This is a genomic window from Rhizobium sp. J15 (assembly GCF_002531825.1).
In the GTDB taxonomy this organism is placed as follows: domain Bacteria; phylum Pseudomonadota; class Alphaproteobacteria; order Rhizobiales; family Rhizobiaceae; genus Rhizobium.
Window position 1 is genome coordinate 1 of the sequence record NZ_NWSX01000027.1, and the last position, 55097, is coordinate 55097.

General features: G+C 63.4%; 59 protein-coding genes (1 of these 59 running past the window's edge). 31 read left to right on the forward strand and 28 right to left on the reverse strand.

The annotated features are described in order from the left end of the window. Window positions 1–43: 43 nt before the first annotated feature. From CO670_RS21120 to CO670_RS21130, 3 genes are all read right to left on the reverse strand, one after another. Window positions 44–1390: an FAD-binding oxidoreductase gene (locus tag CO670_RS21120; RefSeq protein WP_097592047.1), complete on the reverse strand. Its 1347-nt coding sequence runs from the start codon at window positions 1388–1390 to the stop codon at window positions 44–46. Between the two features lie 2 nt (window positions 1391–1392). Next, window positions 1393–2280, reverse strand: a complete 888-nt coding sequence (locus CO670_RS21125; RefSeq protein ID WP_097592048.1) for a dihydrodipicolinate synthase family protein — start codon at window positions 2278–2280, stop codon at window positions 1393–1395. A 72-nt stretch (window positions 2281–2352) separates the two neighbouring features. Beyond that, window positions 2353–3048: a GntR family transcriptional regulator gene (locus tag CO670_RS21130; protein WP_097592049.1), complete on the reverse strand. Its 696-nt coding sequence runs from the start codon at window positions 3046–3048 to the stop codon at window positions 2353–2355. A gap of 233 nt (window positions 3049–3281) precedes the next feature. Between CO670_RS21130 and CO670_RS21135 the strand changes: the two genes are divergently transcribed. Then, window positions 3282–3482, forward strand: a complete 201-nt coding sequence (locus tag CO670_RS21135; RefSeq protein ID WP_097592050.1) for a hypothetical protein — start codon at window positions 3282–3284, stop codon at window positions 3480–3482. Between the two features lie 10 nt (window positions 3483–3492). Here CO670_RS21135 and CO670_RS21140 read toward each other — a convergent pair whose 3' ends face one another. Beyond that, window positions 3493–4800 carry a GGDEF domain-containing protein gene (locus CO670_RS21140; RefSeq protein WP_097592051.1) on the reverse strand — a complete coding sequence of 436 codons (1308 nt, stop codon included), beginning with the start codon at window positions 4798–4800 and terminating at the stop codon, window positions 3493–3495. 152 nt (window positions 4801–4952) lie between these two features. On the opposite strand from CO670_RS21140, the gene CO670_RS21145 reads away from it, so the two are divergent. From CO670_RS21145 to CO670_RS21155, 3 genes are all read left to right on the forward strand, one after another. Then, entirely contained in the window at window positions 4953–6647 is a 1695-nt protein-coding gene (locus CO670_RS21145) for an HWE histidine kinase domain-containing protein (RefSeq protein WP_097592052.1), read from the forward strand. Further along, complete coding sequence (locus tag CO670_RS21150; RefSeq protein WP_097592053.1) at window positions 6644–7000, forward strand: response regulator; 357 nt, start codon at window positions 6644–6646, stop codon at window positions 6998–7000. The genes CO670_RS21145 and CO670_RS21150 overlap by 4 nt, the downstream gene beginning before the upstream one ends. A 70-nt stretch (window positions 7001–7070) precedes the next feature. Beyond that, a complete protein-coding gene (locus CO670_RS21155) occupies window positions 7071–7256 on the forward strand; it encodes a hypothetical protein (RefSeq protein ID WP_097592054.1) in 186 nt (61 codons plus the stop codon). 47 nt (window positions 7257–7303) lie between these two features. On the opposite strand, the gene CO670_RS21160 is transcribed toward CO670_RS21155, so the two are convergent. Then, window positions 7304–7801 carry a hypothetical protein gene (locus CO670_RS21160; RefSeq protein ID WP_097592055.1) on the reverse strand — a complete coding sequence of 166 codons (498 nt, stop codon included), beginning with the start codon at window positions 7799–7801 and terminating at the stop codon, window positions 7304–7306. Window positions 7802–7860: 59 nt separating this feature from the next. Further along, window positions 7861–8397 (reverse strand): GXWXG domain-containing protein, encoded by a 537-nt coding sequence (locus tag CO670_RS21165; RefSeq protein WP_097592056.1) that lies wholly within the window; start codon window positions 8395–8397, stop codon window positions 7861–7863. 122 nt (window positions 8398–8519) lie between these two features. Between CO670_RS21165 and CO670_RS21170 the strand changes: the two genes are divergently transcribed. Further along, on the forward strand, window positions 8520–9386 hold the full coding sequence (locus CO670_RS21170; protein WP_097592057.1) for a hypothetical protein: 867 nt from the start codon (window positions 8520–8522) through the stop codon (window positions 9384–9386). 24 nt (window positions 9387–9410) lie between these two features. Here the strand turns inward: CO670_RS21170 and CO670_RS21175 are convergent, their stop codons facing one another. The 3 genes from CO670_RS21175 to CO670_RS21185 form a co-directional block, all read right to left on the reverse strand. After that, window positions 9411–10337, reverse strand: a complete 927-nt coding sequence (locus CO670_RS21175; RefSeq protein WP_088675893.1) for a manganese catalase family protein — start codon at window positions 10335–10337, stop codon at window positions 9411–9413. A 90-nt stretch (window positions 10338–10427) separates the two neighbouring features. Then, window positions 10428–10925 (reverse strand): metallophosphoesterase family protein, encoded by a 498-nt coding sequence (locus tag CO670_RS21180; RefSeq protein WP_097592058.1) that lies wholly within the window; start codon window positions 10923–10925, stop codon window positions 10428–10430. Window positions 10926–10970: 45 nt separating this feature from the next. Further along, entirely contained in the window at window positions 10971–11792 is an 822-nt protein-coding gene (locus tag CO670_RS21185) for a DUF1206 domain-containing protein (RefSeq protein ID WP_097592059.1), read from the reverse strand. Window positions 11793–12033: 241 nt separating this feature from the next. On the opposite strand from CO670_RS21185, the gene CO670_RS21190 reads away from it, so the two are divergent. From CO670_RS21190 to CO670_RS21195, 3 genes are all read left to right on the forward strand, one after another. Then, window positions 12034–12504, forward strand: coding sequence for an Hsp20 family protein (locus CO670_RS21190; RefSeq protein WP_097592060.1), 471 nt, complete (start codon window positions 12034–12036; stop codon window positions 12502–12504). 13 nt (window positions 12505–12517) lie between these two features. Further along, on the forward strand, window positions 12518–12661 hold the full coding sequence (locus tag CO670_RS33045) for a hypothetical protein (RefSeq protein WP_176538994.1): 144 nt from the start codon (window positions 12518–12520) through the stop codon (window positions 12659–12661). Between the two features lie 91 nt (window positions 12662–12752). Beyond that, on the forward strand, window positions 12753–13229 hold the full coding sequence (locus CO670_RS21195; protein ID WP_097592061.1) for an NUDIX domain-containing protein: 477 nt from the start codon (window positions 12753–12755) through the stop codon (window positions 13227–13229). On the opposite strand, the gene CO670_RS21200 is transcribed toward CO670_RS21195, so the two are convergent. Next, on the reverse strand, window positions 13213–14211 hold the full coding sequence (locus tag CO670_RS21200) for a LacI family DNA-binding transcriptional regulator (protein ID WP_097592062.1): 999 nt from the start codon (window positions 14209–14211) through the stop codon (window positions 13213–13215). The two genes, CO670_RS21195 and CO670_RS21200, sit on opposite strands and share 17 nt — an antisense overlap. Before the next feature lie 185 nt (window positions 14212–14396). Here CO670_RS21200 and ltnD point away from each other — a divergent pair, with 185 nt between their 5' ends. From ltnD to CO670_RS21235, 7 genes are all read left to right on the forward strand, one after another. After that, window positions 14397–15296, forward strand: coding sequence for an L-threonate dehydrogenase (ltnD, locus tag CO670_RS21205; protein WP_245425929.1), 900 nt, complete (start codon window positions 14397–14399; stop codon window positions 15294–15296). Window positions 15297–15456: 160 nt separating this feature from the next. Continuing rightward, window positions 15457–16443 (forward strand): D-erythronate dehydrogenase, encoded by a 987-nt coding sequence (gene denD, locus CO670_RS21210; protein WP_097592064.1) that lies wholly within the window; start codon window positions 15457–15459, stop codon window positions 16441–16443. Next, entirely contained in the window at window positions 16440–17213 is a 774-nt protein-coding gene (locus CO670_RS21215; protein WP_097592065.1) for an SDR family oxidoreductase, read from the forward strand. The genes denD and CO670_RS21215 overlap by 4 nt, the downstream gene beginning before the upstream one ends. A gap of 76 nt (window positions 17214–17289) precedes the next feature. After that, window positions 17290–18357 carry a sn-glycerol-3-phosphate ABC transporter ATP-binding protein UgpC gene (gene ugpC / locus CO670_RS21220; RefSeq protein WP_097592066.1) on the forward strand — a complete coding sequence of 356 codons (1068 nt, stop codon included), beginning with the start codon at window positions 17290–17292 and terminating at the stop codon, window positions 18355–18357. A 158-nt stretch (window positions 18358–18515) separates the two neighbouring features. Next, entirely contained in the window at window positions 18516–19820 is a 1305-nt protein-coding gene (locus CO670_RS21225) for an ABC transporter substrate-binding protein (RefSeq protein ID WP_097592067.1), read from the forward strand. Window positions 19821–19902: 82 nt separating this feature from the next. After that, window positions 19903–20829 (forward strand): sugar ABC transporter permease, encoded by a 927-nt coding sequence (locus CO670_RS21230; protein WP_097592068.1) that lies wholly within the window; start codon window positions 19903–19905, stop codon window positions 20827–20829. A gap of 10 nt (window positions 20830–20839) precedes the next feature. Further along, window positions 20840–21739, forward strand: a complete 900-nt coding sequence (locus CO670_RS21235) for a carbohydrate ABC transporter permease (protein ID WP_077989855.1) — start codon at window positions 20840–20842, stop codon at window positions 21737–21739. Window positions 21740–21807: 68 nt separating this feature from the next. On the opposite strand, the gene CO670_RS21240 is transcribed toward CO670_RS21235, so the two are convergent. Genes CO670_RS21240 through CO670_RS21280 form a run of 9 tightly spaced genes read right to left on the reverse strand, consistent with a single transcriptional unit; the run spans window position 21808 to window position 29740 of the window. Next, on the reverse strand, window positions 21808–22296 hold the full coding sequence (locus tag CO670_RS21240) for a 2,4'-dihydroxyacetophenone dioxygenase family protein (RefSeq protein ID WP_097592069.1): 489 nt from the start codon (window positions 22294–22296) through the stop codon (window positions 21808–21810). A gap of 15 nt (window positions 22297–22311) precedes the next feature. Next, window positions 22312–23016: an SDR family oxidoreductase gene (locus CO670_RS21245; RefSeq protein WP_097592070.1), complete on the reverse strand. Its 705-nt coding sequence runs from the start codon at window positions 23014–23016 to the stop codon at window positions 22312–22314. Continuing rightward, window positions 23013–23948, reverse strand: coding sequence for a sugar kinase (locus CO670_RS21250; protein WP_097592071.1), 936 nt, complete (start codon window positions 23946–23948; stop codon window positions 23013–23015). Before CO670_RS21250 ends, CO670_RS21245 begins: the two co-directional genes overlap by 4 nt. Before the next feature lie 4 nt (window positions 23949–23952). Then, on the reverse strand, window positions 23953–24603 hold the full coding sequence (locus CO670_RS21255; RefSeq protein WP_097592072.1) for an RraA family protein: 651 nt from the start codon (window positions 24601–24603) through the stop codon (window positions 23953–23955). Window positions 24604–24623: 20 nt separating this feature from the next. After that, window positions 24624–25622 (reverse strand): C-terminal binding protein, encoded by a 999-nt coding sequence (locus tag CO670_RS21260; protein ID WP_097592073.1) that lies wholly within the window; start codon window positions 25620–25622, stop codon window positions 24624–24626. A 22-nt stretch (window positions 25623–25644) separates the two neighbouring features. After that, entirely contained in the window at window positions 25645–26661 is a 1017-nt protein-coding gene (locus CO670_RS21265) for a DctP family TRAP transporter solute-binding subunit (protein WP_210202690.1), read from the reverse strand. 30 nt (window positions 26662–26691) lie between these two features. Beyond that, complete coding sequence (locus tag CO670_RS21270; protein WP_020919910.1) at window positions 26692–27981, reverse strand: TRAP transporter large permease; 1290 nt, start codon at window positions 27979–27981, stop codon at window positions 26692–26694. Then, window positions 27978–28490: a TRAP transporter small permease gene (locus CO670_RS21275; protein ID WP_097592075.1), complete on the reverse strand. Its 513-nt coding sequence runs from the start codon at window positions 28488–28490 to the stop codon at window positions 27978–27980. Before CO670_RS21275 ends, CO670_RS21270 begins: the two co-directional genes overlap by 4 nt. A gap of 50 nt (window positions 28491–28540) precedes the next feature. Next, entirely contained in the window at window positions 28541–29740 is a 1200-nt protein-coding gene (locus tag CO670_RS21280) for an L-dopachrome tautomerase-related protein (protein ID WP_097592076.1), read from the reverse strand. Between the two features lie 146 nt (window positions 29741–29886). On the opposite strand from CO670_RS21280, the gene CO670_RS21285 reads away from it, so the two are divergent. Beyond that, the gene (locus tag CO670_RS21285) at window positions 29887–30621 is read left to right on the forward strand and encodes a GntR family transcriptional regulator (protein ID WP_176538995.1); all 735 of its coding nucleotides are present in this window, start codon (window positions 29887–29889) and stop codon (window positions 30619–30621) included. A 50-nt stretch (window positions 30622–30671) separates the two neighbouring features. On the opposite strand, the gene CO670_RS21290 is transcribed toward CO670_RS21285, so the two are convergent. Beyond that, window positions 30672–30947 (reverse strand): hypothetical protein, encoded by a 276-nt coding sequence (locus tag CO670_RS21290; protein WP_097592078.1) that lies wholly within the window; start codon window positions 30945–30947, stop codon window positions 30672–30674. 360 nt (window positions 30948–31307) lie between these two features. On the opposite strand from CO670_RS21290, the gene CO670_RS21295 reads away from it, so the two are divergent. From CO670_RS21295 to CO670_RS21350, 12 genes are all read left to right on the forward strand, one after another. Next, window positions 31308–32222 carry a metal ABC transporter substrate-binding protein gene (locus CO670_RS21295; protein ID WP_097592079.1) on the forward strand — a complete coding sequence of 305 codons (915 nt, stop codon included), beginning with the start codon at window positions 31308–31310 and terminating at the stop codon, window positions 32220–32222. A gap of 63 nt (window positions 32223–32285) precedes the next feature. After that, entirely contained in the window at window positions 32286–33191 is a 906-nt protein-coding gene (locus tag CO670_RS21300) for a manganese/iron ABC transporter ATP-binding protein (RefSeq protein ID WP_097592080.1), read from the forward strand. After that, window positions 33188–34048, forward strand: coding sequence for an iron/manganese ABC transporter permease subunit SitC (sitC, locus tag CO670_RS21305; protein ID WP_097592081.1), 861 nt, complete (start codon window positions 33188–33190; stop codon window positions 34046–34048). The genes CO670_RS21300 and sitC overlap by 4 nt, the downstream gene beginning before the upstream one ends. Then, window positions 34045–34890, forward strand: a complete 846-nt coding sequence (locus tag CO670_RS21310; RefSeq protein WP_097592082.1) for a metal ABC transporter permease — start codon at window positions 34045–34047, stop codon at window positions 34888–34890. The genes sitC and CO670_RS21310 overlap by 4 nt, the downstream gene beginning before the upstream one ends. A gap of 108 nt (window positions 34891–34998) precedes the next feature. Then, window positions 34999–35883: a dihydrodipicolinate synthase family protein gene (locus tag CO670_RS21315; protein ID WP_097592118.1), complete on the forward strand. Its 885-nt coding sequence runs from the start codon at window positions 34999–35001 to the stop codon at window positions 35881–35883. Window positions 35884–35890: 7 nt separating this feature from the next. Then, window positions 35891–36568: a GntR family transcriptional regulator gene (locus CO670_RS21320; RefSeq protein ID WP_176538996.1), complete on the forward strand. Its 678-nt coding sequence runs from the start codon at window positions 35891–35893 to the stop codon at window positions 36566–36568. 59 nt (window positions 36569–36627) lie between these two features. Beyond that, window positions 36628–37956 (forward strand): sugar ABC transporter substrate-binding protein, encoded by a 1329-nt coding sequence (locus tag CO670_RS21325; RefSeq protein ID WP_097592084.1) that lies wholly within the window; start codon window positions 36628–36630, stop codon window positions 37954–37956. After that, on the forward strand, window positions 37956–38894 hold the full coding sequence (locus CO670_RS21330; protein ID WP_097592085.1) for a sugar ABC transporter permease: 939 nt from the start codon (window positions 37956–37958) through the stop codon (window positions 38892–38894). Before CO670_RS21325 ends, CO670_RS21330 begins: the two co-directional genes overlap by 1 nt. Further along, on the forward strand, window positions 38894–39709 hold the full coding sequence (locus CO670_RS21335; RefSeq protein ID WP_033183241.1) for a carbohydrate ABC transporter permease: 816 nt from the start codon (window positions 38894–38896) through the stop codon (window positions 39707–39709). Before CO670_RS21330 ends, CO670_RS21335 begins: the two co-directional genes overlap by 1 nt. A gap of 18 nt (window positions 39710–39727) precedes the next feature. Continuing rightward, window positions 39728–40714, forward strand: a complete 987-nt coding sequence (locus CO670_RS21340) for a sugar kinase (RefSeq protein WP_097592086.1) — start codon at window positions 39728–39730, stop codon at window positions 40712–40714. A 133-nt stretch (window positions 40715–40847) separates the two neighbouring features. Further along, entirely contained in the window at window positions 40848–41870 is a 1023-nt protein-coding gene (gene ftsZ, locus CO670_RS21345; RefSeq protein WP_097592119.1) for a cell division protein FtsZ, read from the forward strand. Between the two features lie 108 nt (window positions 41871–41978). Then, window positions 41979–42956 (forward strand): L,D-transpeptidase, encoded by a 978-nt coding sequence (locus tag CO670_RS21350; protein WP_097592087.1) that lies wholly within the window; start codon window positions 41979–41981, stop codon window positions 42954–42956. 58 nt (window positions 42957–43014) lie between these two features. Here the strand turns inward: CO670_RS21350 and CO670_RS21355 are convergent, their stop codons facing one another. Next, window positions 43015–44340, reverse strand: coding sequence for an FAD-binding oxidoreductase (locus CO670_RS21355; protein ID WP_097592088.1), 1326 nt, complete (start codon window positions 44338–44340; stop codon window positions 43015–43017). 235 nt (window positions 44341–44575) lie between these two features. On the opposite strand from CO670_RS21355, the gene CO670_RS21360 reads away from it, so the two are divergent. Further along, window positions 44576–45052, forward strand: coding sequence for an Lrp/AsnC family transcriptional regulator (locus tag CO670_RS21360; protein ID WP_008532606.1), 477 nt, complete (start codon window positions 44576–44578; stop codon window positions 45050–45052). A 32-nt stretch (window positions 45053–45084) separates the two neighbouring features. Here CO670_RS21360 and CO670_RS21365 read toward each other — a convergent pair whose 3' ends face one another. From CO670_RS21365 to CO670_RS21395, 7 genes are all read right to left on the reverse strand, one after another. Beyond that, a complete protein-coding gene (locus CO670_RS21365; RefSeq protein WP_097592089.1) occupies window positions 45085–46740 on the reverse strand; it encodes an ABC transporter ATP-binding protein in 1656 nt (551 codons plus the stop codon). Continuing rightward, window positions 46737–47594, reverse strand: coding sequence for an ABC transporter permease (locus tag CO670_RS21370; RefSeq protein WP_097592090.1), 858 nt, complete (start codon window positions 47592–47594; stop codon window positions 46737–46739). The genes CO670_RS21365 and CO670_RS21370 overlap by 4 nt, the downstream gene beginning before the upstream one ends. Next, window positions 47591–48541: an ABC transporter permease gene (locus CO670_RS21375; protein ID WP_097592091.1), complete on the reverse strand. Its 951-nt coding sequence runs from the start codon at window positions 48539–48541 to the stop codon at window positions 47591–47593. The genes CO670_RS21370 and CO670_RS21375 overlap by 4 nt, the downstream gene beginning before the upstream one ends. Window positions 48542–48630: 89 nt before the next feature. Beyond that, on the reverse strand, window positions 48631–50241 hold the full coding sequence (locus CO670_RS21380; RefSeq protein ID WP_097592092.1) for an ABC transporter substrate-binding protein: 1611 nt from the start codon (window positions 50239–50241) through the stop codon (window positions 48631–48633). A 74-nt stretch (window positions 50242–50315) separates the two neighbouring features. Beyond that, on the reverse strand, window positions 50316–51029 hold the full coding sequence (locus CO670_RS21385) for an HAD-IA family hydrolase (protein ID WP_097592093.1): 714 nt from the start codon (window positions 51027–51029) through the stop codon (window positions 50316–50318). Between the two features lie 240 nt (window positions 51030–51269). Continuing rightward, window positions 51270–52646, reverse strand: coding sequence for an aspartate aminotransferase family protein (locus CO670_RS21390; protein ID WP_097592094.1), 1377 nt, complete (start codon window positions 52644–52646; stop codon window positions 51270–51272). Window positions 52647–52660: 14 nt separating this feature from the next. Beyond that, window positions 52661–53497, reverse strand: a complete 837-nt coding sequence (locus CO670_RS21395) for a GNAT family N-acetyltransferase (protein ID WP_097592095.1) — start codon at window positions 53495–53497, stop codon at window positions 52661–52663. Between the two features lie 317 nt (window positions 53498–53814). Here CO670_RS21395 and CO670_RS21400 point away from each other — a divergent pair, with 317 nt between their 5' ends. Beyond that, window positions 53815–54483: a haloacid dehalogenase type II gene (locus CO670_RS21400; RefSeq protein WP_097592096.1), complete on the forward strand. Its 669-nt coding sequence runs from the start codon at window positions 53815–53817 to the stop codon at window positions 54481–54483. A gap of 12 nt (window positions 54484–54495) precedes the next feature. Then, window positions 54496–55097, forward strand: the 5' portion of a protein-coding gene (locus CO670_RS21405; protein WP_097592097.1) for an FAD-binding oxidoreductase. The gene runs 673 nt beyond the window's last position; only the first 602 of its 1275 coding nucleotides appear in the window; it begins with the start codon at window positions 54496–54498; its stop codon lies beyond the right edge, outside the window.

Below are 55097 nucleotides of genomic sequence, written 5' to 3' on the forward strand. Positions count from 1 at the left end.
TCTGGCTCAAATAGTTAAATCGTCGCTGCGACCTAGGGCGACCTCATTCCGCTCCGGCGCGCCATTCGCGCCAGGCGAGATGGATCTTCGCGCCGATCGTCGTCAGCGGCTGCGGCGGCAGCAAGACCGGCACCGCCAGGCGGCCGTAGATCCGGCCGAGTTCGGAATCGTGCCCCAGCACGCGTTCGGCCGCGGCGATGCCGGCGGCGGTCGAGTTCGATGCGCCGAGCCCGTTGCAGCCGCAGGCGGCGAAAACGCCGCGCTCGATCTCTCCGAAGGCCGGCACGTGGTTATGCGTCAACGCCATCGCGCCGCCCCAGCGATATTGCATGCCGACGCCGGCAAGCTTGGGGAAACGATGAGAAAACTTGCCGTCATGCAGGCGGCCGGCGCTGCGGATATCGGCGTCGCCGATCTCGATGCCGGGATTATAGCTGTAGCGCGAACGGATGAGGATGCGGTCGCCGCCTTCGGTATTGATGCGCCGCACCGTCGTTCCCATCGGCAGCGCCGGGGTGGCCGCCCATTTCCTGTCGCCGCCGAGCCTTGCCGGATCGAACTCCTCCGTCAGGGACGCGTAAGTGAAGACATGGAGGAGGCGCCGACGGAAGAAGCCGAAACTTTCCGCATGGCCGTTATTGGCCATGATGATCTTGCCCGCCTGCACCGAGCCCTTCGGGGTCTTTACGAGCCAGCCGTCGCCGGAGCGCTCGAAGGAGAGAGCCGGCGTCTGCTCGAACAGCCGCACCGGCTCTCTCAGGCAATCGGCCACGCCTCTGATGTAGGCGGCCGGCTGGATGATGACGGTGCCCGGCGAAAACAGGCCCGAGGTGAAGGCCCTCGACCCGGTCACGGCTTCGATTTCCGCGCCTTTGAGCAGGCGATGGGCTTCGCCCATCTTCGAAAGCTGCTGCGAATAGGCCTGGAGATGCTTGTCGCCTTCCGCGCTCATCGCGGTGCTGTAGCGGCCGCAGGGATCGAACAGGTCCTTCCCCCAGCCGTTTTCGGCAGCGAGTTCGCTGGCGAGCGCGATCGCCGAGCGCTGCAGCAGCACGGAGTCGCGGAACTTGCTTTCGGATTCGCCGCTGAAATCGTCCGAGGAGACCTCGTGCGGCAAATCGATGATGAAGCCCGAATTGGCGCCGGCCGGGCCTTCGCCGACAATGCCCGCTTCGAGAACGGCGACCCGCAGCGTCGGGTCGAGCCGGAAGAGGCGGTGGGCCGCCGATAGGCCGGCAAAGCCGCCGCCGATGATCGCGACATCGGCGCCGATCGCTTCGCTCAAGGCCGGGCGCGGCGCACGCGGCGGAAGGGTCGCCACCCATCCCGAGACGCCGGCGCGTTTGGGAAGCCTCGATGCGACGAAGACGGTCTTTGCGGCCTTGTTCACGGTCAGATCGCTTCCCGCTCCATGAGCGCTTCGAGGGAGCGCTTCAGCGCCGGGAGCTTTTCCGGTGCAAGCGCGCGCAGCGGCTTGCGCGGCACGCCGGCGCCGTAGCCGACCATATCGGCAGCGGCATAGACGGACTGCACGTAATCGCCTTCCCAGATCAGGCCCATTGCCGGCTCCAGGATTTTCCAGAGCGCCCGCACCTCATCCCATTTGCGCTGCCCCGCCGCCGCGACGAGGGCGACCGAGGTCTTCGGCGCGAAGTTCGCGCCGCCCCAGATCAGGCCGTCGCATCCGGCATAAAGCGCATAGGGAACGAGAGGATCGGCGCCGTTCATGACGAAACGTCCGGTGCGGATGAGGCCGGCCTGTTTTCCCAAATCGCCGCTGCTGTCCTTGACCGCTGAGAAGCCGGGAATTTCATTGAGCTTGTCGAGAAGCTCCGGCGTGATGGCGACGCCGACCGCCTGGGGCACGTTATATCCGATGACGGGAAGGCCAGCCTTGGCGACCTCGGCGTAGAAATCGAGAATGCCCTCATCGTCGGTCGGCCCTTCGAAGAAGGGCGGCAGCACCATGACGCCATCGGCGCCGGCATCGCGGGCGCGGGCGGTCCGCTCCACGACGTCCTCCACCAGCAGCGCCGAGGTCTGGGCGATCACCTTGGCGCGGCCGTTGACGAGCTTCGCGCCGCGGCGGACCAGTTCTTCGGATTCGGCCTTGGAGAGATAGACATGCATGCCGGTGCCGGAACTGAACAGGAAGCTGCGCACGCCGGCGGCGAGATAGAGTTCGACATTCGCTTCGAGCCGCCCGTAATCGATGCGGCCGGCATCGTCGAACGGGGTGGTGATGGCGAGATTGAGTCCTGGAAAGGGAAAGGCGGTCATCGATGAGATCCCGTTGCGTTAGGCCGAAAGATCGGGCCGGATTGTGTTGAGCTGCGTGTATTCCTGGGCGGCTTACAGGGTCGGCGCCTCCAGCCCCTCGGGGGCCGCGTACATGGCGATGTTGCGCCGTGACAATTCGATGTGGAGCCGCGCCAGCTCGCCCGAAGCTTCGGCGTCGCGCCGCTCGATGGCCTCGATCATCTCGTCGTGCTGATCGCAGGCGAGTTCGAGCTCTTCCTGCATGCGCGGTGTGTTCGGATGCTGGTAGAAGATCTTGCCGATGCGGGCATGGTCGATCTGCAGGCGGCGCAGGCTCGGGACGACGTAGACATTATGCGCCATCTCGCCGATCTGGCGATGGAACTGGTCGTTCTGGAAGACCCGGCTTTCGACGTCGCAATCGTCCACCGCCTTGCGAAAGGCGCGCTGGATTTCCTTCAGAACCGAAAGCTCGGCCTTCGTCCGGTTCTCGGCCGCGAGCTTGTTGGCGGTGATGTAGATCATCGGCGCAAGCAGGAAGAAATCGCGCAGCGACTGGTAGCTCATGGCGCTGACCCGGGCGGCGCGGTTCGTTTCGAGCTCTATATAGCCCTCGCCTGCCATCTGCCTCATCAGCTCGCGCACCGGCGGGCGGGAGAGCCCGAATTCTTCGCTCAACGCCACTTCATCGAGGACCGAGCCTGGCGGCAGCTCCATCGTCAGGATGCGTCTGCGCAGCGCAAGTTCCAGACTTGCCTTGCGATCGGGACTAGCGATTTCGGACATCATGCCGCCTCCAAAGTCCATAATTCTTTTAGTAGACATTAGATAGACAGAAGCAAAACGTCAAGTTCTCACTGCTGTATCCACGAGTGAAAGAGATGCCCCCCGCCCACGCTGACGAAAGCCCTCACGTCAAAGTGCGGCTGCGAATGGAAACAAAGCGGTTCGCGCAGTGTTAGGGGTAGACCCGCGCAGGAATATTTCCGTGTCGGGTTTGCATCCGCGACGGGAGCAAGACAATGGACACAGAAACGCAGTGGGCACTTCTCCTCGGTGCGCTGACGTTGGCGGGCTGGATAGCCGGCGGCCTGGTGGCCGTCTTCGGCAGTGTGGAGATCGGCCGCCACCGGCAAAAGGCGGCGGAATATCTGACCTTCGGGTTGAGCGCCGCCGCCTTCGTCTCGGCAGTCGCCATGGTCGCATTCCTGGTGGTCCGCTGAGCCGCGATCGTCAGCCCTGGCGTCTCGCGGCGATCTGCTCGGACGGCGCGGCCTGGTGCTGGCGGCGAAAGACCGAGATCTGATTGCGTCCCGCTTCCTTGGCGCGATAGAGCGCCATGTCGGCTTCGTGCTGCAGATTGGCGAGCGAAATGCCGGTGTCGCGCGCCGATTTCAGGGCGACGCCCACGCTCAGCGTCACCGAAGGGCCGACCCCGGAAGACGGGTTGGGCAGGGCGGCGGCTTCCACGCTCTCGCGGATGCGGGTGGCAACCGCCACCGCCTCTTCTTCGTCGACATCGGGAAGCACGATCAGGAATTCCTCGCCGCCATGGCGCGAGACGAGGTCGCGATCGGCGCGCACGCAGCTCTGGATGATGCCGGCGACCTTGACGAGGCAGCGGTCGCCTTCGCCATGGCCGAGCTTGTCGTTCAGCGCCTTGAAGTGATCGATGTCGCACATCAGCATGGCCGCGACGACGCCGGTGTCGCGGCCGCTCAGCCAGAGGCCTTCGAGGGTCTCCATCATCCAGCGCCGGTTGGCGATGCCCGTCAGCGGGTCGGTTCTGGCGAGCCGCTCCAGCCGCGCGTTCGCATCGGCCAGTTCCGCGTTGCGGCGCTGATCCCGGCAGTCCAGCAGAAATGTCTTCTGCGCCAGGATGTTCATCGTTCGCCGGGCGACCACGGTGGCGATGATGCCGCAGGAAAAGAACAGCGTCCCGGCAACGACGCTGCCCGCTTCCATGAGCGGGTTGTACCACTGCAGGATAAAATAGAGGCAGAGGGCGTAACAGGCGATCGCGATCGTCCAGGCCAGCGGCACGCTGAAGATGGTGATCGCGCTCGTGGCGACGAACAGCATGATGGTCAGATGCCGCTCGTAGAATTCGCCGCCGGCAAAGACGCCGACGAGCGCGACCGACAGAAGAATGAGGCACATGCCGCCGAGAAGCGATGCGCGCTGAACCGCGGCGGCGCGCGGCTTGCGCCAGATCAGGGCCGTGGCAATCGCCGCCGGCGGCAGAAGGCAGGCGGGAGCGACCATCGCCAGCGCGACGTCGCTGGGAAGCAGGAGAGCGTTCAAGGCCAGCGTCAGCACATCGACGAAGGCCACCCATGTCATCCAGGAGCGGATGACTTTCGACCTCTGGCGCCATGACCGTTCGTCAAACCGGCTGAGGAGATCCCCCGTCAGGCGGATATCGCGGGTCCGGCCCGACAACAGGCGCTCGACTTCGTTCGCCATCGCGGCAGTCAGCGGCCGCGGCGAAAAGGACCCGGCTGCAGAACCTTCGGAGGAAGTGTTCTTGGCATCGTTCATCCCCCCATTATCTAGCCGCGATCGAAAGCGTGGCAAGGCTGACGCGTAAACGTCCGGATACGTACGTTGATATTTTGTAAACAAGATTCCGCGCGTGATCCGTGCGGGTTCGTCCCGATCATGCTACCAACCTTCTTGCGAGAGGGGGAAGGATGAGACTCAAGCTTGTTGCAGTTGCGGTCGCGGCGCTGGCGCCTGTCGTCACGATGCTCGCCTATAACGAGATAGCGCTGCGCCACGAGCGCAATCAGGAAGTGCGCGCTTCCGCGGCGCAGGCGGCAAGACAGGCATCCTCGGAGGTCGAGCGGATCGTGGAAGGCCTGCACGCCCTTCTCGTTTCGGTTTCCGCCATGCCCTCCGTCCGCAACCTCGATGTCGGCGCCTGCAACGCGGCCCTGAAATCGGTCGCCGAAAGCATTGCGAACATCCGCACCATCTTCGTCGTCGGGCTCGACGGCCGGCCGATCTGCGGCAGCATGCCCTTTCCCGAGGGCGTGGTATTTTCCGATCGCGACTATTTCCAGGAAGCGCTGAAGACCAAGAATTTCGTCGTCGGCAGCTATGCGGTGAGCCGTCTTTCCGACAAGCCGGTGCTGCCGCTCGCCATGCCTTTGATGGAGGGCGACACCGCCAAGGCGCTCATCGTCAGCGGCATCCGGCTGGACTGGCTGCAGAACCGCATCACCGAGCGCGGCGTGGCGCCCGGCAATGCGGTGACGATCGCCGACGGCAAGGGAATCATCGTTGCGCGCGTCCCGCTTCCCGAACAGTTCGTCGGCACCGCCATCCCTGAGGAATATCAGCGCCTCGTCCACGCCGAGCAGCCGGATGTGATCGAGATCATGAGCCAGGACGGGACCGAGCGCATTCTCGGCTATCGCCCGATAGCCCTGCCTTCCAGCCCTCTCTATGTCAGCGCCGGCTTTTCGAAGCCGGAGGCTTTCGCGCCGATCGACCGGGCGACGCTGACGAATACGCTCGCCATCATCGGCGGCGCGCTGTTTTCGTTTGCCGCCGCCATCATCATCGGCAACCGCTTCATCCTCGTGCCGATCTCGCGGATCGCCGAGGTGATGGAGAAGTGGCGCAGCGGCGAGACGACGGCGCGAACCGGGATGACGGGGTCGGACGAGCTCGATGTCGTCGGCGCGACCTTCGACCGGCTGCTCGACGAGCTGGATGAGCGAAGGCACCAGAACGAGGAGGCGGAGGAGGAGCGCATCCTTCTCGTCCGCGAGCTGGCCCACCGGGTCAAGAACGGTTTCACCCTGGTTCAGGCGATCGCCCGCCAGACCTTCTCGCGCTCGGATCCGGAAAGATACAATTCCTTCGCAGAAAGGCTTGCGGCGCTCGCCGGGACCTATGACCTCATCCTCTCGCGCGAGGGTTCGGCCTCGCCCGTCCGAGAAATCGTCTCCGCCGCCTTGCGGGCGCATGTCGCCTCGGAGGCGGAGCGCATCCGCCTCGACGGGCCGGAAGTGGTTCTGCCCGCGGATATCGCCTTGCCGCTTTCCCTGGTGATCCACGAACTCGCGACCAATGCGACGAAATACGGAAGCCTCGGAAGCGAGGATGGAACGGTCGCCATCGAATGGAAATACCAGGACGGGCGCGTGCTTCTGCTGTGGACGGAATCCGGCGGGCCGCCGGTATCGGCGCCGACGAAAAGGGGGTTCGGCTCCGTGCTCATAGAGCGCGCCTTTCCGGCGAAGGCGCAGGCGCGGTCGCGCTCCGACTTCAGGCCGGAAGGTCTTGTCTTCGAAGTTATATTCTCGGCGGCGGAACCTGCAGCGAAAGGGGAAGTTGAAAGTTCAGATAGGGATATGATGCATTCGAGCAAAACATGAAAACCAAGGTAGTCGTGGTAGAGGACGAACCCCTGCTGCTGATGATGGCGGTCGAAATCGTCGAGGAAGCCGGCTTCGAGGCGCTCGAAGCGCGCGATGCCGACGAGGCGCTTCTCCTCCTCGAAACGGTCCCCGGCATCCGGATCCTGTTGACCGATATCGACATGCCGGGAAGCATGGACGGGCTGAAGCTGGCGAGGGCCGTGCGCGACCGCTGGCCGCCCGTGGAAATCATCGTCGTCTCCGGCATGAAGCAGCCCGACGCCGATGAATTGCCGGAGCGCGGCATCTTCTTCGCGAAACCCTACGATGTCGGAAAGCTCTCCGACGCGCTCGTCCGGATGGCTGCCTAGCAAATGCGGATGGCATGCATCCTTTTGGAATCTGGCGCGTTTTGCCTCCTCCAACAGCAAGGAGACGATCATGTCCAAACGTGAGCTCATAGATACCGGCACCGACAAGCGCTACGTGCGCCGCGACGATCAGGGCCGTTTCAAGGAATCGGACGATGTCGGCCGTTCGTTGTCCGCGGACAAACGGCGCAAGGCCAAGAGCGACGCGAAGCCCGGCGAAGGCGACCGCGGCGATCATGCCCCGAGAAAGCACTGAAACCAGCCGGAGCAGGCGTTACCGGACGCCGCTCCGGAATTCGGACCTTATGGGCGCTGCAAGTCGATGCGGCTGGTCACGACCGACCGGCCCGAAAGCAGATCCTTATCGACCGTCTGCAGCCGAAGTTTGTTCTGACCGACTTTCTCGATCATCAGCGTTGCCTTCCGGTCGCCATTGACCACGCGCGCCCAGGTGACATCCAGGTTCAGCCTGTCGCCCCGCCTGCTGCCGATGAGCCTGGACGGCTGGCCCGACGGGCCGATGTAATTGCCGGAATAGCGCTGGCCCGAGGCCTTGACGTTGGCCGAGAACGTCCTGACGAAAACCGCAAGCCCGCGGCACTTGCCGTTCATCGAAACTGCGGACTGGCTGGCGTCCGATTTCAAGGTGCAGGAGACGTTGAAGTTCGTGCCGCCGATCTTGGTGAGGACCATTCCGGTCCCGCTCCAATCGCCGGCCAGAGACTTCAGAAACCCTGCATCCTGCCCGTGGGCGGGCAGAGAGCAAAGCGAAAGCAAAGTGGCGATCAGCATGGCACGCATGACATCCCCCTTGGTTGCGTGCGGTAAAAACAGATTGGCATGGCAGATTGTTCCCTGCTTTACCTGTCCCGCGGCCGCGAGGCGGCATCGACCCTCCGGAGTTTGAAGAAGTAGCGCCTGATGTCCCCTCGCACGCACATCATGCCGGCGAGTTCATCCTCGCATATTCTGCGAAAATAATCGACGATCGGCTGCCTGTCGTAGATCATTGCGGCGGTGGCTGCATCTTCCAGGGTCTGGAGCTTCAGCGATGCGGTCGTGCCTCGCGCGCGGCAGGCCTTCTGCAGATAGGAGAACCCGCTGCGGGCGATGGCCGTCCGGCCGAAGGGCGCCGCCCTGATCGCAAGCCCGATCGGAAAGAAGCCGGGCTCGATCGCCACCAGCCGGCCCGGCCGCCATTGAAAGAGCAGCGCGTCGGCGCGCATATCCGCGTGGAAACGCTTGCCGAACCAGCCGAGATTCTCCAGCACGCCGTCAAGCGGGTGACCCGAAGGGATGCCGGCGCCTTTCCAAAGGCCAAGCATCTCGGCCGGCTGGACCGGCTCCAGCGACCGGAACCAGGCTATCTTCTCATCCTGCAGCGCCGCGCTTTTCATCGAGCATCCCTCGCCCTACCATCAGCTCATAGGTAGTCTGCCTTTGCAGGCCCACAAGCCGCCGGCTGTTTTCATCGCTTGGCGCTCGGCAACTCCTTGGGGGAGGTGTTCATTTCAACCGCATGAGCACGGATGACGTTCCAATCACCGAGGACGATGAAGCGCCTGTCGAGACGGTCTCCTTCCCCTTCGACAGGATGACCGTCCAGCGCTTCCGCGAGACCTTTCCCCGCGCACGTTGGAACGACGCGCTTGGCGCATGGACGGTTCCCGGCAAGACGGCGCGGCGGCGCATCGACCGCTGGCTGGCGCACGAAGCCGCACGCACTGATCTGTTCGCCACAGAGAAGGGACGGGACGCCTATGCCTTCGAGCCGATCCTCAGCCCCTATCTCGACGTCATCAAGACGGGCTTCCGCATCCGGACACCCTTCTCGCGAACCGTGGTCGATGAGCTGCGCCAGGTGCCCTTCGCCCGATGGAACGGCGAACTGCGCGTCTGGGAGGTTCCCTTCGCCTCCTATGACGAGCTCCAGCATCGCTGGGACGCGATCGAGGCCGCGGCGCAGCGGGCCGAGCCGGAAGAGCGCCGCAAACGCGCCGAAGCGCGTAAAGGCACAGAGGAAGAGGCGAAGGCCAAGAGCCGCTCGGCCGAGCGCAAACGCCGCCGCGTTCCGGTGCCGGCTGACGATCTTCCGCCGCTCGAACGCCCCGTGGCGACGAGCGCTTACGGGATCGTCGTCATCACAGACGTGACCGGCGAAATCGTCGAGCCCGATCCGGTCGGAGAGTTCTATCCCGGTCTCGGCCACGATCATGTCTGGGCCAATTGGCGGCTGCCGACTCTGGAGGAACTCATCCACACCTGGCCGGCCAAGACCGTGGCCGGCGAGCATGACAGCAAGCGCGGCTGGTGGCAGCCTGATATTGAAGAACTCCGGGAGGCGAGGCGGACGGCGCGGTCGCGGGAGCGAAGAAGAACCCGCTGACGCGACCTGCCGGCCGCCGCCGGCTCACCGGGACTTCTTGTAGAGCTTCTCGGCGATCTCGAACATCTCCTCGGGAGCGTAATCCGGTGTGAAGGCAGAGGGCACGCCGACGAGCTGGTGGATCTTGCCGCCTTCCGGCATGCCTTCGACGACTTCGAGCTCGCCCGGCGGATCGTCGGGAAGCGCCACCTCGTCATTGCTCCAGATGCCGGCGATCTCCTTGTAATCGTTGGGGCTCCAGGTGTAGAGGCGGCGATGCGATCCCTCGTCGAGATATTTCTGCGCCTCCGGAATATTGGCGAGCGGAATGTTGGGGCAGGGGAGGAACTTCTCGATCTCGACGCCGGTGATCTTCTTCAGGGCAAGCGCGTAAGCATGCGCGTGCACGGAACCTCGGACGAGCAGATAGCCGCAGACTTCACGCCCAGTCGGGTCTGTGACGGTCTCGTAGACCCTGAGCTTGTGGAGCCTCGCCCCGCATTCCAGATGGAAATTGTGCAGGAGATCGAAGACGATGTTGCCGGTGGTGGTGATGAAGTCGTTGTTCCACGAGGCGCCGTTGCTGTTGACCGGCATCGCGCCGCCGCCGCCCGACAGGAAGCTTGCGGCAAGCCGGATATCCGCCATGTCCGCGAACGGCGCGTCGGAAATGTCACCGCCATCACCTGCATCGCCATCCGGTTTGTCAGGGCCGTTGGCGAGCATGGCGACGCCGTTGCTGACCAGCTCGACATGGCCGAGCTCTTCCGCCGTGATGCTGGCAACCAGGCTATAGAACGGCCGGAGCTTCGACTTGGAGCGGAAATTGAAGCTCTGGAACATGTAGTTGCCGAGCGTCGACATCTCGCCGTATTTGCCGCCCAGCAGTTCCTGGAGGGCTGCGGCCGCGTTCGGGTCGGCCGCCTTCGGCGCCGGCAATTCCGCCTGCAATTGATCCACGCGCATGAACATCGGGAAGCTCCTTTGGTTGGAAAACGTCCAAACCTCGCTCGGCTTCGACGGTTCCCGTGGCTCCCGCGTATTCTTGGTCTACGATTTCGCCTATTGCGGCGGCTTCACCGACAACAGCGTTTCCAGCGACACCGGCCGTAACCCTTGAGCATCGACACCGACATCATATTGCCGGGGCAAAGGCTTCAGGCGGCCGTGGGAATGGCCGTGCAGGTTGAGCGATTTCTTGCCCATCTTGTTCCAGGTTCGGAACGGGTAGTGACAGAGGACGAGCAGCTGATCGTCGAGCGTCATCTCGTGGTAGTGCTGGACGCTCGTCCAGCCCGTCGCTTCCGTCGTCGTCTGCGGATCGTTGTTGCCGATGATGAGGTGCTTTCGCCCGTTCAGCATGGAAAGAAGCTGGTCGCAGTCGCCGCCGCGGGAGGACATGAAGTCGCCGAGATGCCAGATATCGTCCTCAGGCCCGACCACTTCGTTCCAATAGCGTATCAGGGTGACGTCGTGGGAGGCCATGTCGGGAAATGGGCGCCGGTCGATCCTGAGGATGCGCGGATCTGCGAAGTGGGTGTCGCTGGTGAAATAGATCATCCGACAGAGATGGGGCGCTTGGCGCGGTTGAAAACCCGCCCCTTGCTAATGGCCGGGCCTCGGAATCGACTGCTTGACGTCGTCAAGCGACGGGCCGCGGACGATGCGGTAGCGCGCTTCGACCAGATTGTAGATGCCGAAGGCCGCCAGTCCGGCCGCGACGGCGATGTAGAGGATGGAGCCGAAAGGAAGCCGCCTCACCCAATCCAGCGCATCGGCCATGCTGCCGGCCTGCTGCGGATCGACGCGAAAACCGGCATAGGCGAAGAAGATGCCCATGATCGCGAACACGACGCCACGCGCGACGAGCCCATATATGCAGATCAGGGTCACGACGCCGCTGCGGTCGGAGAGCTTGAGGTAGCGCTCGAACTTCTTGGTGAGGCCCTTGGCCGCGGTTACGACCCCGCCGATGATGAAGCCGAGGCCGACCGCGATCGCCAGGTAAGCGCCGAAGGGCTGCGACATGATCCACTCGGCCAATCCCTTCTCGCCCGAGCCTTCGCCCCCGCCGCCGCTGAAGAGAGCGTGCCCGAGCGCATATCCGGCCAATCCGAGATAGGTGACGGCGCTGCTGAAAAGGACCGTGCGGATGGCGATCGCCTTGGCGTCGCTGCCATGGCCGTCGCTGTCGGCCAAGGATTGCGCCAGGCGCCAGGCGACGAAACCGAGAAGGCCAAGGCCGATCAGCCCCACCCAGGCGCGGCCGAAAGGCTGTCCCAGAAGCGTCGACAGCGCCGATTTCGTTTCCGGCCGGCCGCCGGCGATGCCGGAAAAGAGCGCGAGACCCGCAATCAGCAGGAAGACGACGCCGCGCGCGACATAACCGCTCTTGGCAAGCAGCTCGAAACGAAATCCCTTTGGCATGATATTCTCCGCGCATCGCCGTGATCGTCATCACTAACGCGCCACCGCGCCGAAAGTTTTCGAAGATCGGCCCGCCGCGAGGAGCTTTCCGCCCCGCCTCAAAAAAAATTTTTGAAACCCTCTTGAACCGAAAAATCTCAAAAACCAGATCATTCGTGTCGGCAGCCCAATGGGGGCCGACCATAGGAGACGCGAGTTTCCGACGCGTCTCCAGTCATCTCGCTTTAAGGAGGATTTGGCTATGAGAAACGACTTCGACTTCGCACCGCTCTATCGGTCCAGCATCGGCTTCGACCGTGTCTTCAATCTCCTCAACAACGCGCAGCGCCTCCAGGCCATCGACGCCTGGCCGCCCTACGACATCGTCAAGATCGGCGAGGATGAATACCGCATCACCATGGCGGTCGCCGGTTATGCCGATGCCGATCTCGACCTCACGCAGGAGCGCAACGTGCTCGTCGTGAAAGGTCACAAGGCCGAGGAGAAGCAAGGCGAATATCTGCATCGCGGCATCGCCGGCCGCGCTTTCGAGCGCCGCTTCGAGCTTGCCGACCATGTTCGCGTCGAGAACGCTTCGCTGACGAACGGTCTGCTCTCCGTCGCGCTGAAACGGGAAGTTCCGGAAGCGATGAAGCCGCGCAAGATCGCCATTGGAGACGGCTCCTTTCAACAGGCGCCCCTTCAGATCGAAGCCGAGCGTCAGGTGGCTTAAAGAGGTTTTGGGCATGAAGTCCAGGATCCGCAAGCCCTTCCTGGTCGAAATCAGGAAACGTCGCGGCAAGCCGGCGATTGGCAGCCACAGAGGTCCCATCGCCAAGCTGCTCGAGAAGCTGAGCACCGCTACCCCGGCGCCGGCTGCACGCAGCTGAGGCGGCGCAAGTCAGAAATGAAGGAGGGCCGGCCAGCGTCGGCCCTCCTGTGCTTGGAATAAGAACGTCATCCCCGACCCAGGAGTTGCCGATGCCGGTTCGTAGCGCCGGGCTTCTCGTCTACCGGCTTTTCGAGACGAGGCTGGAGGTGCTGCTCGTGCATCCCGGCGGCCCGTTCTGGGCAAGGAAGGACGAAGGCGCCTGGTCGATCCCGAAAGGGCTGGTGGAACCGGGCGAAGACGAGCTGTCAGCGGCGATCCGCGAGACGCGGGAGGAGCTTGGTTTCGATATACCGGGAGACTACGCCCCGCTTGGCGAATACCGCCAGCCTGGCGGAAAAGTGGTGGTCGTCTGGTCCGTGCAGGTGGATCCGGCATTTGATGTCGATAAGATCACAAGCTCGGAATTCCAGATGGAATGGCCTCCGAAATCGGGGCGTCTTCAAAATTTTCCCGAGGTCGATCGAGCCGGGTGGTTTTCCGTTGCCGAGGCCGAGACCAAAATCCTGAAAGGCCAGGCGGCCATGCTTGCGGATCTCGTCGAGCAGAGATCTAGTCGACCCCGGTGATCACTGGATGGAAGGCGATGATCTTTTCGGAAGGCAAATTTCCGTCGCCGCGGCTTGCGGAAAGCAGAAGTGCGGCGGCGGCTTCGCCCATCTGGCGACGCGGCGAGATCGAAGTGGCGATCCTGACCGGCAGGGCGCGGGCGACCTCCAGCCCGTTGAAGCCGGCGATCAGGATTTCCCGGGGGCAGGAAACGCCAAGTTCGAGGCAGGCGAAGGCGCCGCCGGTCGCCATGTCGTCGCTGGAATAATAGATGCAATCGAGATCGCGGGTCGCCGCCAGCAGGGAGAGCGTCAGCTGCTTGCCGTGCGCGATGGAGGAATAGGCCGAATCGATCCGCTCATGCGCGAAGGAAAGACCGCTTTCGCGCAGCACCTTTTCGAAGCCGGCCTTGCGTTTGCCGGCGCGCAAGTCCCTGTCGAGCGCGCTGCCGATATAGCCGAATCGCCGCCTTCCGGCAGAAAGCAGCGCCGCCGCCATCTCCTGTCCCGCCTTGCCATGCGAAAGCCCGACGTTGAAATCGACGGGTGTGCCGTCGAGATCCATCAGCTGGATGACGGGGATATCGGCATGCTGCAGCATCCGCACGGTTTCCGCCGGCTGGTCGAGGCCGGTGACGACGATCGCGGCAGGCCGCCAGGAGAGCATATCGCGGATGATCTCGCGCTCCTTGGCCATGTCGTAGTCGGAAATTCCAAAGACCGCCTGCATGCCGGAGCCCTGCAACCCTGCGGAAATGCCCTCCAACATCTCGGGAAAGACGATGTTCGACATGCTGGGGACGACGACGGCGACGAGGTTCGTCCGTTGCGACGACAGCGAGAGCGCCAGCCGGTTGCCGACATAGCTCAGCCGCTCCGCCTCCTGCAGCACTTTTTCGCGGGTTTCCTTGGAGACGTCGGCTGCGCCGCGGAGCGCGCGCGATACCGTCATCTTGCTGACGCCGGCCGCGGCGGCAATCTCTTCCAGTGTGGATTTGCGCATCGCGGTTGATCCTGTCGTCGCACAGCCGCACGAGCGGCACGGTAAATTCATAGGCCTTTTTTCCGGAAAAGGAAAACACCCGGCACTTGACATAACTGATAAAAATGGGGCTTGTTACCGATACCGGTATCGATAACACCGCCGGAACAACTTGTGTGGCATCCGGGAGAAACGCCGTGCAGGACATGAGGAAAGCAGCAGTCATTGGTCTCGGCTCGATGGGCTGGGGCGCGGCCCTCTCGCTTTTGAGGGCGGGCTTCACCGTCGGCGGATGCGACGTCCGTCACGACGTGCTGCAACGATTTTCCGAAGCGGGCGGCAAAGCCTGCGACACGCCGGCAGCGGCGGCCGAGGGCGCTGCAACCGTCTTCGTCTATGTCGTCAACAGCGCCCAGGTCGAGCACGTGCTGTTCGGCCCGCATGGCGCGCTGGAGACGGCCGCCGCCGGCACCGTCTTCCTGCTCTGCACCACCATGGCGCCGAGCGCCACGATCGCCATTTCCGAGCGCCTGGAGGCGGCCGGCATGCAGGTCGTCGACGCGCCGGTTTCCGGCGGCCACGTCAAGGCGCTCTCCGGCGAGATCACCGTCATGGCCTCCGGCTCGAACGCGGCTTTCGCGCGCGCCGGCGCAGCACTCGACGCCGTATCGGCCAAGGTCTTCCGGCTCGGCGACCGGCCAGGCCCCGGCTCCCAGGTCAAGATGATCAACCAGCTTCTGGCCGGCGTCCACATCGCCGCCACGGCGGAAGCCATGACGCTCGCGGCCAAGACAGGCATCGACCTCAAGACGCTCTACGATGTTCTGCGCGTTTCGGCCGGCTCGTCCTGGATGTTCGAAAACCGCGGCGAGCATATCGTCGAGGGCGATTACACGCCCCGCTCCGCCGTCGACATCTTCGTCAAGGATCTCGGCATCGTCCGCTCGGAGGCCGAGCGGACCGGGGGCGTGACGCCGCTTGCGGCAACGGCTCTCGCCCTCTTCAAAGAGGCATCCGAGGCAGGCCTCGGGCGCGAGGACGATGCGGCGGTCGCAAAGATCCTGGCGAAAAAATGCGGCGCCACATTGCCCGGCATGGAAGGCTAGCCCCTGATGAAAATCCTGCCCGGCCGGAAGCCTGCCGACGAAGGAGACTGCGTGCATCCTGCCGACGCGATCTTCCGCCCTATATGCGCACACGCAAGGGTGATGCGACGAGCGGCGCGAACTTGACTGACGACACCGGCCGACGGGAGGAAGAGCCGATATGCATGTGATGATTTTGGGCGCGGCGGGCATGGTCGGCCGCAAGCTGGTCGAGAAGATCGCGCGCGAGCCGCTGGCTTTCGGCCGGCCCGTCACCCGCCTGACGCTGGCGGATGCCTTTGAGCCGCCGGTGCCGGAAACGCTGCGGCCCGTGTCGACGGCGCTGACGGTCGATCTTGCCGGCGCCGGCGCGGCCGACAGGTTGATCGAAGGGCGGCCGGACCTGATCTTCCATCTCGCCGCCATCGTCTCGGGAGAGGCGGAAGCGGATTTCGACAAAGGTTACGCCGTCAATCTCGACGGCACGCGCGCGCTGTTCGATGCGATCCGCCAGGCCGGCCTGACGAGCGCCTATGTGCCGCGCCTCGTCTTCGCCTCGTCGATCGCCGTCTTCGGAACGCCGTTCCCGGAGGTTATTCCGGACGAATTCTTCGCCACGCCGCTGACGAGCTACGGCACCCAGAAGGCGATCGCCGAACTGCTGCTCGCCGACTATTCCCGCCGCGGCATTTTCGACGGCATCGGCATCCGGCTGCCGACCATCTGCGTGCGTCCGGGCACGCCCAACAAGGCGGCCTCCGGTTTCTTTTCCAACATCCTGCGCGAGCCGCTGGTCGGCAAGGAAGCCATCCTGCCGGTCAGCGACAGTGTGCGGCACTGGTTCGCGAGCCCGCGCGCAGCCGTCGGCTTCTTCGTCCATGCCGCGACGATCGATACGGCAAGGATCGGCGCACGGCGCAACCTCACCATGCCTGGCCTTTCCGCGCTGGTCTCCGAAGAGATCGAAGCCCTGCGCCGCGTGGCCGGCGACAAGGCGGTCGCGCTCATCAAACGCGTGCCCGATCCCGTAATCGAACGCATCGTCGCCGGCTGGCCGACGCAGTTCGATGCGGAGAGAGCGTCTTCGCTCGGCTTCAAGGCGGAGACGAGCTTCGACGAGATCCTGAAAGTTCATATCGAGGATGAACTCGGCGGGAGGATCGCATGAGTTCGGCGGCCAGCGGAGAATCGAAGATCGCGCTTGTGACCGGCGGCGGCACCGGCGTCGGCCGCGCCATGTCGAGAGCGCTCGGCAGAGCCGGCTACAAGGTCGTCATTTCGGGGCGGCGGGCCGAGGTGCTTGAAAAGGCGGCGAGCGAGCTTGGCGAAGAGACGGGCGCGGAGTTCTTCGCGGTTCCTGCCGATGTCGGCAATCCGGACTCCGTTCGCGCGCTCTTCGATGCGATTGCGGAAAAATACGGACGGCTCGATCTCCTGGTCAACAATGCCGGCGTCACCGTGCCTGGTGTGGCGCTGGAAGAGGTTTCCTTCGAGCAGTGGAACGCCATCGTCGCCGCCAATCTCACCGGCGCCTTTCTCTGCACCCAGCAGGCCTTCCGGCTGATGAAGAGCCAGAGCCCGCGCGGCGGGCGCATCATCAACAACGGCTCGGTCTCCGCCACGACGCCGCGTCCGAATTCCGCGCCTTACACGGCGACGAAGCACGCCATCACGGGGCTGACCAAATCCACCGCTCTCGACGGGCGCGAATTCGACATCGCCTGCGGCCAGATCGATATCGGCAATGCCGCAAGCGACATGACGACGAGGATCGCGGCCGGGGTGCTGCAGGCAAACGGCAGCATCGCCGCGGAAGCGACGATCGACCCGGCCCATATTGCCGATGCGGTCGTCTACATGGCGGGCCTGCCGCTCGGCGCCAACGTGCTGACCATGACCGTCATGGCGACGAAAATGCCCTTCGTCGGGCGAGGGTGAGACGGCGGGCTGCAGCCTGACGAAAACGACATAGATACAGTGCTTGCGTAATGCTCATGATCTGGGAGGAGGGAGTATGGCAAACGTTCAATTCGCGGATGTCCGGAAATCATTCGGCGCGCATCCCGTCATCAAGGGGGTGGACATCGATATCGCCGATGGGGAATTCGTCATCCTCGTCGGCCCCTCGGGCTGCGGCAAATCCACGCTTCTGAGGATGCTGGCCGGGCTCGAGAACATTTCCGGCGGCGAGATCAAGATCGGCGGGCGCGTCGTCAACACGCTGCCGCCGAAGGACCGCGACATTGCCATGGTGTTCCAGAATTATGCGCTCTATCCGCATATGACGGTGGAGCAGAACATGGGCTTTTCGCTCATGCTCAACAAGGCACCGAAAGCGGAAGCCGAAAAGCGGGTGAAATATGCCGCGGGCATCCTCGGCCTCGACAAGCTGCTCGACCGCTATCCGCGCCAGCTTTCCGGCGGCCAGCGCCAGCGCGTCGCCATGGGCCGCGCCATCGTGCGCAATCCCGAGGTCTTCCTGTTCGACGAGCCGCTTTCCAACCTCGATGCGAAACTGCGCGTCGCCATGCGCGCCGAGATCAAGGAACTGCATCAGCGACTGAAGACGACGACGGTCTACGTCACCCATGACCAGATCGAGGCAATGACGATGGCCGACAAGATCGTCGTCATGCATGACGGCATCGTCGAGCAGATCGGTTCGCCGCTCGAACTCTACGACCGCCCCGCCAATCTCTTCGTCGGCGGCTTCATCGGCTCGCCGGCGATGAACATGATCCATGGCAGGCTCGATCCCGAAAATGCCACGCAATTCGTCGCGGCCAACGGCACGCGGCTGCCGGTCGCCAATCCGCCGGCAAGTGCTGTGGGCCGCGACCTCGTCTACGGGCTGCGGCCCGAATATATCTCGCTCGATCCGAACGGCCTGCCGGCCGAAATCGTGGTGATCGAGCCGACCGGCTATGAGACGCATCTGACCGTCCGCCTCGGCGGCAGCGAGGTCAGCTGCGTCTTCCGCGAGCGTGTCGATGCCCGCCCGGGCGAGGCCATCCGCGTGGCGATCGACGCCAAGCATGTTCATCTCTTCGATGCCGAGGGCGGCAGGAGATTGACCGACTGATGCCATCCGGCGGCCGCACGGAAGAGGAGGAGTCTTCCCGACCGCCGGAGCGCAAGCGTTCCCCGGAGCCTGCTCTCCCGGAAATGCCAGGCCGCCGTTCACCAGCGGGAGGTGGACGCCGGAGAATTGCTCCCGCTGTTTCAATGAGGAGGAATCTCATGACGATCAAGAGACGTGAATTTCTTGCCGCATCGGCAGCCGTTGCCGGTGTCGCCGGCCTTGGCATCAAGCCATCCTTTGCGCAGGCCGAACCGACCTACACGCCGGAAAGCGGCGCAAGCCTCAGGCTGCTGCGTTGGACGCCGTTCGTGAAGGGCGATGAGGATGCGTGGATCGCCAATACCAAGAAATTCACCGAAGCCACAGGCGTGGAAGTGCGCATCGACAAGGAGAGCTGGGAGGACATCCGTCCGAAGGCCGCCGTTGCCGCCAATGTCGGCTCCGGCCCCGATCTCATCATGTGCTGGTTCGACGACGCGCATCAATATCCCGACAAGCTGGTCGATCTCACCGAACTCGGCAATTATCTCGGCAACAAGTATGAGGGCTGGTACGATGGCGTGAAGGGCTATGCCACCCGCGGCGACACCTTCATCGCCATGCCGCTGACGGCGATCGGCAATGCCGTCGTCTATCGCGACAGCCATGTGAAGGCCGCCGGCTTCAACGAATTCCCGAACGATACCGCTGGATTCCTCGAGCTTTGCAAGGCGATGAAGGCAAAGGGCACGCCCGCCGGCTTCCCGCACGGCAAGGCGGTCGGCGACGGCAACAATTACGCCCATTGGCTGCTCTGGAGCCATGGCGGCAAGATGGTCGACGAAAGCGGCACGGTGACGATCAACAGCCCGGAGACGCTGGCGTCGATCAACTATGCCAAGGAGCTCTACGCGACCTTCATTCCGGGCACCGAAAGCTGGCAGGACGTCAACAACAACCGCGCCTTCCTGGCCGGCCAGGTATCGCTGATCGCCAACGGCGTCTCGGTCTATTACACGGCGAAGAACGATCCGAAGCTCGCCGAGATCGCCAAGGACATGCGCACGACGAACTTCCCGATCGGACCGGTCGGCAAGAGCGTCGAGCTCTTCCAGACGAGCTCACTGCTGCTCTTCAAGCACAGCAAATATCCGGAAGCGGCCAAGGCCTACATCAAGTTCATGATGGAGGCGGACCAGATGAATGCCTGGATCCAGGGCTCCAGCGCCTATTGCTGCCAGCCGCTCAAGGCCTTCGCCAAGAACCCGATCTGGACTGCCGATCCTGTTCACGCGCCCTATGCGCGCGCCTCGGAAAAGCTGCGCCCGAACGGTTATGCCGGCCCGCTCGGCTACGCCTCGGCGGCAACCATGGCCGACTATGTGCTGGTCGACATGTACGCCGCCGCCGTCACCGGCCAGAAGTCGCCGGAAGACGCGATGAAGGAAGCCGAACGCCGGGCGAACCGCTACTATCGCGTCTGATCCGGAGCCGAGGCTTGCGGCATGCCTGATATCCGGCATGCCGCATCGTCCTCAAGGACTGAATGCAATCTGGAGACCAGCAATGTCGACCTTGAAATCCGGGGATACGCGCGGCCCCTCGCTCCTGCAGAACAACAATGTGCTCGGCTTTCTCTTCATGCTGCCGGCGGCCGTGTTTCTCGTCTGCTTCCTGACTTATCCCCTCGGGCTCGGGGTCTGGCTTGGCTTTACCGATACGCGGATCGGCCGGGACGGCATCTTCATCGGCTTGGAGAACTATCAGTTCCTGGCCGATGACGCGGTTTTCTGGCTGTCGGTCTTCAACACCATCCTCTACACGCTGGTCGCCTCGGTGCTGAAATTCGCGCTCGGCCTCTGGCTGGCGCTGCTTCTGAACCAGCACCTTCCGTTCAAATCCTTCTTCCGGGCGATCGTGCTTTTGCCCTGGGTGGTACCAACAGTGCTTTCGGCGCTGGCCTTCTGGTGGATTTACGATTCCCAGTTCTCGATCGTTTCCTGGTCGCTGATGAAGCTCGGCCTGATCGACGCGCCGATCAACTTCCTCGGCGACCCCACAAATGCGCGCATATCGGTCATCGTCGCCAATGTCTGGCGCGGCATTCCCTTCGTGGCGATCTCGCTGCTCGCCGGCCTGCAGACCATCCCGGCCTCGCTGCAGGAAGCGGCCTCGCTCGACGGTGCGACCAGCTGGCAGCGCTTCCGCTATGTGACGCTGCCGATGCTGACGCCGATCATCGCCGTCGTCATGACCTTCTCGGTGCTCTTCACCTTCACGGATTTCCAGCTGATCTACGTGCTGACCAAGGGCGGGCCGGTCAACGCCACCCATCTGATGGCCACGCTCTCGTTCCAGCGCGGCATTCCGGGCGGGCAGCTCGGCGAGGGGGCGGCCATCGCCGTCGCCATGGTGCCCTTCCTGCTCGGCGCCATCATGTTCAGCTTCTTCGGTCTGCAGCGCCGCAAATGGCAGCAGGGCGGCCAGGATTAAGGAGAAACGAATGTCGACCAATCTCAAAACGGCCGATGAGGTCCTGACCGACAATGCCGAGGGCATGAGCTATCTGAACCGCCTGCCGCGGCGCGTGGTGATGCTCTATTTGCCGATGGCGGTCTTCGTCTTCGTGCTGCTCTTTCCCTTCTACTGGATGGCGATCACCGCGGTGAAGCCGAACGAGCAGCTGACGGACTACAACAATTACAGCCCGTTCTGGGTGGTCGGGCCGACGTTCGACCACATCAAATACCTCTTCCTGGAAACCTCCTATCCGGGCTGGCTGTGGAATACGATGCTGGTGGCCGTCGGCTCGACAGCGCTGTCGCTGGTCGCCTCGGTGTTCGGCGCCTATGCGATCGAGCGCGTGCGCTTCACCGGCTCGCGGCAGATCGGCCTCGTCATCTTCCTCGCCTATCTCATTCCGCCGTCGATCCTCTTCATCCCGCTCGCCTTCATCGTCTTCAAGCTCGGGATCTACGATTCGCGCCTGGCGCTGATCTTCACCTATCCGACCTTCCTCATTCCCTTCTGCACCTGGCTGCTGATGGGCTATTTCCGCTCGATCCCGTTCGAGCTGGAGGAGAGCGCGCTGGTGGACGGCGCCAACCGCTGGCAGATCCTCGTCAAGATCATCCTGCCGCTTGCGGTACCGGGCCTGATCTCGGCCGGCATCTTCGCCTTCACGCTCTCCTGGAACGAATTCATCTACGCGCTGACCTTCATCCAGTCCTCGGAGAACAAGACCATCCCGGTCGGCGTGCTGACCGAGCTGGTGCGCGGCGACGTATTCGAATGGGGATCGCTGATGGCGGGCGCGCTGTTCGGCTCGCTGCCTGTGGTCATCCTCTATTCCTTCTTCGTCGACTATTACGTGTCGTCGATGACGGGCGCGGTGAAGGAGTAGCTGTAACCGTTTCCGCGGCCGGGTGATGTGGTTTTCATCCCCGCCGCGAAATGCTGATCAGTTCGGCTCTATCGGACGAACTGCTTCACGAAATCGGCGCCGAGGCCGACCTTCTGATAATGGGCGGCGCACATGTCGATCTTGGTGAAGACATCTTCGAAGCCGGTGTGCTCGCCGTTTTCGTCGACATAGTACATGCAGCCCGAAATGTTGAAGAAGGTGATCATCTCCTCGACATCGTCAGGCACGGTCAGCGTATGGGTCTCGCCGGGCGGCTCGAAGACGTAGGATCCTTCGGTAGCGGTCCAGTCATGTTCGAGGTAGCGCCAGCGGCCCTTGATGACATAGCCGTGGACAGGTCCGGGGTGGCGGTGACGGCTGAGGATACCGGCGCGCCGCACCCGCAGGAGATTGCACCAGCCGCCCTGCAGCGTGTTCAGCATCAGCGGGCGGAACCAGACATCGGGCGCCTGCGGAACCCAGATCCGTTCATCTTCGGGAACCGCCGCGACGACGATCTCGGGCGGCGACATCGGGTGGACAGATTGATAGGCCATGGAACCTCTCTCTTTTCAGGCTGCGGCATAGCCGCCATCGACCGGCAGGATGGCGCCGGTCATGAAGCCGGCCGCTTCGGAGCACAGGAAGACGATCGGGCCGGCGACGTCCTCCGGTCTTCCCCAGCGGCGCATCGGCGTGCGCTGCAGGATGGGCTCGGCGCGGCTTGCGTCTTCGTAGAGGGGACGGGTCAGCTCGGTGGCGATCCAGCCGGGCGCCACCGCATTGACCCTGATATTGTCCGCCGCCCAGGCAACGGCCAGCGATTTGGTGAGCTGCGCGATGCCGCCCTTGCTGGCGGTGTAGCCAGGCACGGCAGGTCCGCCGAAGAAGGACAGCATGGAGGCGGTATTGACGATCGCGCCACCCTCTCGCGCCAGCAGCGGCTTGGCCGCGACGCAGACCCGCATGGTGCCGGAGAGATTGACGTCGATCACCTCGGAGAAGGTGGCGGGATCGAATTCCGCGCCGCCACGCCGGATGAGGCCGGCGCAGTTGACGACCGCATCGAGCCTGTCGAAGGAACCGACCAGCCTGTCGACGGCGGCCTGGTCGCGCACGTCGAGCACGGCGCCGGCAAGACCTTCCCGCTTCGGCATGGCCTCGATTTCGGCGGCGTCGATCCCCGTCGCCGTCACCCGATAGCCGGCGTCACAAAGCGCCAGAGCTGCCGCTAGCCCGATGCCGCGTCCGCCGCCCGTCACCAGTGCGTGTTTCATCCGTCAGCCTCTCCGCTCAGGAACGCCAGAACCTTTTCTCTCACGGGAATGGGCGCCACGGCGCCATAACCCTTCGTGGAAAGCGCGGCGGCCGCATTGGCATATCGTGCGGCCTCGACCGGGCTCGCATCGCGCGCCAGCATCGAAAGAAACGCCCCATCGAACGTATCGCCGGCACCGGTGGCGTCAACCGTCTGCACTTTCCGGCCTGGGATGCGGATGCGTTCGCTTGGCGTCGCGACGAGCGCGCCATCGGCGCCCATCTTTAGCACGACGAGCGGCGTGCCGAGTTGCAGGTAAAAATCCACGATGGCATCCGGGTCGTCAAGGCCGGTCAGCGCGGTCGCATCCTCCAGACTCGGGAGAATGACGTCGCAAAGCGGAATGGTCGCATGCACGATCGCGCGGGCGCGGTCGAGCGGCCAAAGCTTCAGGCGCAGATTGGTGTCGTAGGAGACTTTGACGCCGGCCTTGGAGGCTGCCGCGATCGCCGCAAAGACGGTATCGGTCGCGGTCGCGCTGATCGCCTGGCTGATGCCGGAGACATGCAGGTATCCGGCCGAGCCGATATAATCGAGCGGCAACGCCTCGGGCGCCATCCGGCTTGCCGCCGAGCCTGCCCTCAAATAGCTGAAGACATGCCCTTTCGGGCCGTGCGTGACGAAATAGACGCCGGTATGAGCCGAGGGATCGCGGACAATCCGGCTTGCATCGACATTCTCCCGCGTCCACAGCTCCATGAAGGCGTCGCCGAAAGCATCTGCGCCCAGGGCCGTCAGGTAGCCGACGCGGGCGCCTTGCCGGGCTGCGGCGATGGCGGCGTTGGAGGTGTCGCCGCCGTGCCCGAGCCTATAGTCGGCGCCGTTTTCCTGACCCTTGGCCTGGTTGAATTCGATCAGCGGTTCGCCGAGTGCAACGATATCGAGTTTCATGTCCTCAGATCCGCCCGTATTTCGCCAGCCCTTCCCGCAGCGATCCCGCCTCGATGATCAGCTTGGCCTGCTCGAGCTCCCGGTCGTCGATTTCCGTGGACATCAACAGCACGGCTTCGGCATGCTCGCGCGGCACGACGACGACGCCGTCGACATCGGCGACGATGATATCTCCCGCATGGACGATGACGCCGCCGATCATCACCGGCTCGTTGGCGGAATAGGTGCGGAACCTGCCGAGCGTCGTTCCCGGCGAAACCGAGCGGGAGAAGACCGGGAAATCGTAGTCGCGGCGGATTTCGGTGATATCCCGCACGCCGCCGTCGAGCACGGCGCCCTCATGCTTGTTGGCAACGGCGCCGGCGGTCATCAGCCCGCCCCAGACGGCGACGTTCTTCTCACCGCTGATGGCGATGCAGATGACGCTGCCGGGGGCGCTCTGGTCGATCGCGTCGAGCGCATGCTGCGGCGGCAGGAATTCGTCGGTCGGTCCTTCGAGGATCGTCACGGCCGGGCCGACGATCTTCCTGTCGTTGATGCGCGGCTTGACCGTCTCGTCCATGAAGCCGGTCTTGCCGGCAATCTTGTCCACCGCGTCGGCGACGGATGCCGTCGCCACTCTGCGGAAGCCGGCGATCAGTTCGTCCAAGGTCATGCTTATTCTCCTGTTCGGTTCTATGGATTGAGCGCGGGCGCGTCGTCCCAGCGGTTGACCCAGTTGAGGGGCTTTTCGTCGTTGAAGATGCGGGCGATTTCCTCGCTCGCCTTGCGGCGGAGGTCGCGCACGGATTCCTCGGAATACCAGCCGGTATGGTCGCTCACGACCACGTTCTGGAGGCTGAGAAGCGGGGTGTCGGGCGGCGGCGGCTCCTCCTCGAAGACATCGAGGCCGGCGCCGAATATCCGCTGCTCGGCGAGCGCCTGATGAAGTGCTGCCGTATCGACGAGGCCGCCGCGCGACGTGTTGATGAGGATAGCGTTCGGCTTCATCAGCGCGAGGCGCTCCCGGCGGATGATGTGGTGGGTATCGGCGGTCAGCGGCGCGTGGAGCGAGATGACGTCCGCATCGGTGCAGAGCGTTTCCAGGCTGCTGAGTTCGATGCCGTCAGGTGCCGCCTTCAGAAAGGGATCGAAGACGAGCGTCCTGCCATAGCCAAGCGCGCGCGCCTTGCGATGAAAGGCGCTGGCGATGCGGCCATAGCCGATGAGCCCGAGCGTGCCGCCGCGAAGCCTGTACATGGGTTCCGTCCGGGCGACGTTCCACACGCCCCTGCGCACCGCCCGGTCCCGCGATACGACCCGGCGGGCGACTGCGAAGAGCAGGGCAAGCGCGTGGTCGCTGACTTCCTCGACCCCGTAATCCGGCACGTTGGCGACATAGATGCCGCGCGCGGCGGCCGTCGCGCGGTCGATATTGTCGACGCCGACGCCATAGCGGACGATCGCCCGGCATGCCGGCATCGCCGCGATCGCCTCGGCATCGACGGGGCTTTCGCGCACAAGCACGGCATCGGCCCCGATCACGGCGCGCCGCACCTCTGCGGCGCGCCCATGGCACGGTCTCTCGACAACGCGCGCATCGAAGGATGCAAGCACGGCCTCTTCGATTTCGGTTCCGCCATAACCCTCGTCGAGAATGACGACGAGGGGCTGCTGCCGATGCTGCGATGTCATGGACGTGTTCACGCTCTCACCTTCACTGGCTCTTGGCTGCTTCTTCTTCGGCCTTGACGAGCTTATCCACCCACTCGGCGCCGACAGCCTGTTCGAGATGCGCGCGCACCGCGGGCTGGGCGAGCTTGCGGAACGCATCGATTTCGGCAGCCGTCGGGACATAGACTTCCAAGCCGACGCCGGAGAGGGTCTTTTCGGCCGCGAGATCCTGGGCGCGGGTCATGTCGCGATGGATGGTGCGGGCCTCGACCACACAGCTGTCGACCGCCTTCTTCTCGACATCGGTCAGGCCCTGATAGAAGACGTCGCTGATCAGATAGGCGTGCAGGCTGTAGACGTGCCCGTCGAGCGTTGCGTATTTCTGGCTCTGGTAGAGGCTCGCCGCCATGATGTTGGTGGTGCCGTTCTCCTGGCCGTCCACCGCGCCCTGCGACAGCGCTGCTGGCAGTTCACCCCAGTCGATCGCCGAGGGGCTGGCGCCGAGGCTCTCGATGAGCTTGATGAAGACCGGCGCCGGCTGGACGCGCATCTTCAGGCCCTTGAGATCGTCGGGCGACTTGATCGGGTGCTTGGAATTGGTGAAGTGGCGGATGCCGTTATCGGCATAGGCGAGCAGCCGGATACCGGTCGCCTTCAGCATGCCATCGGCGAATTCCTGGCCGAACGGGCCGTCGAGCACCTTGTAGGCGGTCTCGTGATCCGGGAAGAGATAGGGAAGGGCGAAGATGTCGAAAGTCGGATAGACGCTCGATATGCCGCCGTCGTGGACGACCGCCATCTCGATCGAGCCGAGCTTGAGCCCTTCGAGCGCCGCTGTGGCGTTTCCGAGCTGGCCGGCCGGGAAGATCTGCACGTCGATCGAACCGGACGTCGCCTTTTCCACGCAGGCTTCGAAGGCGAGCGCCGCCTTGTGCTTGGGCTGGTCCTCGCGGCCCGGCTGGAAGTGCTCGTATTTCAGCACTTTGGGCGCGGCCATCGCCGTCGTCGCACTCAGCGCGACGGCTGCCGCCGCAAGCCATGAAGTCAGATTTCGAACCATTTTCATTCCTCCTCAATGATGGCGATGGTTTTAACGCAGGTAGCCGAAGGCATTCGGCAGCCACGTGCTGAAGCCCGGCACGAAGGTGAGCAGGGCGAGCACGACGATCTCCGCCCCAAGCAGGGGCCAGAGTTCACGGACCAGGGCGTTCATCGGCACCTTGGTGACGAGCGACGTCACGAAGAGGAGACCTCCGACGGGCGGCGTGATCATGCCGAGCGTGAGGTTGAGGATGACGACCATGGCGAATTGCAGGGAGTTGATATCCATCGCATCGGCGACCGGCGCCAGGATCGGCACCAAGATCATCACGCCGGGCAGGGGCTCCATGAAGATGCCGAACAGCAGCAGGAAAATATTGACGGCGATCAGGAAGCCGATCGGGCCGAGGCCCAGCGAAACGATGAACTCGGAAATCGCCTGCGGGATCTGCAGCACGGTCAGCGCCCAGGCGAAGGCATCGGAGGTCGAGATGATCAGCATCACTGAAGCCGTCATGATCGCGGTGCGGACCAGGATCGCCGGGATCTTGTCGAGCGTCAGCGTGCGATAGACGAACCGGCCGGCGATCCAGGCATAGAAGACCGCGACTGCGGACGCTTCCGTCGGCGTAAAGGCGCCGGAATGGATGCCGCCGAGAATGATAAGCGGCAGGAGCAGGGCCGGAAGCGCGCGCCAGGTGATGACGGCGAATTCCGCCCAGGATGGGCGCGCCTCGAAGCTGCGATAGTCGCGCCGGACCGAAATCCAGTAGTTTACCGCCAGAAGCGCGGAGCTGATCATGATACCGGGAACGATGCCGGCGAGAAACAGCCCGGTGACGCTGACGCTGTTGTCGGTCAGGGCATAGATGACCATGATGATCGAGGGCGGAATGATCGGGCCGACGATCGCGGCCGATGCCGTCATGGCCGCGGCGTAACCGGGGCTATAGCCGGTTTCGCGCATCATCTTGGCGATGATCGAGCCGGGACCCGCCGCATCCGCCAGCGCCGAACCGCTGATGCCCGAGAAAAAGGTCATTGTCAGAATATTGGCATGTCCGAGACCGCCGCGCATGTGCCCGACGCAGGCCGATGCGAAGCGCAGCAGCACATCGGTCAGCCTGCCGCCGCTCATCAGTTCCGCCGAGAGCAGGAAGAACGGAATGGCCAGAAGCGGGAAACTGTCGAGCCCGGCGAAGAAGCGCTGGGGAATGACCATGGCCGGGAAGCGGCCGTCATAGAGAACGGCGGCGAGCGTGGACAGGCCGAGCGTGATGGCGATCGGCACGCCGATGACGAGCGTCACCAGAAAGGAGATGATCAGGACGGCACTCATATGACGCTGAACTCTGCGGCCTTGGCCTGATCTTCGGCGGTCGTCCGGTGCGCGACCATCTGGCGTGCGATCATCAGCGTATGGACGAGCATCAGCACCGAGCCGATCGGAATGGCGAGATAGACGGCGCCGAGCGAAAGCCTGAGAACCGCGCTTTCCTGCCGCCATGCAAACAGCGAATACTGGAAGCCGAACCAGGCGACGGCGGCGAAGAAGGCGAGGATGGACGCCAGCACGAAGACGCGCAGCGCATGGCCCCAGCGCGCCGGCAGCGCATTCTGAAAATTGTCGATGGCGATATGGGCGCCTTCGCGCATGGCGAGGCCGACGGCGAGCCAGGCGACCCAGATCATCATGTAGCGGGTGATTTCCTCGACCCAAGGCAGCGACATGCCGGCCAGATAGCGCAGCACCACATTGGCAAAGACCAGCACCGCCATGACCAAGAGAAGTCCGCCGACGGCAAACTGGTTGGCCCGGATGAAGGCCTGTTCGAATTTCAAGAGCATGAGATATCTCCGGCGGAGTGCCGCAGGCGTGCGGCACTCCGCGCGCTGCGTCAGTTGAGATAGGGTTCGGCCTTCACCGACAGGCGCCAGATGGTGAAGTTCGGAACGGCGGGGTCCTTGAAGTTCATGTCGCCGTCCACCCAGAGATTCAGGTGGTTGGAGATGGCATGAAGCGTGCCGTCCGGAGCCCAGGCGAGCGTATCCGGCCAGGCCATTTCGGGATGGTAGGCGATCTCAGTCAGCCGCCGGGACGCCGGATCCCACTTGAGCACGCCGTTGAGCTGCAGCGCGGTGAGATAGACGTTGCCGTCCTTGTCCGCGGTGAGACCATCGGTGTTGGAGGGCAGGACCGCTTCGACACGGATGGCGGCTTCGAGCTCGGCTTCCGAGACTTTCGGATCGCGCAGCAATGCGGTGGGCAGGGAGTAGAGCGTATTGCCGGTCAGGTTGGTCCAGTAGAGCGACTTCTTGTCGCCGGAGAGCGCGATACCGTCTGCGCCGGTGCGCATGCGGCCGTTCTTCAGCACCTGGCGGCCATCGATGGCGAAGCTGAAATTGGGCTCGTCATTGGTGAATTTGGTGGCGTGCAATACGCGGCGGGCCGCGTTGGCCTTGCGGTCGTAGACGATGAGGCCGCCGCAGAGCGGATCGGAGAAGATGCCGCTATCCGTGATATAGGCGAAGCCCGCCTCGTTATCGACGACGACGTCGTTCAGGAAGGAGCACTTCTTGTCCGAGACCTCGGGGCCGAATTCGAGCCGCTGGATTTCCTTGTTGGCCTTGATGTCCCAGAGGACGAGCTTTTCGTCCTTCGCACCCGAAGGCTTGCCGGCGACGTGACCCTGGTCGAGAAGCCACATGACGTCGTTCTCGTCGACCTCGAAACCGAGCACGGCCTTCAGGCCGTCGGGATTGGCGACGGCATTGAGCTCCTCCGACGGAAAGGCCTCAAGTTCATAGGTTTCGCCTGTCTTGACGAGTTTCGACACGGTGGCCGGCGTATCGGCGCCGCCCCAGCGCGCCGTCGTCACATACATATTGCCGGCGGAATCGAATTTCAGGCCCTGCACCAGGGTCTTGCCGAAGAGCGGGCTTGCCTTCCACTTAGCGGCGGCTTCCTCGTTCTTGATCTTGTAAGGCAGGCTTGCCCAACGCGCGACGGGCTCCACGCCCTTGTCGTCGGCGCGCGCGCCACCCGCAATCATCATGCCGGCCAGCACGGCGGCAATCGTCAATCCAATATGTCTCATATCAGGTCGTCCTCCCAAACGGCGCTTAACTTCCTCCGCCAAACTGCTACCTTAGGCACCAGTTGAAAACTAAGGTAGCAGTTTTTTCTGGTCTGTAAAGGGTGGAGTTTGCTATGTCTGAACCGGGAATCGGCGGGAGGCGAAGAATGGCTGGCGGTGGCGAGGACAGGAAAACCGGGAAACTTTCGCGGCCGGCGCTGCTGGTCGACGAGGTGATGCGGGCCATTCGCGAGATGATCGTGGAGGGCAGGGTGCTGCCCGGCGAGCGCCTGTCCGAGAATGCGCTTGCGGCCGAACTCGGCGTATCGACAACGCCGGTGCGCGAGGCGATCGCGCTGCTGCGGCGCCAGGGACTGGTGACCGTGCAGCCGCAGTCGGGCACCTATGTCTTCGAGCTGCAGGCGGGCGAGCTGAACCAGCTCTGCGAATTGCGGTTCGCGCTGGAGCCCGCCGCCGTCCAACTGGCGCTCGAAAACCCCGACACGCCGCTCGCCGACGAGCTTGCCGTTATCGTCGAAGATATGAAGAAAGCCCAGGCGGAGGGCCGGGTACGCGATTATCTGGCGCTCGACACCGCTTTCCACGACGCGATCATCGCCGCTTCAGGAAATCCCTATTTCACCAGCGCCTATGCCTTGATCGGCGCCAAGATGGCGGCGCTGCGCAACCGGCTGGGCAGCGATCCGCACCACATGGAAAAATCCATGCGCGAGCATGTCGAGATTACCGAGGCGATCAGGGCGCGCAACCTGGAGCTCGCGGCGCGCATCCTCGTGCGCCACATCGCACGGAAGGAAGGCTCCTATTGGGAGCATCTCGACCCGGAAAATTCCGCGCGCATGGAACGCACCGCCTTGTCGACGACGCTCCATTCCAAGTGACGGCTGGGGCAACAGCCGTGGGGCTCGGTCTGCGTCGCTGCCATTGAAAATCAGGGTTGCTCCCTAAGTGTCCTGATGAAATCCGCTAGCGGATGAATCGACGGGGTTGTCGGCAACAGCGGCTCGAGAGCCGCCGCGATCGCCCGGCAATCATCCGCCGAAAGGGAGCGGAGATTCGACGACACCTTGTTGTAAGCAGGCGTCCCGCGCGAAGCGAGGGAACGATTTATGACGAACTGCTCCACTTCGCCATCGGACCGTTGTACAAACAACGCGAGTGATCCGCCGTCGGAGGCAAAGGCGCTGTCGGAAACGGATTTGAACATTTACCCTCCATCCAGGGATCGCCTCGGCGAGCTATGCTCAAGGCCTTCGGCTGATCAGTTTACGGTAATCGACATGTCCTGACCATGAGGATCGAGCCGATATGGAAACCGACTGGAGCATCGGGTTCGTCGTGGCTGGCATCGTTGCCGGTCAACTTCCAGGGTACACGGCAAGGGCCTCGGGTCTTTCACTGCCTCGGCAGGGCTGCAATCATTTTGCGTCCGGCCGCCAATTCTTTATTGCAATTCATTCGCAATTGCAGAATATGAAGGGACCGGGGTCGTCTCTTTGCGAACTGTCATGAGGGCAGGCCCCGATTGTGAATTGCAATTCACTCTCAATAGCAACCGGAGACATCCATGCTCGATAAGGTAAGACGGTCGGTTCTGATCGGGATGATGGGAGCGGCATTTGCGGTCGTGCTGACGGTTCTGCCGGCATCGGCGCAGGAAAAATTCAAGGCGGTGACGACGTTCACCGTCATCGCCGACATCGCCAAGAACGTCGCGGGCGACGCGGCGATCGTTGAATCCATCACCAAACCGGGCGCGGAAATCCACAACTATCAGCCGACCCCGGGCGATATCCAGCGGGCCCAGGGCGCCCAGCTCGTCCTCTGGAACGGGCTCAATCTCGAACGCTGGTTCGAGAAATTCTTCCACAATCTGAAAGACGTGCCTGAAGTCACCGTCTCCACCGGCGTCGAGCCGATGGGCATTTCCGAAGGCCCCTATGAGGGCAAGCCGAACCCGCATGCCTGGATGTCGCCGACGGCGGCGCTGATCTATGTCGACAATATCCGCGATGCCTTCGTGAAGTACGATCCCGCCAATGCCGAGACCTACAAGGCCAATGCCGAGGCCTACAAGGAGAAGATCAAGGCGACGATCGAACCCATCAAGACACAGCTTGCCGCCGTGCCCGAGGCCAAGCGCTGGCTGGTTTCGAGCGAAGGCGCCTTCTCCTATCTCGCCCGCGATTTCGGCCTGAAGGAACTCTATCTGTGGCCGATCAACGCCGATCAGCAGGGCACGCCGCAGCAGGTGCGCAAGGTGATCGACGCCGTCCGCAAGAACGGCATCACCGTCGTCTTTTCCGAAAGCACCATCTCGTCCAAGCCCGCCGAACAGGTGGCGCGGGAGACGGGCGCCAAATATGGCGGCGTTCTCTATGTCGACTCGCTGAGCGAGGCCGATGGCCCGGTTCCGACCTATCTCGATCTCCTCAAGGTCACGTCGGAAACCATCGCCAAGGGCCTGGCGTCCTCGTCCTGATCGGCCGATAGGGGCCTCGCCTGCGGGCGGGGCCTGTTCATGTGTTTATGGGGGTATTGTTTGATGAGTGTTCAACCCGGCCGGCAGAAGCAGGCCGCATCCGGTTTCGAGGGGACCGGGATCCTGGTGGACGGCGCGACCGTCACCTATCGCAATGGCCATACGGCGCTGCGGGAGGCGAGCTTCGCCATTCCCACCGGCACGATCACCGCGCTGGTCGGCGTCAACGGCTCGGGAAAATCGACCCTCTTCAAGTCGATCATGGGCTTCGTGCGCCTCGCCAGGGGCGATATCCGCGTGCTCGGCATGCCGGTCAAGGACGCGCTGCGAAAGAACCTCGTCGCCTATGTGCCTCAGGCCGAAGAGGTCGACTGGAACTTCCCCGTTCTAGTCGAGGACGTGGTGATGATGGGCCGCTACGGCCACATGGGCATGATGCGCATTCCCAAGGCCGCCGATCATCAGGCGGTGGCGGCAGCACTTGCCCGCGTCAACATGAGCGAGTTCCGCAAGCGCCAGATCGGCGAACTTTCCGGCGGCCAGAAGAAGCGGGTCTTCCTCGCCCGCGCGCTGGCGCAGGACGGAAAGGTCATCCTGCTCGACGAGCCGTTTACCGGCGTCGACGTCAAGACCGAGGAGCAGATCATCAAGCTGCTTCGCGAGCTGCGCGACGAGGGCCGCGTCATGCTGGTTTCGACCCACAATCTCGGCTCCGTGCCGGAATTCTGCGACCGGACAATCCTGATCAAGGGCACGGTGCTCGCCTATGGGCCGACCTTCGAGACCTTCACCCAGGACAACCTGGAGAAGGCCTTCGGCGGCGTGCTGCGCCATTTCGTGCTGAACGACGCCCAGAGCGGCAGGCCGACATCGATCGGCCTGATCAGCGACGACGAACGCCCGCTCGTGCTTCGCGGCGGCAAGGCGACCGCGGGCGCGTCCGACGGGGAAGGCGGAGGCTGGGAATGACGGACATTCTCCTTGAGCCCTTCACCTATAATTACATGCTGACCGCCATGTGGGTCTCGGCCCTTGTCGGCGGCGTCTGCGCCTTCCTCTCCTGTTACTTGATGCTGAAGGGCTGGTCGCTGATCGGCGACGCGCTCTCGCATGCAATCGTCCCCGGAGTGGCCGGCGCCTATATGCTCGGCCTTCCCTTCTCGATCGGCGCTTTCTTTTCCGGCGGGCTTGCCGCCGCCGCCATGCTTTTCCTCAATCAGCGCACCAGGCTGAAGGAAGACGCCATCATCGGCCTGATCTTCTCCTCCTTCTTCGGGCTCGGCCTGTTCATGGTGTCGCTCCAGCCGACGGCGGTGAACATCCAGACGATCGTGCTCGGCAATATCCTTGCCATCACGCCAGAGGATACGCTGCAGCTCGCCATCATCGGCTTCGTGTCGCTCGCCATCCTGCTCGTCAAATGGAAGGACCTGATGGTCACCTTCTTCGACGAGAACCATGCCCGTTCGATCGGCCTCAACCCGACCATGCTCAAGATCCTGTTCTTCACGCTGCTTTCCGCCTCCACCGTCGCGGCCCTGCAGACCGTCGGCGCATTTCTGGTCATCTGCATGGTGGTGACGCCGGGCGCAACCGCCTATCTGCTGACCGATCGTTTCCCGCGGCTTCTGCTCATCGCCGTGGTCATCGGCTCGGTCACCAGCTTCGTCGGCGCCTATGCAAGCTACTTCCTCGACGGAGCGACCGGCGGCATCATCGTCGTGCTGCAGACGGCGATCTTCCTGACCGCATTCTTCCTCGCACCCAAGCACGGCCTGCTGGCGGCGCGCCGAAGGGCCGCCGAGGCGCTGGAGGCGGCGCGATGAACATTGCCGAAATGCTGCTGTCGCCCTTCCAGTTCGAATTCATGGTCAATGCGCTTGTCATTTCGGTGCTGGTCGCCGTGCCGATGGCGCTGCTGTCCTGCTTTGTGGTGCTCAAGGGCTGGTCGCTGATGGGCGATGCGATCAGCCACGCGGTGTTTCCCGGCGTGGTCATCGCCTATATCGTCGGCTTTCCCTATGCCGTAGGCGCTTTCGTGGCCGGCATGTTCTGCGCCATCGCCACCGGCTTCCTGAAGGACAACAGCCGCATCAAGCAGGATACGGTGATGGGCATCGTCTTCTCCGGCATGTTCGGGCTCGGCCTGGTGCTCTATGTCAAGATCCAGTCCGACGTGCATCTCGACCATATCCTGTTCGGCGACATGCTCGGCGTCTCCTGGCCCGACATTGCGCAGGCGGGTGCGATCGCCGCGGTCACGGCAGGCATTCTCGGCGTGAAGTGGAAGGATTTCCTGCTGCACGCTTTCGATCCGACGCAGGCAAAGGCGGTCGGGCTCAGGATCGGTTTCCTGCATTACGGCCTGCTCGCCCTCATCTCGCTCACCATCGTCGGCGCCCTGCAGGCGGTCGGCATCATCCTTTCGATCGCCATGCTGATCGGCCCCGGCGCCATCGCCTTCCTGCTGACCCGCAAGTTCAGCACCATGCTCATCCTGTCGGTCGCCATCGCCGTCACCGGTTCCTTCGCCGGCGTCTACCTGTCCTTCTTCATCGACAGCGCGCCCGCGCCGACCATCGTGCTCGTTCTCGCCATCGGCTTCGTGCTGGCCTTCATCCAGGCCACGCGCCAAGCCGCCCGGATCGATGCCGGCGAGACGGTTTAAGAAGGAACTGACGACAACTGCCTGCCCAGCGCAGGCCGCGATGAATCACCCCTTTACAACTAACATGTTAGCCTGCTACACCTGACCCATCAGCTGGGAGGAATGAAGTTGACATCTAAATTCGGGCTTTCCGTCGCTCTTGCCACGCCGTTCGACAGCGACGGCAACATTGCGATCGAAGCGATGATCGCGCAGGCGCGGCGCTGCCTTGCCGCCGGATGTTCCAGCGTGACGCTGTTCGGGACGACGGGCGAGGGGTCCTCGATCGGAAGCCGGGAACGGGAACGCGTCGTCGCCGCCTTCCTCGATGCCGGCATCGCGGCAAGGAACATCATCGTCGGCGTGCTGGTCGATGCCGCCGAGGATGCGGCGGCGCAGGCCGGCCAGGCTCTTTCACTCGGCGCCCGAAATATTCTTCTTGCCCCGCCATCCTATTTCAAGAATGTCAGCGACGACGGCGTCTTCCAGTGGTTTTCGGCCGTCTTCGCCATGCTGGGCGACAAGGCGCGCGACATCATCGTCTACAACCTGCCTTCGGTCACCATGGTTCCGCTGACCGTGTCGCTGATCGGCCGTCTCAAGGCGGCCTTTCCCAATATCGTCACCGGCGTCAAGGATTCTTCCGGCGACTGGCCCTATACCGAAAGCCTGCTGAAGGCGCATAACGATCTCATCATCCTGGTGGGCGACGAACGGCACCTCGCCAAAGCCGTGCGGCTCGGCGGCCAGGGTGCGATCTCGGGCATGGCGAATTTCGCGCCCCGCGAACTCAGGCCGCTGGCCGAGGAGGGCAGGGACGACAGCCGCGTCGAGGATTTCGTGGTCGAGATTCTGAAACATCCCGTCATCCCGGCCGTGAAGGCGATGATCGCGCGCACTACGTCGGAGGAGAGCTGGATTGCGGTTCGTCCGCCGCTGGTTTCGATATCCAGCGAAGGGCAGGCGCAGCTCGCTCTTGCTTTCGATCATCTTTTCCGCTCGAAAGCCGCATAGGTCGGGCATGTTTGTGGAGGAGGCAATGGACGGAACGGAGGAGCAGCCGACACTGCGGGAAAAGGCGTATGCGAGCTTCACGCGCCATCTCCTTGCGCGTGACGTGCGCCCCGGCCAGTTCGTTTCCCAGCGCCGCCTCGTCGAGCTGACCGGGCTGCCGCTCGGCGCCATCCGCGAACTCATTCCGAGGCTCGAAGCCGAAGGGCTGATCAAGACCGTGCCGCAGCGGGGTCTGCAGATCGCCCACATCGATCTCAACCTCATTCGCGAAGCCTTCCAGCTGCGCGTCTTCCTGGAGAAGGAGGCCGTAGCGCTCTTCACCCGGTCCGCGTCGGACGAAACGATCGCCAGGCTTATCAAGCAGCATCGGGATATTGCCGATGCCATTCGAAGCGGCGACGGCTCGCACGAACTGGAACTGCGCGCGCAGGCCGTCGACTGGGGCATGCATGACGCCTTCATCGACGCGCTTGGCAATACCATCATCTCGAATGCCTACCGCGTGAACTCGATCAAGATGCGCCTGATCAGCCAGGACCGGTTCCGCATCGACGGCCACGTCGGGCCCGTGATGGGCGAACATCTGAAGGTGCTCGAGGCGATCGAGCGCCGATCGGCGGAGGACGCCGTCAACAGTCTTGTCGCACACATCAACCATGCAAGGGATCGTGCGCTGGGGATATAATCGGGAAATAAGCCGCCGGGGGTGAGGAGATCGCCGGCACATAAAGGAGGAGGACTCACATGCCATCATTCTTCAATCCGACACGCAGAGGCTTTCTGGCGGGAACGGCCGCGCTTGGGGCGAGCAGCATGCTCGGCATGCGCCCGGCATCCGCCGCCGTCGACTGGAAGCGCTTCACCGGCACCACGCTCGAAGTGAACCTGGTCAAGAGCCCGCGCAGCGAAATACTTCTGAAGTACCTGCCCGAATTCGAGGAGCTGACCGGCATCAAGGTCAATGCCGAAGCGACGCCGGAACAGCAGCAGCGCCAGAAGACGACGATCGAGCTCAGCTCCGGCAAGCCGAGCTTCGACGTGGTGCACATGAGCTACCATGTCCAGAAGCGGCAGTTCGAAAAGGGCGGCTGGCTTGCCGATATCAGCGGCTTCCTCAAAGACGCCTCGCTGACCGATCCGTCGCTCGTGGAAAGCGATTTCGCCGAAGCGGGGCTTGCCTTCGCCAAGGACGGCGACGGCGTGCTGCGCTCTCTTCCCTTCTCGGTCGATTACTGGATCATCTACTGGAACAAGGCGCTGTTCGAGAAGAAGGGGCTGGCCTATCCGACCAGCTTCGACGAACTGGCAAGCGCTGCCGAAGCGCTGACCGATCCCTCGACCAACACCTACGGCTTCGTCGCCCGCGGCCTGAAGAACGCCAATACGCCGGTCTGGACGTCGCTGCTGCTCGGCTATGGCTCGAGCCCGCTCGGCCCCGACGGCAAGCTGCGCACGACGTCGCCGGAAGCGATCGATGCGGCCAAGCTTTACCAGAAGCTGATGACCAAGACCGCCCCTCCCGGCGTCTCCGGCTTCAACTGGGCCGAAGCGCAGTCGGCCTTCCTGCAGGGCAAGATCGGCATGTGGCTTGATGGCGTCGGTTTTGCGCCGCCGATCGAAAACCCGGAAAAGTCGCGCGTGGTCGGCCAGGTCGGCTACGGCATCATGCCGAAAGGCCCGAAGGCACAGGCCGCAGGCACCTTCGGCGACGGGCTCGGCGTCGTCGCGGCCAGCCAGAAGAAGGAAGCCGCCTACCTCTTCTGCCAATGGGCGATTTCGCATGAAATGGGCGCACGCCTGCTGCAGGCCGGCGCCGGCGTTCCTTTCCGCCAGTCCGTGCTCGAGGATGCAAAGGTCCGCGAAGGCGTCAAGATGCCGGGCGCCTGGCTCGATGCCGTCGTCGGTTCCGGCAAGATCTCGCAGCTTGCGCTGCCGGTCATCATTCCGGTCACCGAGTTCCGTGATATCTATGGCGTCGGCCTGACCAACATGATCGGCGGCGCCGATCCCGAAACCGAGTTGAAGGCGGCGACGGCGCAGTTCGAACCCGTCCTGGCGAAAAGCGAGGGATAATGGCCTCGGCAAGCATCGAAACGGCCGCAGTGGCCAAGGCGCCGAAGGGAAGGAGCAAACCGGACAGGTTTGCTCCCAACTACTGGCCCTTCGTCATCCCGGCGCTCATCGTCATATCAGCCGTCATCGTCTTTCCATGGGTGTTTACGGTGTGGATGAGCGTCAACAGCTGGACGCTCGGTCAGTCGCAGGTCTTTGCGGGGCTCGACAATTATATCAGACTCGCCACCGACATGCGCTTCTGGGAGTCGCTGTGGCACACGGTGCTCTATACGACGCTCTCTGTGGTCGTCCCCCTGTTTCTGGGGACGCTCGCGGCGCTGATCTTCGATGCCCAGTTTCCGCTGCGCGGCCTCATACGAGGCATATTCGTGATGCCGATGATGGCGACCCCGGTCGCCATCGCGCTCGTCTGGACGATGATGTACCACCCGCAGCTCGGCGTGCTCAACTATCTCCTCTCCTTCGCCGGCATCGGCCCGCAGGAATGGATCTACAACCAGCGCAGCGTCATTCCCTCGCTGGTCCTGGTCGAGAGCTGGCAATGGACGCCGCTCGTCATGCTGATCGTGCTCGGCGGCCTGGCGGCCGTTCCGCGCGAGCCTTATGAAAGTGCCGAGATCGACGGCGCCAATGTCTGGCAGAAATTCCGTTATCTGACGCTGCCGATGATCGCGCCGTTCCTCATGATCGCCGTGATCATCCGCAGCATCGACGCCGTGAAGAGCTTCGACATCATCTATGCCATGACCCAGGGCGGCCCCGGCACGGCGTCGGAAACGATCAACATCTATCTCTACAACACCGCTTTCGCCTACTACGATATCGGCTATGGCTCGGCCATGGCGGTCGTCTTCTTCATCCTCATCGTCCTGCTCTCCTTCGTCCTCATGATGATCCGGCAGCGCGTGAACTGGTCGGACGGGGAGGCACGCTGATGAAGCGCAAGACGCTCGATCGCATCGGCCTGCTGTTCGTCGCCCTGGTGATGATCTCGCCGGTCGTGCTGTTCTTCCTCTGGATGATCTCGCTGTCGCTGAAATACGAGATCGACAACGGCGCCTATCCGCCGATCTTCATTCCGGAGCGTTTCGCCTGGTCGAATTATCTGAAGGTCTTCGAGGAGAACAATTTCTTCCTCTATCTCTGGAATTCGGTGCTGGTGACGGGGGCGGCCACGCTTCTGGCGCTCTTGATCGGCGTGCCCGCCGGCTACGGCATCGCCCGGCTGAAAGCGGAGAAGTCCGCCATGGTCATCATGATCGCGCGCATGACGCCCGGCCTTTCCTTCCTGATCCCGCTCTTCCTGCTGTTCCAGTGGCTGAACCTGCTCGGCACGCTGATGCCGCAGATCATCATCCATCTCGTCGTCACCGTGCCGATCGTCGTGTGGATCATGATCGGCTATTTCGAGACGACGCCGATGGAGTTGGAAGAGGCCGCGAGCATCGACGGCGCAACACCCTGGCAGGTCTTCCGCCTGGTCGCTTTGCCGATCGCAAGGCCCGGTATCGTCGTCGCCTTCATCCTCTCGGTGATCTTTTCCTGGAACAATTTCGTCTTCGGCATCGTGCTCGCCAGCCGAGAGACGCGCACGCTGCCCGTCGCCGTCTACAACATGCTGTCCTTCGAACAGGTCAGCTGGGGTCCGCTGGCGGCAGCCGCCTTGATCGTCACCCTGCCGGTGCTGATCCTGACGGTGTTCGCGCAGCGACAGATCGTGGCCGGCCTGACGGCCGGGGCCGTCAAGTGACGAGATGAGACCAAGATCGTGACGGCTTCTTCCGCCTTCGATCCGCCGCCCGGTCCCGCGCGCCGCGTGCTCTGCGTCGGTGCGGCGGTTCTGGATACCCTGTTTCGCGTGCGCACGCTGCCCACCGGCCAGGGCAAGATCCTGCCCTATGAAATGCTGCAGATCGCCGAAGGCATGGCGTCGAGCGCAGCCTTCGCCGTCGCCCGCCTCGGCGGCAAAGCCAGCCTCTGGGGCGCGGTCGGCGACGATGCCACCGGCGAACGCATCATCGCCGATCTGAGCGAGAGCGGCATAGACACGAGCGGCATGACCGTTGCGCGAGGCGCCCGCTCGGCCGTCTCGACGATCCTCATCGACGATGCAGGCGAGCGCCTGATCCTGCCCTTCTACGACGCACGGCTGCACGATCAGGTCAGGCCGGTCACGCAACGGGATGTCTCGTCCGTCGATGCGGTGCTCGTCGACGTGCGATGGCCGAAGCTTGCGCTGGCGACGCTGTCGGCGGCAAGAGAAGCGGGCAAACCCGCCATCCTCGACGGCGATGTCGCGGGCGATGGCGTGATCGAGATGCTGGCGCCGGCGGCAAGCCACATCGTCTTCTCCGAGCCGGCCGCCGGGCGGCTTGCCGGAACGGCCGATCCGGTGGAGATGGTCGGCGTCTTGAAGCGAAAATTCGAGCAAGCCTTCATCAGCGTCACCGCAGGCGAAAACGGCTGCTTCTGGTTCGATGAGGCGGCCGGCGAAGTCTTTCATCTCGCGGCACCCCGTGTGAAAGCCGTCGATACGCTTGCGGCCGGCGATATCTTCCATGGCGCTTTCGCGCTCGCCATCGCCGAAGGCGTGCCCATCGAGGAGACGATGCGGCTATCGTCCATGGCGGCGGCGCTGAAATGCCAGGTATTCGGCGGGCGCATCGGCGCGCCGACGCGGGCGGAACTCTGCGACGCGCTGCGGGATTGGGACGCCAGGGCTGTCCCGGCCGGCACTGAGGACCGTGCCCGATAGTCCACACACGGCCAGCCAAACTCGGCCGCGGCCAAATTCTTTCGCCCTGCCTCCGCCTTTTTATGTTCTTAATGTGACCAGTGATTCGTCACGGGCGAAGACGGACCATCCACGGGGCATGAAGGAGAATATGATGACGGACGCCAAGAGCAGTATTGTAGGGCTGCGCCCGCATATCACCGTCATTGGCGTCGGTGGCGGCGGCGGAAATGCGATCAACAACATGATCGCGGAGAATCTGGCCGGCGTCGAGTTCATTGCCGCAAACACGGATGCCCAGGTCCTTGCGACCTCGAAGGCCTCGCGGCGCATTCAGCTCGGAGCGCAGGTGACAGAGGGGCTCGGCGCGGGTTCGCTGCCGGAAGTCGGCCGTGCGGCCGCCGAGGAGTCGCTCGACGAGATCATGGATCATCTCAGCGGTTCGCACATGTGCTTCGTCACCGCCGGCATGGGCGGCGGAACGGGAACGGGCGCCGCATCGGTGATCGCCCGGGCCGCTCGCGAAGCGGGCATCTTGACCGTCGGCGTCGTCACCAAGCCGTTTTCCTTCGAAGGCAATCGCCGCATGAAGACGGCGGAGGCAGGCATCGAGGCGCTTCGCCAGGCAGCCGATACAGTCATCGTCATCCCCAATCAGAACCTCTTCCGCGTCGCCGATGCGAAAACGACCTTCGCCGATGCCTTCATGACCGCCGACCGCGTGCTCTATTCCGGCGTCGGCTGCATCACCGATCTCATCGTCAAGGAAGGCCTGATCAACCTCGACTTTGCCGATGTGAAGTCGGTGATGCGCGGCATGGGACGGGCGATGATGGGCACGGGCGAAGCTTCCGGCGAAGGCCGCGCCATGAAGGCCGCCGAGGGCGCGATCGCAAATCCGCTGCTCGACGATCTCTCGATGAAGGGCGCCAAGGGCGTTCTGATCTCGATTTCGGGCGGCTCCGACATGACGCTGTTCGAAGTCGACGAGGCGGCGAGCCGCATTCGCGACGAAGTACAGGCCGATGCCGAAATCGTCGTCGGCGCCATCTTCGACCGCAATCTCGACGGCAGGTTCCGCGTCTCCGTCGTGGCGACCGGCCTGGAAGGCAGCGGCTTCGACGCCATGCCCGGCGTCGCCAAGGAAAATCTGCAGATCTCGCGCATTCTGCAGTAGTGCAGTCTAAAGCCCGCGAGCGGGAGGGGAACAACGGCGACGTAAGCGCTGACCGACGCTCATTCCCTCCTCAGGGAACAAGTAGTTCCCATGATCATTTGATGGTTCATGAAAACCGTCACATCGATCGCAACGCTTGTTTTGCTTTTTTCCCTCAACACGGCAAATGCGCTGGAGCTGTCGCCGGAGGCCGTCAACGCGGCGTCGCTGGCTTCGCTCGCAACTGAGCGCCCCAAGAAACCGTCGCCGGACCCGGATGCCGCAATCGTGCGCCTGCAGGTGCTTCTCGACCGCGCCGGCGCCTCTCCCGGCGTGATCGACGGTCTCTATGGCGAGAATGTCGGCAAGGCTGTGGCCGGCTTCGAAGCGATGAACAAGCTTCCCGAGGATGGAAAACTCGATCCCGAGGTGATCAGCCGGCTCGAAGCCGGTCCGCCCATCGTCGAAAGCTACCTCATCGCCAAGGAAGACGCCGCCGGTCTCGTCGACCGCATTCCCGAGGATTACGGCGAGAAGGCGAAGATGGCGAACATGGGCTATACCAGCGTGGAGGAGAAGCTCGCGGAGCGGTTCCATATGGATATCGATCTGATGAAAGCGTTCAATCCCGGTGCCGATTTCGCGCCGGGCAAGACGATACAGGTCGTCGCGACTGGCTCTGCCAGAGAGGGAAAGGTCAAGCGCATCGAGGTGAACGGCAAGGCGGGACAGGTGCGGGCCTATGACGCGCGCGGCTTGCTGCTTGCGGCCTATCCGGCAACGGTCGGCAGCGAAGACAATCCTTCCCCCAGCGGCACGCACAAGGTCAAGGGCGTCGCTCGCATGCCCGTCTACCGCTACGATCCCAAGGTGAATTTCAAGCAGGGGAAAAACAACAAGGTCCTCACCATCCCCAAAGGGCCGAACGGGCCGGTCGGCAGCATCTGGATCGACCTGACCGAACCGACCTACGGCATTCACGGCACGCCCGATCCCGAGCTGATCGACAAGGTCGGATCGCACGGCTGCGTCCGCCTGACCAACTGGGATGCGGAAGAGCTCGGCGGGATGGTGAAGCCGGGCGTAATGGTCAAATTCGTCGAGTGACGGTCGCTTACGGGCAGATCGGCAACGAGTGGAACATTCCTCCAGCTTCGACCCTGTTCTAGAAATCGGCGACTTTGCCCCAGGCCGATCGCGCGAACCGTTCGGGATGATAAGGCTTGGGATCGACGATCGGCGCATCGCCGCTGATCATATCGGCGATCAGATGGCCGGCGCCGGGGCCGATGCCGAAGCCATGGCCGCTGAAGCCGGCGGCCAGGATGAAGCCTGGAATCGACGTGATTTCGCCGATCCCGGGCACGCCATCCGGCGTGCTGTCGACATAACCGGCCCAGGCGGCGGTGATCTCGGTACCGCGCAGAGCAGGCAGCAGTTCGAGCGCCCGCGCATGGGTGCGCTGGATCGTCGGCTGATCGACCTTCGGATCGAGGATGCGCATCCGCTCCATCGGCGTCGGCGCGTCCAGTTGCCAGCGCCGCAAGGTTTCGTGACCTGATCTCACCCCCTCCAGACCGCCCGGCGCAAGGCTGCGCCAGCGCCGGATGAACATCGGCAGAAATTGCTGCGCGTAGCGGAATTGCTGCGGCGTCGGATCGACGCGTCCGCCGCCGCTGATTGCCAGCGTATAACCGCCGTCGCCGCGGCGCGTCGCGGAAACGGCCGAGGTGTGCAGCGCATCCGGCAGCGCCGAGGTGGGGGATGACACCGAAAGGATCGAGGAACGGATCGAGGCCTGCGGGAAACGGATGCCGAGCTGGTGGCAGAAGGACGAGGCCCAGGCGCCGCCGGCAAGCACTGCGACCCTGGTGCGAATGGTGCCGTGCTCGGTCACGACAGCGGAAAGCCGGCCGCCTTCGGTCTCGATGCCGCGGGCCGCGCAGGACTGGCGGATCGTGCCGCCGAGCTTCAGGATCGCCCGCGCCACGGCCGGAGCCGCATTGGCCGGATCGGCCGTCCCGTCCGTCGGCGAGAAGACGCCGCCCTTCCATGGCTTGCCCGTCGCGCGGCCGCGTTCCGTTGCTTGAGCGCCGTTGAGCATATGCGTGGTGACGCCGGCGGTGCGGGCAAAATCGCGCCAGCGCGCCCAGCCGGCCAGCTCCTCATCGCTATTGCTCAGATAGAAAAGCCCGCAGCGGCGAAAACCGGTATCCTCGCCTGATACAGCTGCGAAACGCTCCCAGAGGTCGAGGCTCTTCGTCGCCATCGGCAGCTCCCGCGCATCGCGGTTCTGCTGGCGGCACCAGCCCCAGTTGCGGCTCGACTGCTCCGCGCCAATCCGGCCCTTCTCGACCAGAACCACCTTCATGCCGCGCAACGCCAGATAATAGGCCGCGAACACACCGATGATGCCGCCTCCGATCACCACGGCATCGGCAGCCGCGGGAAGCTTCAGGGGTGTTTCAACGAGTTTCAGCGGTGCCGGCATAAGCTATTCTCCGTTTGCAGCGTAATCTAGCGGGATTTGCCGATAAGGCGTTGCTGGAGTTTAACCGGCCGGCAGCAGAACATGCCGTCTTGCGGGAAGCGGGCAGACAGTTGTGCTTCGCGCATGCTCGCAAAACAAAATAGACAGGCAGGGGCAATGTGTTACCTTCGATCAGGGGAAACCGGCAGCATAATCTGCCGCTTGTCCTATCGGCCATAACCCGAAAAGGTGCTTCGTGAAACTCGATCGTATCGACGTCAAGATCCTCCACGAATTGCAGAAGAACGGGCGCATCACCAATGTGGAGCTGGCCGATCTCGTCGCCCTTTCTCCGAGCCCCTGCCTGATGCGCGTGAAGAAGCTGCAGGCGGAGGGATATATCGAAGGCTACTCGGCACAGATCAATGTCGGCAAGCTCGGCCAGACCCTGACCGTTTTCACGGAGATCACCCTGAAGAACCATCGCCAGATCGATTTCGCCCGCTTCCTGGCGGCGATCGAAAAGGTCGAGCAGGTGATCGAATGCCACCTCGTGTCCGGCGGCTATGATTACCTCGTCAAATTCGTCACTTCGGGGATCGGCGAGTACCAGACGATCATGGAGCGCCTCACCGACATGGATGTCGGCATCGACAAATATTTCAGCTTCGTCGTCCTGAAATCGCCGATCGTCAGAGCGCATATGCCGCTGACGAGCCTGTTTCCACTGTAGAAATATCTGCGGCGCGCCAGAGGGCCTCTCTGCTAACTCTTGCTATAGGCGCGCACCAGTTCCGGATCCTGCGTCAGCCCATCGAGCCAGGCGGGATCGAGCTTCGGCACCGAGGAGAAGAGCAGCTGGGAGTAGGGGTGCTGCGCCGCCTTGATCTTCTCCGGCGTGATTTCCTCGACCTTTCTGCCGCCATACATCACGACGATCTCGTCGCAGATCGCCTCCACGACGGAGAGATCGTGGCTGATGAAGATGTAGGAGAGGCCGAGCTCCCGCTGCAACTCCTTGAGGAGATCGATCACCGCGGCTGCGACCACCGTATCGAGCGCCGAGGTGATCTCGTCGCAGAGGATCAGCTTCGGATCGGCGGCAAGCGCCCGGGCGAAATTCACGCGCTGCTTCTGCCCACCGGAAAGCTCTCCCGGCCGGCGATGGCGCAGGCTGCGCGGCAGGCGGACCATATCCATCAATTCGTCGATGCGGGCGCTGCGCGCCTTGGCCGGCATGGCGTGGTAGAAGACGAGCGGCCGGTCGAGGATGTCCTCGACCGATTTTGCCGGATTGAGCGCGGTATCGGCATATTGGAAGACGATCTGCATCTCGCGCAGCTGGTCGCGCGACCGCTCGCGGGCGCTGTGGCCGAGCTCCTTGCCGTCGAAGACGATCTTGCCGAAGGCGGCCGGCAGGATGCCGGCAATGGTGCGGGCAAGGGTCGACTTGCCGCAGCCGGATTCGCCGATGATGCCGAGGTTGCGTCCCTTCTCGACCTTGAGGCTGACATTCTGGACGGCGCGCACCAGAGGCAGGCCATCGGCCTGGCGCTGGCCGTAACCGGCAACGACGTCCTGGATCGTCAGCAGCGGCGCCGGCACGGCCTCGATATCGGCTTCCGGATTGCGCGCCTTCGGCTCGAAGGCGGCGAGCAGCTCGCGCGTATAGGGATGTTTTGCCGCGGTCAGGATTTCTTCCGTCGTGCCGGTCTCCTGGACCTCGCCGCCCTTCAGCACGACGATCCGGTCGGCGATCTGGGCGACGACCGCAAGGTCATGCGAGACGTAAACGCCCGATATGCCGCCCTTCTTCATCGCCGACTTGAAGGCGCGCAGCACTTCGATCTGCGTCGTCACGTCGAGCGCCGTCGTCGGCTCGTCGAAGATCATCAGCTTCGGGTCGCCGATCAGCGCCATCGCCGCAGACAGGCGCTGCAGCTGGCCGCCGGAGACCTGATGGGGGTAGCGGCTGCCGATGATCTCGGGCTCGGGCAGAGAAAGCGCCCGGAAAAGCTCGACCGCACGGCGTCTTGCCTCATCGGCCGGCATCAGCCCGTGGATGCGGGTGACTTCGATCACCTGATCCATGATCGATATGGCGGGATTGAAGGCGGCGGCGGCCGATTGCGGCACATAGGCCACCTCGGTGCCGCGCAGCCTGGCGCGCTGCTTTTCGCCGAGCTTGACCATGTCCTTGCCGGCAAGCGAGACGCTGCCGCCCGAAATGCGGCAGCCCGGCCGCGAATGCCCCATCAGAGTGAGCGCGATCGTCGTCTTGCCCGAGCCGCTTTCGCCGATCAGCGCGACGATCTCGCCTTCTGATATGTCGAGGCTGACGCCGCGGATGATTTCGACGCGCCGGCCGGAATCGGTGGTGGCTTCGACCCTGAGGTCGCGGATTTCGACGAGATTGGTCATCGCTCGCTCCGATCGCGGATTTTCTGCGGCAGGTTGTCGATCAAGAGGTTCACGCTGATCGTGAGGCTGGCGATCGCAAGCGACGGGAACATGACGGCGGGCGCCCCGAAAGGCAGGCCGCCGATGTTTTCACGCACGAGCGCACCCCAGTCCGCATAGGGTGGCTGCACGCCGAGCCCGAGGAAGGAAAGGCCGGAGAGCAGGAGAACGATGAAGACGAAGCGGAGCCCGAGATCGGCAAGCACGGGACCGACGATATTCGGCAGGATTTCCGAGCGGATCAGATAAAGGGTGCTTTCGCCGCGGATGCGGGCGACGGTGATGAAGTCCATGGAATTGACGTTGACGGCGAGCGCCCGGGCGAAACGGTAGGAGCCCGGGATATAAATCACCGAAAGCGTCAGGATCAGCACCGGAATCGACGACCCGACAGCTGCGACCACGACCAGGCCGAAGAGCTTGCTCGGAATGGAATTCAAGGCATCGAGAAAGCGGGAGAGCAGCGTATCGAGCCAGCCGCCGGCGACGGCCGCGATCATGCCGAGCACGACGCCGCTGAAGCAGGCGATCGTCACCGCTGCGAGCGAGATGCCGACCGTATAGCGCGCGCCCATCAGGATACGCGAGAAGACATCGCGGCCGAGATAGTCAGACCCCATCCAGAACTGCTGGGACATCGGCCCGAAATAATCGGTATCGACGATCTCGCCGACCGGGTAGGGGATCAGCAGATGCGCGAAGATCGCGATGAAGGCCCAGAACAGGATGACGGCAAGCCCCAGGAGGCCGACGAGATTGAAGCGATAGCCGAGCCGGCGCGTCGCGGCGGGCCGTTGTTCGATATGGGATGTCATCGCAGCCTCGGATTGGAAAGAATGGCAACAATGTCGGCAAGCGTGATGAGGATCAGATAGCCGAGGCAGAAGATCATCGCGCAGCTCTGGATCAGCGGCAGGTCGCGTGTGGCGACCGCATCGACCATCAGTTTCGCGATGCCGGGATAGTTGAAGATGGTTTCGACGATGATCACCCCGCCGAGGAGATAGGAGAGCGACAGCGCAATCGCGTTGACGATCGGGCCGAGCGCGTTGGGAAGCGCATGCCTGAGCACGATGCGGGTCCGCGACGCGCCTTTCAAAAGCGCCATCTCGACATAGGGCGTGCGCAGCGTCTCAACGACCGCGGCGCGCGTCATGCGGATCATCTGCGCTGATACGACGAAGGTTAGCGTGATGACGGGCATGGCGTAAACGCGCAGCATATCGGAAAGAGTGTGGACTTCGTTGGCAAGCGAAAGCGCCGGCAGCCATTTGAGATAGACGGCGAAGATCAGCACCGCCGAGGTCGCGACCATGAACTCCGGCACCGATATCACGCCGATGGTCAGGATGGTGACGGCACGGTCGTAGATCGAGCCGCGCAGCATCGCCGCGGTAATGCCGAGCGTCAGCGCGATCGGCACGGAAAACAGCGCGGTGACGCCGGCCAGTTTCATCGTATTGGCGAAGCGGCCGCCGATCAGCTGGCTGATCGGCATATCATTGGCATAGGACGTGCCGAGATCGCCTGCGAGCAGGCCGGAGAGCCAGTGGAGGAAGCGCAGGAAGGCCGGCTCGTCCAGATGCATGGCCTTGCGAAGGCCTTCGACGGCTTCCGGCGTCGCCGCCTGCCCGAGCAGGATGGTCGCTGTATCGCCGGGCAGCATCGTCGTGGCGAAAAACACGGCGAAGGAGACGATCACCAGCGTGACCAGGGCGACGAGCAACCGGCTCGATATGAGGGACAGCACCTCTTTGTTCATGCGCGCGCTCCCTTCGGCATTCTGCTGAGATTATAACGCAATCGGGAAGGCATGCCGGGGACAATTTCCGTCCCCGGCCATCTGCTTCCTCAGGCTTCGAGCCAGACATATTCCGCGAAGGCATAGCCCATCTGGCCGCCGAGCGGATTGGGCTCCAGGCCCTTGAGCTTGGCGGAGGTCGCGTCGACGTTGGAGATATAGGCCGGAATGATGGTGCCGGCCTGTTCGGCGACCATGCCCTGCATCTCGTTGTAGATGGTCTTGCGCTTCTCCTGGTCGAGCAGGCCGCGCGCTTCCACCAGCATCTTGTCGAATTTCTCCGACTTGTACTGGCTCTCGTTCCACGGCGCGTCCGACGCGTAGAGCAGCGAGAACAGGATATCGGGCGTCGGGCGCGGATTGATGTTGCCGAAATGGACCGGCGCCTTGAGCCAGTAATTGTCCCAGTAGCCGTCCGAGGGAACGCGCTGGACGTCGAGCTTCATGCCGATCTCGGCGCCTGCGGCCTGGATGATCATGGCCATGTCGATCGAGGAGTTCGCCGCTTCCGAAGCGATGATCGGGATCGACTGCCCGAGGACACCGGCCTTCTGGAAGAGCGACTTCGCCTTGTCGGGATCGAAGGATTTCGGCTTGAGGCTGGCATCGCGATAGAAATTCGCCGGGGAAACCGGCTGATCGTTGCCGACCTCGCCCAGGCCGCGCAGCGCCGATTTGACGATCTGCTCGCGGTTGACGAGATACTTCATGCCTTCGATGAAGGCCTGCTTGCTGCCGGGCTCCATATCGAGGCGGATGTTGAGGTTGGTATAGTTGCCGGAGGTCGTCTTCGACAGCACGAAACCGGCGCCCTGGCTTTCGATCAGGCGCATCGAGCGCGGATTGATCGAGGCGGCAAGCTGGATGTCGCCGGATAGCAGCGCATTGACGCGGGCATTGTCGTCGCTGATCGCGAAATATTCGAAGGAATCGACGTTCGGGCCGGATTTCCAGTAGTTCTTGTTCTTGATGCCGACCGAACGCACGCCGGGCTCGAAAACTTCCCTGACGAAGGCGCCGGTACCGTTGGCCTTGGAGAAATCGGTGGTGCCGTCGGCGACGATCATGAAGTGGTGCATCGACAGGATCGTCGGCAGGTCGGCGTTCGGATTGGCGAGCGTGATCTCCGCGGTCTGCTTGTCGACGGCCTTTACGCCTGATATCTGCGCCGCGATCTTGGCGACCTTGGAGCCGACCGCCGGATCGAGATGGCGCTTCAGCGAGAAGACGACGTCATCAGCCGTCAGAGGCTTGCCGTCATGGAAGGTCACGCCGCTGCGCAGCTTGACGGTCCAGACTTTCGCATCCTTGGATTCGATCGCCTCGGCAAGCTCCATCTGCGGCGTGCCCGTCTTATCGAGGAAGGTCAGGCGGTTGTAGAAGGAGCAGCAGCGCACATAGTCGGTCGAAAGCGAAGCCTTCGCCGGGTCGAGCGTGTCGGCCGTCGAGGACGACCAGCCGGCCGCCTTGAGCGTGCCGCCGGCAACGGGCGTGGCTGCGACCGCCTGCGAGGCGCGGCTGAGGATGAGTCCGCCCGCGGACATCGCGACGCCGCCGGCCAGCATCAGTTGAAGAAGTTCGCGCCGGGTCGCGCCGCGGCGGATGGCGTTTTCGACCATTGCGTCGTCCGACGCGGTCCAGTTGGTGATTTTATCGCTCATGTCATTCCCCTTTTGTCGTCCGGTTGGGGCTGCCCGTCTTTGCGAGCTTGGCCCGAGGTTGCATTGCTTTGAGATCAATTCCGTGCCGCGGCCACCGCCTCGGCGAGGCCGGCCATCGAGGTGAAGTGATAGTCGGGCTCGGTGAATTCGGCCGGTTCGATGGTGCCACCATATCCCTTCTGGGCATGACGGCGCTCGATCCAGCAATTCGTCATGCCGAGCGCGCGCGAGATGCCGATGTCATGATATTGGCTCTGGGCCACGTGCAGAATATCGCTTTTGGACGCGCCCTCGCCGGCCACGAAGTCGAAGACGCTCTCGAAGAAAGCCGGATCCGGCTTTTCCGTGCCGGTATCGTCGGCCGTGAAAGCGGCATGGAAAGGATTGCCGAGTTCGGCGGAGAAATGGTCGAAGGCCCAGCGGCGGGCATTGGTCATGGCGATCAGCCGGTAGTCGCGGGCAAGCCGCGCCATGGCAGCCGCGCTGTCGGGAAATGCCTTCCACGTCCTGGCGGAATCGCGCAGCCGTTCGCCATAGGCCTTGTCGGCAGGCAGACCGAGATCGGGCGCGATGACGAGATAGACGCGCACGAGATCATCCGGGAAAAGGATCGCATCCTCGCTGTAGCGGGCGGCGCGATAAAGCGTCAGCGCCTGCTCGCCGTCGATAGTCACGCCCGCCTCGGCAGCGATCTCCTGAAGGCAGGACTTCAGGCCGCCTTCAAAATCGATCAAGGTCCCGACGACGTCGAAACTCATATATTTGAATTCAGGCAGAGACTTCGTCATTTCGTGTCCCCAGTGTCGGGCGCAGGCCGCTTCAGCCGCGGCCGCTTCGCAAAAATCTATCTCGTTCCCAGGCCCGGTTTTCCCGGGGTTCTTATGATGAGCCCCCTATTTTAAAGGGGCGCTTGGCTTCTGCTCATCTGGAGTTTGGCACCTTCTCCGCATGGATTGCGCCGAATAGGCGCCATGACGCGGCACAAAATTCTGAATATCGGCATCCCGCGGTATTTCGTCGCCTGAGGTTCAATCCCTCAGCGCCCGCCTGACGTCGGGGTCCTCCAATGTCTGGTCGAGCGTCTTGGCGGTCCGTTCCAGGATCGCGTCGATATCGGCATCGGTGCAGCAGAGCGGCGGGGCATAGCCGAGAACGCCGTTGGCGAAGGCGCGGATCACCAGGCCGTTTTCCCAGGCGCGGTCGAAAATGCGCCGCGCGGGCTGCGCTTCGGCGGGAAGCGGCGTGCGGGCCGTCTTGTCGGTCACGAGTTCGATTGCGGCCAGCATGCCGCGTCCGCGCACGTCGCCGACCAGAGGGTGATCCTTCAACGCCTCGAGCCCCGCCATCAGCCGGGCTCCGGCTTTGACACCGTTCTCCAGCAGGCCGTTCTCATAGAGCTTCAGCACCTCCAGCGCCACGGCGGCGCTGACCGGATGGGCCGAATAGGTATAGCCGTGACCGATCGCCGAAGCGCCCGCGCTCTCGGCGATCACCTGATAGACATGGTCGGCCATGAAGACGGCGCCCATCGGCACATAGCCCGATGTCAGCCCCTTGGCTGTTGTCATGAAGTCGGGAACGACCTCCTCATGCGAGCAGGCAAAAAGCGGCCCGGTGCGGCCGAAGCCGGTGATCACCTCGTCGGCGACAAAGAGAATATCGAGCTCGCGGCAGAGGTCGCGCATGGCCTTGAGCCAGCCGCCCGGCGGAACGATGACGCCGCCGGAACCCTGGATCGGCTCGGCATAGAATGCGGCGACGCGATCCGCGCCGATCGCCTCGACCTTGGCCCGCAGCGCGGCAAGCGATGCCGCGATGATCGCCTGCGGATCGTCGCCGGCCGGGTTGCGGTAGGGGTAGGGCGACGGAATCTTATGCTGCCAGTCGAAAGGAATGCCGAAACCGGCATGGAAGGCGGGCAGCGCGGTCAGGCCTGCACCGACCGTCGAGGAGCCGTGATAACCCTGCTCGATCGAGATGAACTGGTCGCGCTGCGGCTTTCCGCGCGCGTTCCAGTAGTAGCGGATGAAACGGACCGTGCTGTCGACGGCGTCGGAGCCGCCGAGCGTGAAATAGATGTGGCTGAGATCTCCCGGCGCCCGCTCGGCAAGCTCGGCGGCAAGGCGGATGGCCGGTTCCGAACCGAGGCCGAAATAGGCCGTCGCATAAGGCAGTTCGCGCATCTGGCGCGCCGCCGCCTCGACGATCGACTCGTGACCATAGCCGGCATTGACGCACCAGAGGCCGGCGAAACCGTCGATCAGCTGGCGGCCGTAAGCATCGGTGACCGTCGCCCCCTTGGCGGAGGCGAGAACCCGCACGCCCTGCGCTTCATGGCCGCGATAGGAGGCGACCGGATGAACGAGATGAGCGCGGTCGAGCTCGATGAGGGAATTGCTGTACATGAACGTCTCCTGCCTCAGCCGAGGGCCTGATTGACGAGTGCGAAAGTGGCGGCGGCCGGATCGGCGGCGCGCGGAATTACCGGCTTTGCCATGGCGATCCCGCCGCCGACATGGGCGAGGCCCTGGGCGGCAAGCCAGGGGGCAAGCCCGGTATCGGCAGTCGTGTCGACACGCAAAAACCGCCCGGGGCGGTGGGCGATGAAATGCGCGACGAGGGCCTTGGCATCATCGAGGCCGCCGGCAACGACGGGACCGATGACCTCGCCGCGGCCGAAAACCCGCAGCACGGCGAAGCCGCAAATGCGGCCGTCCCGGCGCAGCACCGCGACCTCGCCGATTTTGGCAAGATAGGCGATCAACCGCCTGCGATCGGCGCCGAAGGCGCGACGGTCGAGTTCGGTGATTGCATCGATGTCGGCGCCGGTCGCGGCTTCCGTTCCCGGCAAAGCAGCGACCTCTCCCGCAATGCCTTGATGCTGGAGGACGGTGCCCGTCGGCATGAAGCCGAGCTTTTCATAAAGCGGCAAACCCTCTTTCGTTGCGACCAGCCGGAGAGGCCGGCTGCCGGCGGTCTCCAACGCGGCATCCATCAGCTTGCGGCCAAGGCCGCGTCCACGCATCGCTTCGTCGACGATCACCATGTTGATGGTGGCGCAGTCGGCCTCGTACATGGTCGTCAGCACCGTTCCGACGACGCGGCCCGCTTCGATCGCAACCGTGCCTTCGCTGAGGGCAAGCGCCATCTGCCAGTCTTCCAGCCGGTGCGGCCAGCCCGCCTGCCGGGAGAGGGAGACCGCCGCTTCCAGGTGTTCGGGGCCGAAGGCCGCGAGGTCGATCTGACTTGTCTGCATTGGGATGTCCTTCATCTCTTGCCGGCAAGTGTGGTGCAGTATCGACCGGCAGATTGTCTGAAGGCCACGATCCCGGCAGTATCTTATAGCGTTGGTCGCACACTCCGCCGCATCTTATGCTGGCAGGCGTGCACGCTTCGCAAATCCCTCCGGCGAAATGAACAGCCGTGGCGGCGGCCATGCACAACCTTCTGCCAAAGCCGGCTCAGGATACGAAACATTCTGCTTTGCCGGTCCGGATTTCAGTCGAGCGGATGCCAGCACCGCGGCCTATGATGAGGGCAGACGAAACAACTGGAAACGCTCAGGATACCGTCATGGCTCACTTCCTTCCGAAATACATCACCTTCGATTGCTACGGCACGCTGACCAACTTTCAAATGGCGGAAGCGGCCCGCGACCTCTATGGCGAACAGCTCGACGAGGCGCGCATGGCAGAGTTCATCAAGAACTTCGCGGCCTATCGTCTCGACGAGATCCTGGGCGACTGGAAGCCTTATAACGCGGTGGTGTACAATTCGCTCGAACGGGCTTGCAAGCGCAACGGCATAATATTCCGCGAGGAAGCCGCGCGCATGGTCTACGAGCGCGTGCCGACCTGGGGGCCGCATGCCGACGTTCCGGCCGGTCTTTCGAAGGTTGCCAAGGAAATTCCGCTGGTGATCCTGTCCAACGCCATGAACGCGCAGATCATGTCGAACGTCGAAAAGCTCGGGGCGCCGTTCCATGCGGTCTATACCGCAGAGCAGGCCAATGCCTACAAACCGCGCTTCCAGGCCTTCGAATATATGTTCGACATGCTGGGCTGCGGCCCGGAGGACATCCTCCATTGTTCTTCGTCCTTCCGCTACGACCTGATGTCGGCCCATGATCTCGGGATCAAGAACAAGGTCTGGGTCAATCGCGGCCACGAGCCTGCCAATCCCTATTACGGCTATGTCGAGATTCCCGATATTTCGGGTCTGCCCGGCGTCGTCGGGCTCTGAGGACGCGAGGCGATGAAGCTTCAATCCTACTGGCACGATACCGCTCCGGTTTTTGCCAATGCGGCGCAGGGGCCTGTCGAAGGTCACTATGACGTCGCGGTCGTCGGCGCCGGCTTTACCGGGCTTGCGGCAGCGCGCCAGCTCGCCAAGGCGGGCGCGCGCGTCATCGTGCTGGAGGCTGAGAGGGTCGGCTGGGGAGCCTCCGGGCGCAATGGCGGCCATCTCAACAACGGCCTTGCCCACAGCTTCATCGGCGCCAAGGCCGAACTCGGCAAGGAGCGCGCCATCGCCCTCTACCAGGCGCTCGACGCCTCGATCGACACGATCGAGGCGATCATCGCCGAGGAGGGGATCGACTGCAATTTCCGCCGCGCCGGGAAACTCAAGCTCGCCTCCAAGCCGCAGCATTTCGACGCGATCGCCCGCAATTTCGAGGCGGTCCACGCTGAGGTCGATCCCGAGACGGCCCTGCTGTCGGCGAGCGACCTGAAAAACGAGGTCGGCGCGGCCTTTCATGGCGCGATGCTGTCGAAGAAAAGCGCCATGATGCATATGGGGCGCTATGTCGTGGGACTGGCGGAAGCGGCCGGACGCCACGGCGCGATCATCGTCGA

Excerpts from the sequence above, each read along its gene's own strand:
- CO670_RS21175 (WP_088675893.1), bottom strand. The coding sequence starts at position 10,337 with ATGTTCATGCGCGTGGATCAATTGCAGGCGGAATTGCCGGCGCCGAAG.
- CO670_RS21225 (WP_097592067.1), top strand. The coding sequence starts at position 18,516 with ATGACGATCAAGAGACGTGAATTTCTTGCCGCATCGGCAGCCGTTGCC.
- CO670_RS21250 (WP_097592071.1), bottom strand. The coding sequence starts at position 23,948 with ATGAAACTCGATATCGTTGCACTCGGCGAACCGCTGATCGAATTCAAC.
- CO670_RS21375 (WP_097592091.1), bottom strand. The coding sequence starts at position 48,541 with ATGAACAAAGAGGTGCTGTCCCTCATATCGAGCCGGTTGCTCGTCGCC.
- CO670_RS21385 (WP_097592093.1), bottom strand. The coding sequence starts at position 51,029 with ATGACGAAGTCTCTGCCTGAATTCAAATATATGAGTTTCGACGTCGTC.
- CO670_RS21235 (WP_077989855.1), top strand. The coding sequence starts at position 20,840 with ATGTCGACCAATCTCAAAACGGCCGATGAGGTCCTGACCGACAATGCC.
- CO670_RS21165 (WP_097592056.1), bottom strand. The coding sequence starts at position 8,397 with ATGAAAAGCGCGGCGCTGCAGGATGAGAAGATAGCCTGGTTCCGGTCG.
- CO670_RS21155 (WP_097592054.1), top strand. The coding sequence starts at position 7,071 with ATGTCCAAACGTGAGCTCATAGATACCGGCACCGACAAGCGCTACGTG.
- CO670_RS21370 (WP_097592090.1), bottom strand. The coding sequence starts at position 47,594 with ATGACATCCCATATCGAACAACGGCCCGCCGCGACGCGCCGGCTCGGC.
- CO670_RS21310 (WP_097592082.1), top strand. The coding sequence starts at position 34,045 with ATGAACATTGCCGAAATGCTGCTGTCGCCCTTCCAGTTCGAATTCATG.
- CO670_RS21140 (WP_097592051.1), bottom strand. The coding sequence starts at position 4,800 with ATGAACGATGCCAAGAACACTTCCTCCGAAGGTTCTGCAGCCGGGTCC.
- CO670_RS21295 (WP_097592079.1), top strand. The coding sequence starts at position 31,308 with ATGCTCGATAAGGTAAGACGGTCGGTTCTGATCGGGATGATGGGAGCG.
- CO670_RS21185 (WP_097592059.1), bottom strand. The coding sequence starts at position 11,792 with ATGCCAAAGGGATTTCGTTTCGAGCTGCTTGCCAAGAGCGGTTATGTC.
- ugpC (WP_097592066.1), top strand. The coding sequence starts at position 17,290 with ATGGCAAACGTTCAATTCGCGGATGTCCGGAAATCATTCGGCGCGCAT.
- CO670_RS21180 (WP_097592058.1), bottom strand. The coding sequence starts at position 10,925 with ATGATCTATTTCACCAGCGACACCCACTTCGCAGATCCGCGCATCCTC.
- CO670_RS21200 (WP_097592062.1), bottom strand. The coding sequence starts at position 14,211 with ATGCGCAAATCCACACTGGAAGAGATTGCCGCCGCGGCCGGCGTCAGC.
- CO670_RS21245 (WP_097592070.1), bottom strand. The coding sequence starts at position 23,016 with ATGAAACACGCACTGGTGACGGGCGGCGGACGCGGCATCGGGCTAGCG.
- CO670_RS21150 (WP_097592053.1), top strand. The coding sequence starts at position 6,644 with ATGAAAACCAAGGTAGTCGTGGTAGAGGACGAACCCCTGCTGCTGATG.
- CO670_RS21390 (WP_097592094.1), bottom strand. The coding sequence starts at position 52,646 with ATGTACAGCAATTCCCTCATCGAGCTCGACCGCGCTCATCTCGTTCAT.
- CO670_RS21400 (WP_097592096.1), top strand. The coding sequence starts at position 53,815 with ATGGCTCACTTCCTTCCGAAATACATCACCTTCGATTGCTACGGCACG.
- CO670_RS21355 (WP_097592088.1), bottom strand. The coding sequence starts at position 44,340 with ATGCCGGCACCGCTGAAACTCGTTGAAACACCCCTGAAGCTTCCCGCG.
- CO670_RS21320 (WP_176538996.1), top strand. The coding sequence starts at position 35,891 with ATGTTTGTGGAGGAGGCAATGGACGGAACGGAGGAGCAGCCGACACTG.
- CO670_RS21335 (WP_033183241.1), top strand. The coding sequence starts at position 38,894 with ATGAAGCGCAAGACGCTCGATCGCATCGGCCTGCTGTTCGTCGCCCTG.
- CO670_RS21240 (WP_097592069.1), bottom strand. The coding sequence starts at position 22,296 with ATGGCCTATCAATCTGTCCACCCGATGTCGCCGCCCGAGATCGTCGTC.
- ftsZ (WP_097592119.1), top strand. The coding sequence starts at position 40,848 with ATGACGGACGCCAAGAGCAGTATTGTAGGGCTGCGCCCGCATATCACC.
- CO670_RS21230 (WP_097592068.1), top strand. The coding sequence starts at position 19,903 with ATGTCGACCTTGAAATCCGGGGATACGCGCGGCCCCTCGCTCCTGCAG.
- CO670_RS21195 (WP_097592061.1), top strand. The coding sequence starts at position 12,753 with ATGCCGGTTCGTAGCGCCGGGCTTCTCGTCTACCGGCTTTTCGAGACG.
- CO670_RS21325 (WP_097592084.1), top strand. The coding sequence starts at position 36,628 with ATGCCATCATTCTTCAATCCGACACGCAGAGGCTTTCTGGCGGGAACG.
- CO670_RS21275 (WP_097592075.1), bottom strand. The coding sequence starts at position 28,490 with ATGCTCTTGAAATTCGAACAGGCCTTCATCCGGGCCAACCAGTTTGCC.
- CO670_RS21215 (WP_097592065.1), top strand. The coding sequence starts at position 16,440 with ATGAGTTCGGCGGCCAGCGGAGAATCGAAGATCGCGCTTGTGACCGGC.
- sitC (WP_097592081.1), top strand. The coding sequence starts at position 33,188 with ATGACGGACATTCTCCTTGAGCCCTTCACCTATAATTACATGCTGACC.
- CO670_RS21255 (WP_097592072.1), bottom strand. The coding sequence starts at position 24,603 with ATGACCTTGGACGAACTGATCGCCGGCTTCCGCAGAGTGGCGACGGCA.
- CO670_RS21190 (WP_097592060.1), top strand. The coding sequence starts at position 12,034 with ATGAGAAACGACTTCGACTTCGCACCGCTCTATCGGTCCAGCATCGGC.
- CO670_RS21130 (WP_097592049.1), bottom strand. The coding sequence starts at position 3,048 with ATGATGTCCGAAATCGCTAGTCCCGATCGCAAGGCAAGTCTGGAACTT.
- CO670_RS21330 (WP_097592085.1), top strand. The coding sequence starts at position 37,956 with ATGGCCTCGGCAAGCATCGAAACGGCCGCAGTGGCCAAGGCGCCGAAG.
- denD (WP_097592064.1), top strand. The coding sequence starts at position 15,457 with ATGCATGTGATGATTTTGGGCGCGGCGGGCATGGTCGGCCGCAAGCTG.
- CO670_RS21350 (WP_097592087.1), top strand. The coding sequence starts at position 41,979 with ATGAAAACCGTCACATCGATCGCAACGCTTGTTTTGCTTTTTTCCCTC.
- CO670_RS21365 (WP_097592089.1), bottom strand. The coding sequence starts at position 46,740 with ATGACCAATCTCGTCGAAATCCGCGACCTCAGGGTCGAAGCCACCACC.
- CO670_RS21380 (WP_097592092.1), bottom strand. The coding sequence starts at position 50,241 with ATGAGCGATAAAATCACCAACTGGACCGCGTCGGACGACGCAATGGTC.
- CO670_RS21160 (WP_097592055.1), bottom strand. The coding sequence starts at position 7,801 with ATGCGTGCCATGCTGATCGCCACTTTGCTTTCGCTTTGCTCTCTGCCC.
- CO670_RS21145 (WP_097592052.1), top strand. The coding sequence starts at position 4,953 with ATGAGACTCAAGCTTGTTGCAGTTGCGGTCGCGGCGCTGGCGCCTGTC.
- CO670_RS21280 (WP_097592076.1), bottom strand. The coding sequence starts at position 29,740 with ATGAGACATATTGGATTGACGATTGCCGCCGTGCTGGCCGGCATGATG.
- CO670_RS21260 (WP_097592073.1), bottom strand. The coding sequence starts at position 25,622 with ATGACATCGCAGCATCGGCAGCAGCCCCTCGTCGTCATTCTCGACGAG.
- CO670_RS33045 (WP_176538994.1), top strand. The coding sequence starts at position 12,518 with ATGAAGTCCAGGATCCGCAAGCCCTTCCTGGTCGAAATCAGGAAACGT.
- CO670_RS21265 (WP_210202690.1), bottom strand. The coding sequence starts at position 26,661 with ATGGTTCGAAATCTGACTTCATGGCTTGCGGCGGCAGCCGTCGCGCTG.
- CO670_RS21135 (WP_097592050.1), top strand. The coding sequence starts at position 3,282 with ATGGACACAGAAACGCAGTGGGCACTTCTCCTCGGTGCGCTGACGTTG.
- CO670_RS21300 (WP_097592080.1), top strand. The coding sequence starts at position 32,286 with ATGAGTGTTCAACCCGGCCGGCAGAAGCAGGCCGCATCCGGTTTCGAG.
- CO670_RS21270 (WP_020919910.1), bottom strand. The coding sequence starts at position 27,981 with ATGAGTGCCGTCCTGATCATCTCCTTTCTGGTGACGCTCGTCATCGGC.
- CO670_RS21290 (WP_097592078.1), bottom strand. The coding sequence starts at position 30,947 with ATGTTCAAATCCGTTTCCGACAGCGCCTTTGCCTCCGACGGCGGATCA.
- CO670_RS21125 (WP_097592048.1), bottom strand. The coding sequence starts at position 2,280 with ATGACCGCCTTTCCCTTTCCAGGACTCAATCTCGCCATCACCACCCCG.
- CO670_RS21395 (WP_097592095.1), bottom strand. The coding sequence starts at position 53,497 with ATGCAGACAAGTCAGATCGACCTCGCGGCCTTCGGCCCCGAACACCTG.
- ltnD (WP_245425929.1), top strand. The coding sequence starts at position 14,397 with ATGAGGAAAGCAGCAGTCATTGGTCTCGGCTCGATGGGCTGGGGCGCG.
- CO670_RS21170 (WP_097592057.1), top strand. The coding sequence starts at position 8,520 with ATGAGCACGGATGACGTTCCAATCACCGAGGACGATGAAGCGCCTGTC.
- CO670_RS21285 (WP_176538995.1), top strand. The coding sequence starts at position 29,887 with ATGGCTGGCGGTGGCGAGGACAGGAAAACCGGGAAACTTTCGCGGCCG.